Here is a 57671-nt window from a genome sequence, read left to right on the forward strand (position 1 = left end):
AAGCCTTCCTACAAACCGTATCCAGCTACAGTTGGTTGGCGGGTGTGAATTATACGGCAGGCAATGCAATTACGTTAAAGGCTAACCTAACTGTAGACACGGAAAATGATACTGCGCTTCGCGTACAATCTAATGCAGTAGGGGCTCCGGTTCCATTCTACATTGGCGACATCCTTATCACACAACAGCCTAAAGAAGTGGAAGAGCCGCAAGAGGTTGTCGTTTATCATGAAACCTTTAAGGACGGTGCTGGTGTTGCAACGCAAGCCGGCTCAAATTTGACAGCGGTTTCAGATGTTGTGTTTGAAGGCAATGAGGATGGTCATGCCATTCATATTACTGATCGCTCAGCAAACTGGCATGGTGCTGATATTCCATTTGATAAGGTCAATATGGAAAACGGTAAAACCTACACCATTACAGTCAAAGGCTATATCGCTGACGATGTTACTGTCCCAGCAGGGGCACAGGTACTCGTACAAAATGTAGATATATATCAGGGCTTATATCTACAAGCAAATATGGAGGCTGGAAAATCCTTCACAGCAACAGGCACTCATACAGTAGACACTACGCCAACTGAGGATGGTACGTTCGATCGTGCGTTCCGCATTCAGTCTAACGATGCAGGCGCTAATGTACCTTTCTACGTCGGTGACATTGTTATTACAACGATGGCTGCTTCGGAAGAAGAACCAGAAGATAATCGTCCACCAGCTAAAGAGTTTACTCCAATCACATTTGACGACGAGCAGTTCGGCGGATTTGTTGGAAGACACGGTGATGAAATCTTAACGATTACAGATGAAGCGAACCATACTGAGGATGGAAAATTTGCGCTGAAGGTTGAAAATCGCAATGAAAATTGGCATGGACCTTCCTTGCGCGTAGAGGAGTACGTTAACAGAGGACATGAGTATAAGATTTCAGCATGGGTTAAGCTGATTTCTCCAGCAACAGCACAGCTCCAATTGTCTACACAAGTAGGCAACGGTGACGGTGCTAGCTACAACAACCTGCAAGGCAAAACGGTAAGTGTAGACGATGGCTGGGTTCAGCTAGAGGGAACGTACCGTTACAGCAGTGTAGGTAATGAGTACTTAACGATTTATGTGGAAAGCTCTAACAACAGCACGGCTTCATTCTACATTGATGATGTAACCTTCGAGCCTACAGGCACTGGAGTTGTTGATATCGAGCGTGATTTAACTCCACTGAAGGATGTATACAAAGACGATTTCCTAATTGGTAACGCAGTATCTCTCGGCGAGTTCGATGGAACAAGACTTGAGCTGCTAAAACTTCATCATAATCTTATTTCCGCTGAAAATGCGATGAAACCGAGCTATGCCTATGATGAACAAGGAGAGTTCGATTTCACTGCTGAGGATCAGCTTGTACAAAAAGCGTTGGATGAAGGCTTTAAGATTCACGGTCATGTGCTCGTATGGCATCAGCAATCACGTGAAGCTCTGCACACTGGTGAGGATGGCAACCCATTACCACGTGAAGAGGCAATCAAAAACTTAGAAACACATGTTAAAACAGTCGTTGAGCATTTCGGTGATAAGGTTATTTCATGGGATGTCGTGAATGAAGCAATGAATGATAACCCTCCTAATCCGTCAGACTGGAGAGATTCATTACGACAATCTGGCTGGTTACAAGCAATTGGCGATGACTATCTAGAGCTTGCTTACCGTTTCGCCAAGGAAGCCATTGATGAAAACGGCTGGGATATTAAGCTTTACTACAACGACTACAATGATGATAATCAGCGTAAAGCAGAAGCCATCTATCAAATGGTGAAAGAAATTAATGAAAAATATGCTGATGAAAACGATGGAGAGCTACTCATTGACGGAATCGGTATGCAGGCACATTACAACCTAAATACGAATCCAGAAAACGTTAGACTTTCTATGGAGAAATTCATTTCCCTAGGCGTTGAAGTCGGTATTACTGAGCTTGATATTACAGCAGGCAGCGACAACGTCCTAACTGAGCAGCAAGCACAGCAGCAAGCGTATCTCTACGCACAGCTGTTTAAGCTGTATAAAGAAAAGGCTGAGCATATCTCTCGCGTCACACTATGGGGCTTAAATGATGCGACAAGCTGGAGAGCAGCACAAAGTCCGTTATTATTCGATAGAGACATGAAGGCTAAGCCTGCATATTATGCGGTTCTTAACCCTGAGAAGTTCATTGAGGAGTATGATGGCGGCGAAGATGTCGAAGCGAATCAAGGCAAAGCACTATTCGGCACACCAACGATCGATGGTGAAATTGATGCAGCATGGAACAACGCTCCAGCATTACAAATCAATCGTTATCAGATGGCTTGGCAAGGAGCAAACGGTATCGCTAAAGCGCTATGGGATGAAGATCATCTATATGTATTGTTCCAAGTGAGCGATTCCAACCTAGATGATTCTAGTGCGGATGCTTGGGAGCAAGACTCAGTAGAAGTGTTTGTAGATGAAAACAATGAAAAAACAACCTTCTTCCAAGGAGATGATGGTCAATATCGCGTAAACTTTAAGAACGTAGCATCATTTAATCCTAGCAACATTGATGAGGGCTTTGAATCTGCTGTAAGTACGAGCGATGCTGGATACACAGTAGAAGTAAAAATCCCTTTCAGAACCATTACTGCGCAACACAATACAGAGATCGGATTTGACCTTCAGATCAACGATGGTCAAAACGGAGCACGTCAAAGTATTGCGACATGGAACGATTTGACAGGTCAAGGCTTCCAAAGCACATCTGTATTTGGTAATTTGACGCTTGTTACTACGCTTGATGAACCTGGCAGCAATCCTAATCCTAATCCTAATCCTTCGCCAGGAACAGTGACTACACCACCTGCAGATAACACCGACCCGAACGCTGTCGTTCCTGAAGTTTCGACAGTAAACAATCGCGTAGTTGGTAAAATTACTGCAGATCAGCTGAAAAACACATTAGCGAAAGCAACCGCTGATGCAAATGGTGTAAAACAGCTTAACATCGAGCTTTCTAAGCAAGCCAATGCAACAGGCTATGATGTACAACTGCCGGTTCAAGGCTTGCAGGACCAACAAGCTGTGTTCACCATTACAACAGAGTTTGGAACAATTACGCTTTCAGGTGAAGCATTGCTTAAAGCAGCTGGTGATGCTGATCAATTAACGATTCGTATTACTCCTGCTTCAGCTGATGGCTTGAATGAAACAGCACGCGAAAAGGTTGGCGACCGCCCAGCGGTTCAAGTAAGTCTGTTGGCAAACAATAACGAAGCTGTTGAATCGTTGAATGGATTAACTATTGCTATTCCGTACACACCAAGCAATGAAGAAAACAGCAACACCGATAACCTTGTTGTGCTGCGTATGGATAGCATGGGTAACACTACAGTCGTTACTAATGGCCGCTATGATGCTGCCTCAGGAACTGTTGTATTCGAAACAAACGAGCCAGGTAGCTTCGCTGTTGCTTATGCATCCAATAGCTTCGAAGATACTGCAGCTGTACCATGGGCTAAGCAAGCTATCGATGCTATGGCGGCACGCGAAATTATTAATGGCGTATCTCCTAGCAGCTATGCGCCTCAGCAATCTATTAACCGTGCTGACTTTATTACGTTACTAGTTAGAGCTCTTAATCTGAATGCCGAGGTTAGCGACGAGTCAGCATTTAGCGACGTAGAGCAATCTGCTTATTATTACAATGAGCTTGCTATCGCTAGAGCGTTAGGCATCGCTTCTGGTTATAGCGATAACAGCTTCAAGCCAGGAGAAGAGATTTCTCGTCAAGATATGATGGTATTAACAGTACGTGCGCTTGCCGCTGCCGGAATAGACTTGAATGCAGATGGCTCATTAGCTCAGTTCTCTGATTCTGACGATGTAGCAGCCTATGCACAAGCTCAGGCAGCTGCACTTGTAGATGCAGGCATCATTAACGGTAAAAATGGAAAAATTGCTCCGCAGGATTCACTGACTCGTGCAGAAGCAGCCGTTATTCTACATCGCATCTGGAAGCTGTAATCGTTAGCAGTCGTATCTTCACAGCGTAAACAATAGAAGCCGTTCCTTATGAGGTGCCCATGCACCTAGTATAAGGAACGGCTTCTTTGGCTCATAAGCTGCTTGTCAGCGACGAGCTTTCCATTTACCACCATATATGACGCTTGTATCTCTACGTAAATACAGGAGGCGCCTCACAGGTCAACATGTGACCTATAAGGCGCCTCCTGTTTATTTGCTCTATGCTGCTATCGTACATAGAATATCGGTGACAGGCTCCGAACACTTCATCATCTTTTGCGCTTGACTAGTTCTGCCACACCTCATCAACAGCTGCTTGGAACGGCTCCTTGTACGTCTCCACTACCGTAGAAACAGATACACCTTGTCTCAGTTCATCAACAAATGCATAATAAGGCATCGAAGGATACGCATCAATTCCTTCTATAATACGGAAGCTTTCTCCAGCCAATTGAGCGTTTGCCACATCCGCTTCATTTTGGAACCATTTCTCTAGATCAGCTTGACGTGGATAATCATAAATCGATTCAATATCGTAAATTTTCTCCCATAGGTAAACAATTTGATCTGGGTTCTCGACTGCTTTTGGAATGGTGTAATAGTTAGGAATCGTGTTGAAGGAATGATATTGCGAGCTGTTAGGTCCTTTAGGGAATGGCAGGAAGCCGATATCATATTCCGCCATATCTGTGTTAAAGGAATCCATCTCATAATCCGCAGCAGCAAACATCAATGTGTTCCCTTGAATGAAGAATTGCTTCGGCTCCGTCCAGTCGCCTCCCTCAGTTGGTCTTGCAACGGCTTCCGTTGCCATACGAGAGATAAAATTCAAAGCCTCCAACGTCTTAGGATCCTCTAAGTTTTGCTGACCATTAACAACCATATTTGTTTCATTAGAAGATAATGCTTGAATAAGAATAGAGTCCGTTGCTAGACCCCAAGTATCGATTTTTCCATCGTTGTTGGTGTCCTTGTTACCTTGCTTCGCTACTTCAATAAATGTATCCCAATTCCAGTTATCTTCATCGACATATTCCTGTAAGTCCTTAATGCCAAGCTGATTCATTAGCGTACGGTTATAGAATACGCCTTGACTTGCTCCAGCTACTCCGATACGGAAGCCATAGCCCTTCCCGTCATATTCAGATAGCTCCTTCGTATATTGAACAACAAATGCATTGTCATTAATTACATAGTCATCGAGCGGCCAGAATAAATCCTGCTTAACGAGTGTAGGAATCATCCACGGTCTTGCAAGCCTAATAATATCACCTAGCGGCTCTCCAGCCATTAAAGATGCCTTTACCTTATCTTGATACTCACCGTAGTCAACAACAACGTATTCCACGTTGAAGTTATGCTTTTCCATTAATGCATCTAGATTTTGCTTCATTTGGATCGAATCAGGGCTAGTTTCCTGAATCGACTCATCATACCAGGACACAAGCTTTAATGTTCTACCACCCATGTCAAAGTCCATCTCAGGTGTTACATTTGGATTAACCGTAGCCTCAGGCTCATCAGCATCCCCTTCATCCGTCGCTTCGCTAGGCTCTGGCGTTGGATTCTCCGTATTTTGTACGACATCATTGTTGCCTGATGTGCTTTCTCCTCCATTACTGCTGCAGGCTACCATAAAAACTAACATTAAACTGCACAATACTACCATTAATTTTCGTAAGCTCATTTTTAGTCCCCCTTCTCTTCAGTCGCTAAGGCAGCGCTTTCATGATTGCATACGTTCATTACTTGAACTATTCCACGTATCGCAAAAAACTAACGATCACGGGAGACGATGTTGTTTACTGCCCACTTAGCAATCACATACAAATTATATAAATGCACCCTCCTAGTAACCATAGAGAATCTAAAGATTATTTGTAATATTTCAATATTGTTTTATTTAGCAACCCATTCGCAGGCTAAACAATGTTCTCACAGGTTGTATTGTGAGGTGATCATAGTAAAATAGTTTACAACTCACCTGCTTACTTGCTCATTCACATGTTTAATGGATCGTGAACTTCTACAAGTGAAGGAGGTATCGATGATGGACTTTGAAAAATTTGAATATTTAACCCCTAATTTATTTTATTTCGTAGAGAGAAAGGACTCCCCAGATTGGCAAATTCCAATCCGGCATAATCACTTTCACGAGCTTTATTTCATTATTGGCGGAAAGTCAGCCTTTCACGTAAACAATCAGGCATTTATCGCTGGGGCCAATGACATCGTCTATATCCCCGGAGGCAGTATCCGTGAGGCTTATACCTTTAAGGGAAACCCGATGCACAGCTTTGCTATTAATTTTCATTGGCTTAACGACAATCATGTACATCTACCGTTCGATATCGTCTCAAAAAATAAAATGAATACGGACATCCTTTCTTATTTGAAAGAGCTTCATCATCTGCAAACCAACAAAACAACCTTTTGTACATTTAAAGAACGGGCGTTATTCATGCTGCTGCTAAATCAATTGTTTCAAATACATTATTATAAGACTCAAAACAATATTGATCCGAGAATAAAAAGAGTCACCGATTATATCGAATTGCATTATGCAGAATGTATTGAAATCGATAAGCTCGCACATATGACTAATCTTCACGCCGTGTACCTAGGGAAGCTGTTTAAGTCGAATACCGGCTTCACGATTAAAGAATACATCAATCGAGTCCGTATCAACCGTGCCGAGCAGCTGCTTTCTAACGGCAACCATAGTGTGTCCGAGGTCGCCGGACAGTGCGGCTTTCAAGATATATACTACTTTAGTAAAGTGTTTAAGAAGACAAAGGGCTATGCTCCCTCCATCGTAACCAAAAAGCAAATTATATAATAAAAAAGAAGCGTCCTTCAGCCAGATAATATCCATGGCAGGAGGACGCTTTGCTTTATGAAGCCTAGCCTATTCAGTTGGTATCATTCAATCAAAGTGATCAGTGGAAATCAGCTATCGCTTTATAGCATGAATGTAATGGATCGTTTCAAATGCTGATAGATCATCTGCTCGAGAGCCAAAGTATCGTTCTTGAATCATTGAAGGTGTAAGATGCTCGTATATAAGTAAGCCCGCTTCCTCTAACAATGCCTCAATCTCAGCATACGTGTAACAGGATTTCATCGCTTCCCCGCCGGCAGCGGCCATTTTCAACATATTGTCAACGCGATTATGACGTCCTTTTTCGGTAAATAGATGTTCATCCGCCAGATCTAAAACGATAGAGCTGCCTGATGGAAGCTGAGAGAACAGCAACTGCAGCAGGCTTGCAAGCTCATGCTTTGTTATATAATATGAAACACCGAGTAAGCTGCAGAATGTTTTTCTATGAGATAATCCTGCACGGTATAGGTCATCAAGTCTCAGCTGCTGACTAAAGTCCATCGGAACAAAATGAAGATGACTTGGAATGACGAAGCCCGCCTCCTCTAATCGCTTCTGTTTAAATAGCTGTGTTGAAGGATGATCAATCTCATAGATCGCTAATGTCCCCTCCAGCTCGGGATGTCTAAAACAAAAGGTATCCATCCCTGCTCCAAGAATGACATACTGCTCTATGCCTAGCCTGAGCTCATTCATTAGTACATCTTCACAAAAAGCTGCACGAGATAATGGTGTAGAAGACAGCTGGACCTGTGTAATCCAACGCAAAAGTTCATCTGGATGATCCTTGTGCGTCCTAGCAAGCTCAGCATTAAAGAAAGATATCCCGTTAATCATGCTGCTGCTAATCGCTGAAAACTCGGATGAAGTGATTAGCTTCGTCGCTAGCTTATCATCAAAAATTTTAGGCTCGTCATAGCGACTATGATACGCACGAGCAAAGGCAGACACTAAAGAGGTGATACTCGATTCATTAGCTTTCATTGCAACCTCTCCTTGACATAAAAAAAGATTCCCCTGGCCAGGAGAATCTCATTATACAGCTTAAATCAATAAATGTAAATTATAGCATATTTTAACTTTTTTGTCAAGTGTTTTTTGCGTCGTTAGCGATATCACGATCAAATAGCTAACCTATCGCTTATTAGCTTTGCGCATTGAGGCCGAAGCTGCAGCAGCTGGTCTTGTTTGCTGTACGGTGCCGAAAGGGTGCTCCGGCGGTGCATAGAGCGTATATAGCTTAAGCGTTTTGTTGCCAGTATTAATTAGATTGTGCCAGGTTCCCGCAGGTACAACGATCGAATCATCCTCGCGCACATACCTTTGAATGCTTAGATCATTTGGGCTGTTCCCCATTTTAACGACCCCTTGTCCTTCCTCTAATCGTAAAAATTGATCGGTATGATCATGCTTTTCCAATCCAATCTCTTCACCTGGGCGAAGGCTCATTAACACAAGCTGCAAATGATTCCCCGTCCATAATGTATTCCGAAAATACGTATTTTGTTCCGTTGCATCATCGATATTTATTACTAATGGATTCGGCCCATAATCCTTTAAGACGACATCTCGATACGTCTGCTCAGCCTTCTCCGCTGCATCATTCCAATCCGAATCTTTCCAACGATCGACAGGATAACTAACACAATTCCAATGACTCCCATTCCAATACCACTGTACTGGAGGGCAGTACCAATTGTCACGCTCATAGGGGGAAAACATACTCAAGCCTCCTCTAATATATGTTCCCTTCATCCTATGTTCTTGCCTAGTAACAGGTACACGTGACACAAAAAATGGGCTCATTGCATTAGAGCTAGTTTGGAGCTAATTTGGAGCTGCTTCGATGTTAAAAAGAAACCTGCTATCTAGTCATATTCGCACTAGCACTGTTGTTGGGTTGGTAAAGGTTATTGAAGCATTTAAAGCTAAGCAAGCCTGGTGAGATAACATACCTCTCTCCAAGCTTGCCCGTTGTCTTAACAAGAGTACTACTGTATCGTCATGTGAAGGCTCTGCATTGCATTACTGCAAGAGCTCTAATCCAAATTATATATCCGGTACAATAGCACAGCCGCTTCTGCTCTCGTTAGTTCCGCTAATGGATTCAGCTTGCCATATGAGCCTTTGACAAGCTTTGCTGCAGTGAGCTGAGCAATATAGTCTTTAGCGTAGTCAGCGATATGATCCGCATCCTCGAATGCATCAAGCAAATCTTTCTCATCCTTAGCCTCCAGCTTATGCAAGACATGTAACGCTCTCGCGATGATAACCATCATATCCTGTCTTGTTATCGTTGCATGTGGCTCAAAAGCATGACCATCTCCTTGAACGAGTCCGAGCTGCTGTGCAATAGCGATTGCGTTGTAGTAATAAGCACCCTCTGCGACATCGGTGAACGTCGCTTTACCTTCAGCTTGTAGACCTAACGTTCTAACAAGCAGCACGGTGAAGTCCGCACGAGTAATCGAAGCGTTTGGATTAAACTCAGCGTCCGTTACGCCGCGAATAATGCCCTTAGTTGCGAGCACTTCAATTTCTCGCTTAGCCCACGCTAGGTCATTAATATCTGCAAAGCTTTTCAGCTGTTGCTCAATGACGAATACACCGGAATGGGCAGCTAGGAACACGATTGCCTTCTGCTTCGCATCATACTTACCATTGCTAATTAAGGAGCGCGCTCCGTTCTCAGCCTCATGCGTTACCGTAATTAGCTCATAATCAGACGATTGAGGTAGCTCATATGGAATCGTAACCTGTACGGGAATATTGGCATTACTCCAGCTAACAGCCGCTGCATTAACAGAGAAGGAAAGCTCTACTTTACGTGTATCTCCTTGCTTCTGCTGCTTCACATGCAATGTAATCTTATCATCGGCAGCTATTCCGAGCGCTTCCCAAGCCGATACTGGTACCGTAATTGTTCCCGCTCCCGTCTGAATAACGATTTCCTTACTGCCCTCGTGAAGCTTGGTAGCTGGCAGCGTTAATGCGTAGGAATCAGCCTGAGGTAAGATAGAAATGGTGATGCGCTGTTTAGATGAAAACTGCTTCAGCACATTCTCCCACTGTTCCTTCGTTATCTCTGCCTGTATCGTATTACTTGATGCATCACGAACACCGTCGATGCGATAAGCTGTCTGATCCGATCCAGAGTCACCAGGCTGAGGTGCTGGCACAACCGGTATCGATGGATTTGGATTCGTAGGATTTGGATTAGAGGTTGAAGGCTCATTCGTATAATTAATGTATGGTACCTTAAGCGCTCCATTCAACACAGTATCCCGAATATCCTCACCTAAGTAATAGCCAAGATGCGGCGGCTGATTATAGGCTACGTTCTGCCAAGCAATACCCATTCGATACACCGTATCATGCATCAGTGTGTACAGGCGATAATCCGTTGGAATCGTCGTGCTGTATACTCTAAGCTCTGAGCTATCCTCTGCCGGCAGAAGTACTTCCTCGCGCCAATCTCCGAGTATATCCGCCTGCAGTGTTGGCGTTGCTTTTGTGCCATTATTGCTTACTACACCTTCAAACTCCTCAAGCAGCTCTGCCTGCAGCGTAGCTTCGTTGAATTTCGTAATGGAGGTGTTATCCAGCAGCTCATGCAGCAGATCTCCGTCCCAATACAGGGCAAAGTTGATTGATAACCGTGCAGCTCGATGACTGTCTGCGATTACTTCATTCTTCACATTATATATGCCTCCGCCTTGCTCCACACGATCTGGAGCTGTACCCCAGAATTCATAGCCAGGCTTAGAGGTAATATTTGCGGCTAAGCCGCGGCCTGCATCAACAGAGCCATAGAATGACATAATCGTCTCACCCGTCGCTCCATCATGATACTCAAGTGAAGCAACTGCTGGGTCCTCATGCACGCCGATAAAGTGCAGCCCCTCTCGATCCGGGTCAAACGCACCGACATGCATCGCGTCACCATGCGACCCTCTTTCTCGGCCCATATTGCCATCCATCATGTATAGAATTTTTCCATCCTCATCAAGCACGAGAGAACCTGCGATAATCTCATCATAGCCGTCATTATCTACATCGCCTGTAGCAAGACTATGATAGCCTAGCCCTCCGCCACGGCCCTCTACCGCTGAATCGAACGTCCACTCCGTAACTAAGTGACCGTCAACAAGCGAGTAGGCAACAAACGTTGTACGCTCATAATAGCCGCGACCGTATACGACACTTGGCTTTTTCCCATCCAAATAAGCGAGTCCTGCTAAGTAGCGATCCGAGCGATTATGGAAGCTGTCTCCCCAGGATGTAACATCACCGAGTGCAAATTCATAGTCAATCGTATCGATGACTTTACCTGTCAGCCCCTCGAATACGGTAATGTATTCCGGACCATCAAACACCTTGCCTGAGTCATTCACCCATCGTCCATTATCCTCCGCATTGCCGATTACGCTTATTACCTTACTAGAATCATAGATTCCATCGGTAGTGCCGTAGACTGTCGTAGCATCTGCTGTTTTAATCAGCATCTCACTTCGTCCATCACCATCCAGATCTGCAACGATAAACTGATGATAGTGAGCGCCTGAGGTTAGATTAAGTCCCATATTCATCCGCCATAGCAGTGTACCGTCCAGCTTGTAGGCATCAAATATCGTCGGACCTGTCATCCCCGTCTGCGAGCTATCAATTGCGTTCGATGGGTACCACTTCACGATGATCTCATATTCGCCATCACCGTCTAGGTCACCCACACTAGCATCATTGACACTATACGTGTACTCACCTGTTGCTGTCGTTCCACCCTCAGGCTTCTGCATCGGAATAGCTAAATAAGACTGATCAAGCGCGATGGTGTCACCATCCTTCTTGTAATTCCCGCTACGAATGCGCTCTACCTCATAGCGATCTCCCGCTTCACCTGCTTCATCCACAAAATTCGTTACCGATAATGGTGCAGCATTCAGCTTCACCCCATCGCGATACAGATTAAAGGTAACTCCTGCCTCATATTCATCTGCAAGCAGTCGCCAGCTCACGAATATTCCATCTTCTGATTGGAGTGCAATGACACCTCGGTCAAGCCACTCTGTATTTCTTGCCATCTCTGGCGCTGGCAAGCGATGATAAACATACTGCAGTGCTGTTTTATCCAATGGATTGTCATATTCACCTTCTTCATCCAGCACACCTCTGAACGTGTATACGCCAGACTTACTAGCATCCCATGGCGTTACCTCTTCCCATGATGCAACCGCAGCCTCAGCAGTAGATCCATCAGAGAGCGTAACGGGTACGGTGCTCGGCAAGCCAATCGTAGCCACATCATCCGTAGCATCGCCAACATAGATGCGGTGATATGGCAGCACATCTACAAAGGTAATCGTATGATCACTAAGTGGCAGCAAGTACAGTGCAACATTATCGAGATAAGTGTCCCATGTCAGATTGTTGCCAGAGGTACGCATACCTCCTAGACGAATGCCGCCTACCTTCGTATCGATCTCCAGCTCATCCATCGAGATTCGATACGTTTCATTAACTTCTAGTGATTCATTAACCATGTTAAGCACGATTTCGTTCTTAATATAATCAATGTCTATCGTCGTTCTGTACCAAGCTTCTGGCTCGGTAATCGTTGTTGCTCCTCGCTGTATGCCATTGCCGATATAATAAGAAATCGGTGATTGATTCGTATGGTTAAGTGTCAGTATCGTCTGATTGCTTCCATTCATTATTCTTAGCTCGCCACCGTTTTCACTTGGATTCGAGCCCTTATCATTGACCTTCCCAGGATACCAATCAAACTCCAGGCGAAGCGACTGTCCCATGTAGGCCTGTGCAAAGTCTTTTGTAGCTACTCTTCCGCCGGACTGATCCGTAATATTAAAATGCAGCTTGGAGGAGCTGTTGCCAGCAAGCTCTTCGGTATGAAGGGCAAGCGTTGCATTCGCTGTCGTAAAGCCCCAATATGCAGGAACGAGATCAGCTGAATCACCAAAGTCTGTATAGAGCACCGCCTCATAGCCTGCAGGAGGCTCTGGCGCGTTATCGACTGCAATGACCTTGATCGTTACACTCAGCTTGATATCATCGGAATTAATAACACCGGACACTCCTGTTAGATCCAGCTCACCGATAAACTCATATTCTCCTGCTTCTGCTGCATCATAATCCGAGCTCGACCAGTTAACAGGAATATTGCTGCGTGTCGCCAGATTGCTTAGCTGAATATCTACACGCTGCGGCAATATCGATATAATATCTGCGAGTGACTGATGAGGCGGAACGGAATACACTGCTTCATAAGGGGTAGTCACAGCAGCAATGCTGCGCGGCTGCTGCTCTGGAGCTGCTGCCTCTGAGGCTTCAGCTATGTAATTATCCACATACATCGTGAAGCCAAGCGTCTGTCCACTCGCACGATTACCGATTAGCTGGATGCCTGACAGCATGTTCGTATAATCTACAGACATTAAGCTAATGGGACCACTGTTGATTAGCTCTTGGTCTGTCGCTTTGTCCCACACCTTAAGTGACACCTGCTCCTCAGCAAAATCGTAATAAACCTCAACCTTCAGCCACACTGCAGGATCATGACTGGCTAGTCCCTCCGCTAATTGACTGAGATCAACTCCGGTTGAACCGACACCGTAATAAATGCCGCCCTGTGCTCCGCCCTTTTTAACGATGCGAAAGACTGGCTTATTATTGGCATCCTGCCACAATATTTCACTGGAATTCGCTGCAGTACGTACATCCTCAGGCAGCCAATCAAACGTATAGCGCAGCTCCTGGGCATTGGTTGCTGCTGCAAAAGGCTTGCTTGCCGAACGATTGCCAGATCCAGCGCCTGCAATCTTCAGTACATGATCGCCTTCCTGCGTTGCAATACTAGCCTCTGCAGTGCCAGAAATAAAACCACCCATATCCTCCTCGAATGTATGCTGCTCCTGAACAATGAGCGCACCGTCATCAGTTGGCGCTCCTTCATTCGCAGACATATAGGCTGCATTAGAAACCATTAAAGCAAAAACAAGGAATAAAGATACGATCCTTTTAGAAGCTCGATTCATCTTTTTGGAACACTCCCTCATTCTTTTTTTAGCTTAAGCGTCTCTAGGAAGCAGAAGAGTGACACCTCGCTTTCCGCAGCAAATCATCTGCACACTTACCTTAAAATGAGGGGACTAGTACCGTCTATTCTAAATTTTTGCGTTAACAAGGGTTTCAAGCCAGCCCAGCCTTCGTTAGACAATGGAACATTTTTGCCCTGATAGGCTTATCTTGCCAAAAAGAGTAGAGAACCACGTTCATGTGGTCTTAAATCATCACATAATCGTACGATGATTCGTCTTACGTTTACTTTTGAGTACGAACAGCGCTGCAACGCTATGGCATAACCATAAGCTAAATATCGCGGTCATCACCATCAAGCCTATAGATAAATCATAGGGATAGCCGAACCATCCCATCGCTGATGGTCTTACAGCTAGAAGTAACCACCATAGCAGCATGCACAAAGCTCCCCAGCATAGAAGAGAAAGCGATATGCTCCAATAGCTCTTCTTATAGATGGTTCCGACACGCAAGCTGCGAATGAACCATAGGAGGAGCAATAAGCTTGCACCAATGAGGACCATTGCCACGATGCCGAGAAGCTTGCCGAAGGTCATCTGTGCAGCAACATCCTCAGGTGTTAGCCCCATCATGATGCGAGCAACACCTTCCGCGATGCCGAGTTGAATCTCTGGATGCATCTCTCCGAGTAAGAGTGCTACGCCGATTTCATGCTCTGGTACGAACAGAATGACCGATGAGGAACCAATGCCATCCCCTGTCTTATAGTAGACCTTTGTTTGCTCAATCTCCTTTAGCTTAAAGCCGCTCGTCGTATATTCCGCATCACCTGTCTCATTGGCGACATAGCCTACCCTATATTCCTTCACATCGTGTAATTGCCCAATAGCTGAATGAGAAGCATAGCCCAATTGATAGGATATAAATTTGCCTAAGTCCTCAATCGTACTATATGCACCGCCATCGGGGTCCTGGGCAGCGCCAAATTCCTCATATGATCGCTTTAGATGCAGCTTCCCAGTAAAAAACCAGCTATATTCCTTAGCGATGCGTTCCTCAGAAAGTGTTACAAGATCCTTTCCATAGACCGTATCCATCATCCCTAATGGCTCAAACAGCTGCTTTTGCATATACTCATAGTAGCTCTGACCTGTTACTGCCTCGATCGTGTAGCCAAGTATATCGTAGCAGCCGTTGCAGTAGTTCCCAGTTTGTCCAGGCTCCTCAGTTAATGCGATGCGTGCGAATTGACGCACATACGTCTCTAGCGAATCCTTGGCATCCTTATGTGCGAATACTAATCCGTCTGTTTGCATAGAACCCATGCCACCTGCTGAATGGGCTAATAGATGTCTTATCGTTAATTGAGCGGAGCTTGCCTCATCCTTCAGCTTAAACCAAGGAATGTAGGCTTGGACAGGCTGATCGATATCTAATTTCCCTGCTTCATGCAGCTGCAGAATGACAGTAGCTGTAAACACCTTCGTAATCGATGCGGCAAAATATACCGTATCCTTGTTAGGCACCGCTAGTTGCTCTCGATCGACTACACCAAATCCATCAGAGTGAATAAGCTGATCCTTGTGTACAATCCCTAAAGCTCCTCCGACAACTTGATTTCGGGCAAACTGCTCCTCTACATAGCTCGATGCTTGCTGCAGCTTCTCGCTCCAATCACTTGCTTGTGCCATTACAGGCTGGAACGCAGCAAGAAAAATAACTACACAGACAACCATTATGCGCATATGCATATTCAAGCCCCTCTCCAATCCACAATTTATATTATTTATGTAATATTTACCAATACGAAGCGTAAAAAAATTCGTTTCTCATTTAATAAAAGATTTACATATATGAATAGCATTAATTCAATTGTAACAACGATTAACAACACTTATTCCATCTATCATTAGCTGAATAAACAACACTAAATAGCACAAAACCTCCGCACCGAAGGTTTTCCTTTGGGTACGGAGGCTTTCCTTTGGGTACGGAGGCTTTCCTTCAGGTACAGAGGTTTTATCTGCTGTTCCTATTCGATATGGCTAGTGATACATGTTGATATAAAGATATGAGTCACTTAATATTGATAAGCTTACGCTTACTTAACGCTAAAGCGAATAACGTTCCAAGAAGCTTTGGATAGCATGGACTTTGCACTCGACTGATCAACAACCGTTGATCCTCCTGCGTACGGCACAACCTGCTGTGGTGAAGCTGTTGAATTGACCGCCTTCAGGTCATCGTGCTCAAGCACAATATGCTCAAGAAAACTTATCTCTCCAAAGCTGCGGAGATCAACATCAAGCGCCATGCTTTCGCTGAGATGACGATTGACTGCAAAAATCGTAATTACTCCTTGCTCTTCCTCGTAGACAACGACAGATTCCAGGTACGGTACATCAGTAAAGTCCTTCGAATCGTATACCGGACTAGATACTATCGATTGCAGCACCTTTCCTCTTCCGTAGCTAGACGCATGAAGGAAAGGATAATAAGTCGTTTGCAGCAGCAAGCCGCCATCTGCCGTCGTCGTAATCGGTGCGATAACATTCACTAGCTGAGCAAGACATGCCATCTTCACGCGGTCTGTGTGCTTCAGTATCGTAATTAAGTAGCATCCTACAGCAAGCGCATCCTCCATATTGTACACATCTTCAAACTCTGGAGGCGCAATCTGCCAGCGCTGCTCTGCTCGACTGCTGCCAATCGTTTTCCATACATTCCACTCATCAAGAGATAGCATTAGCTTCTTCTTGCTGCGTTTTTTAGCTTGTGTCGCATCACAGATGGAAGCGACACTATTAATAAAGTGATCTAGATCAAGGGAGGTTGCTAGAAAGTTAGCCGTGTCATTATAGTTATTGTTGTAGTATGTATGCAAGGATAAATAATCGACCTGATCGTAGCACAGATCAAGAACTGTCGATTCCCAATAACCGAATGTTTGCATGCCGCTGCTTGAGCTTCCACATGCCACTAGCTCAATCGAAGGATCTACCCATCTCATCACTTTTGCCGTTTCATTCGCAAGTCGACCGTATTCCTCTGCAGTTTTGGCACAGATCTGCCAAGGCCCATCCATTTCATTGCCTAAGCACCAGGTTTTAAAGCGATGCGGCTCCTTGTAGCCGTGCGCAATACGCAGATCGCTCCAATATGAGCCAGAAGGATGATTGCAATAATCAACGAGGTTACGTGCTGCATCAGCTCCGCGAGTACCAAGGTTGACAGCCATCATCACATCACTGCCAACTAGCTTTGCCCAATCTGCAAATTCATTCGTTCCGACCTCATTCGTCTCAGTTGTCCACCACGCAAGCTCCAGTAGACGTTTACGCTGATCCTTCGGGCCGACGCCATCCTCCCAGTTGTAACCGGATACAAAATTCCCGCCTGGATAGCGAATAATGGGCACCTGCAACGCTTTAACTGCTTCAATGACATCCCGGCGAAACCCTTGCTCATCTGCAGATGGATGACCAGGCTCATAGATTCCACCATACACGGCACGACCTAAGTGCTCAATAAAAGACCCGTATATACGCTGATCCACGTCTGCTACTACAAAGTTCTTATCTACCATAACCTTTGATTGAATTGTCATGAAGAGCCTCCTTGATCTCACTTTAGAATTTATGAAATTGCGAATTCATATCATTGATTTCCTACTAAATTTGTATCATAATAAGGGTATTCTTGCAATGTTTACGTTTACAATTAATATAAAACCATATCCTATAGTTGAGGTGAGCAATATGCTACTAACGACCAATCAAACATCGCTGCTTGTATATGAAGCATTGGCGAGCGACATTCGCTTAAAGATTATTGACCGGCTGTTTGAGAAGGAAATGAATATTAAAGAGCTGGCTGCCGAGCTTTATCTGAGCAATGCGATCGTTAGCAGCCATGTTGCTAAGCTGGAGAAGGCGGGAATTGTAGGAAGCAAGATGAAGCGGATTAATGGGGGAACGTACAAGATGTGCTATATCAACACCGAGCATATGCAGATCAAGCTCTCCCCTATTCAGCATCAACGTAGCTATGAGGAAGTGTCGATACCGGTTGGACAATATTCGAATCACGAGGCACAGCCAACCTGTGGTCTCGCAACAACCGAGAAGATGATTGGACACTATGATGATCCCGTCTATTTTCTAGATCCCGAGCACGTTCATGCCTCCATTCTCTGGTTCGCAAGAGGGTTTGTCGAATACAAGATTCCGAATTATGTACACAAGGATCAACAGCTAGTCGAGCTTGAGATTTCTATGGAAATTGGCTCAGAAGCCCCTCAGGTGAACGAGCATTGGCCAAGCGACATCTCCTTTTATGTTAACAATCGAATGCTCGGCACATGGACAAGCCCGGGGGATTTTGGAGAGCATAGAGGTCGCCTAACTCCTGTATGGTGGCAGTCCGATGTTAATCAGTACGGCATGCTGAAGGTGCTGCGCATTAATGAATCAGGCACCTATATCGATGGCAAGAAAATATCTGAGGTCACGCTAAGCAGCTTAATGGTGGATGCTCAATATTGGACGTTCCGCATTAGTGCTGAGGAGCTGAAAAAGGGGCGTGGCGGATTAACACTATACGGCAAAGGCTTCGGAAACTACGATCAGGATATCGTCATTCGCAGCTACTATAAAAGCTAGAGCTGCTATACTTGCAACATATACAACCACCCCATCATCTACGTATCTACTTAAACGATATAAAAAGCAGCGTGCTAGAAGTTGATCCTTCCGGCACGCTGCAGCGTATATCTATTCATATTTAACTAGCATTACCGTTAGTGCTAATCCACGCTAGTATTACTACGACTAGTATTACTACGATCTATTAAAACTACATTGTACTAGGCTATGTCATAGATTGCTATATTGCCTAGCAGCCTTACAGCTAGAGCTTTAATGTATCGTAGGATACCTCTCCAAATTCGCCGCATAGATCAAGGAATATCCCTCTCATATCGAAGATCTCTTTCTCTTGCTCGACGTACTCTAGTACCTTTCTTCGCAGTGAAGTATCTGGCTTCGCATCCTTCACGTCCAGCATCTCATTAAATACAAAATTCCATAGGAAGCTAATAGAGCCAGCTGTTGGATATAAGTAGAATTGCTCCTGGAATTTAACGATATTGCTGGTCGGAGGCAGCATGTCACGCAGCTGAGGTGTGAACAGCCACGTATGACAGTACATCCCTTTAGGCTTCACCTCTGGAAAATGCTTTGCGAAAAACTGCTTTGCTTGCTTGTATGATTCCTTCACACTGTCCATATCGAATGCAGCATCTCTCGGAATATGAATATCGAACACTATATCGTCCTTATCCAATACCTTCTCCCATTCTAGACGAGACAGCTTCACCGGACTAGGCATCCCTTTTCCTTCAGGGGTCACGGGATGTCCGATATAGTAATCGTCGGTTTCCTCGTAGGTTGTCACAAAGCCATCCTCTGTTTTTTCCTTTTTACATACGCCCTGCATATCGCCACTGGCTCTTAGCTCGATCCCCTCTCTGCATAAGAGCATAAGGGTTTTATTTTCGGCATGGTAGAAGCCCTTCACATCACCAGAGAATGGAATCGTCAAATACTGAATGCTGCCTATTCGAAACATTCGGGCTTCGAGATGGCGCCAAATCCAGCTAAAATTACGAATCGCATAATAGCCTACTAGATTATAGGCGTTCTGTACCCATGTTGAGATATCCCGCACTGTTTCAACAAAGAATTCTTCACTTAAACCTAGCTCCTTATATCGCTTTTCTGTTAGCGGCAATCGCTGCAGCGCAGCATGCAAGTATAACAAGGAGGCATGGTTGCCAAGCACCTCTTCAGCATACGGATCAATCTTTAGCGGCTCCCACACCGTTGTCCAATAACCGCTCTCAATATAACTTGTATAAAATTGTTTATGAATGTGAAGCAGTTTCTCATCTTGTTCAAGAAGGTCACCAATCTCCAGTAATATAGCGGTCGCCCCTTCAGGCATTAAAATCTTGTTACAGTAATGCTTCATCTGTTCGTTGGATAACAATTGCCATTCCATCGGATCACTCCCCAAGTTTGTATGTGCAGCTGTGCAATAATTCTATTAACCCGATTAATCATCAGTTCTCTTAAAAAAAAAGAGCTTTCACAATACCAATATAGCAAATTTTAACCCCAATCACTACACATCTTTCTCCTATACTGCTTATATAGATTCCTGCGGATTTTCAAAAAGCAGGCTCATTCATTATGTCATTGTCCATGCCGTACACGTATACATGCAATATATTTATCACTACAATCAGAGGTGGGTATACAATGGCGAATAATCGTTTGTCTAATCTTATTGGAAAATTCGTCCGCGTCAATAGAGGCGGACCAGAATCGAGTGATGGTGTATTAGTAGCAGTAAAGCATGATTATATTGTTCTCTTTATTAAAAAGGACGGATTTATCTTTTATAATCTGGAGCACATAAAAAGCATTACTCTCCTTAATCACCATGGGAGACATGATTTCCATAGCTTGAACCATAGAACACCTCGCACCTTTATTGAAGCGTTACGGGCCAATAAGCATCGTTTAATAAAGGTTAACAGAGGCGGGCCTGATAGCGTAACCGGCGTATTAACAGAGGTGCACCCGCATTATATTAAACTCATTGCGGATCATGAGACGGTCATTATTTTTACCCATCATATTAAAAGCTTTACCCCTCCGCTTAGAACCGTGAATTCATTGAAAGTGCGAAATAAAAGATAAGCTTCATACGAAAAGCTAAACTAGACTGAGTGTCTCTGGTTTAGCTTTTTCGATTGAGGGCTTGTCGAGCTTTACGTAACGACACGAGGGCGAATATGGAATTTTTATACAGAGGGCTATCTCATTATTACAAAGAAAAGGCATGAGTCGTATATATACAGTATTAACTACCCATAGCATTCACCCTACTAGGCAAATACCCTTCATCTACTCACACACAGAGCAATAAAAGGAAGGAGGTTAGTACATGTTGTTACTCATATCACTGTTAGTCATACTCGGCTTATTGCTTTATATGTTTCTTAAGCCGAGAGCTATAGGCAAAAGCCATACCATCTCTTCCAGTGAACAGTCGCTTGACATAAAATCTACAGCATCCTATAGCGAGGCGAAGCGAAATGGTTGAATCACTTCTATTAACGGCTGGCAGCATTTTCATAATAACCGTTGCCCTACTCATCTTACGTCCATATCGAATGAACGAAGCTATTCCCGTCACCATTGGTGCGATAGCTATTTATATATTCGGTATTGTAAGCTTTCAGGATGTTATATCTATTATTGGGATCGTAAATGGAGCAGCAATAACGATATTATCGACCATTGTCATGTCGATCGTTCTGGAGAGTATTGGCTTTTTTAGATGGGCTGCTTTTAATTTAGCTATCAGATCGCAAGGCTCGGGAAGAGCGCTGTTCTGGTATATCAATGTCATCTGCTTCCTTATGACGATGTTTTTTAATAACGATGGAAGCATACTCATCACCACTCCCATCATTATTCAAACGCTAAATGTACTGAACCTGAAAACAAGACAAAAAATTCCTTACCTGCTGTCAGGTGCTCTAATCGCTACAGGAGCAAGCGCTCCAATCGGGGTAAGTAATCTCGCGAATTTAATATCATTAAAAATCGTGGGCCTCGATCTCAATGCCTATGCAACGATGATGCTTATTCCGTCCATGATCGGCTTGCTGTCCATTTCCTTCTTACTGTTCTTCCACTTCAGAAAAGAAATTCCCGTGCATATCCCCGTGATTCATCGTGACACGGCTGAATGGTTTCAACAATCAACGAATCGTTCGTCCAATATGAGAAGAATCCACCCACTCATGCCTACTACTGCTGCTAATCCTCCATCCTCAAGCATAGACTGGCGAATGTTTGTCATATGCATCATCATCGTAATTTTAACTAGAATCAGTTTTTTTGTATTGCAGCCTCTAGGTATCTCGACAGAATGGCCTGCCATCGTTGGTGCTTTATTGCTTATTGCAGTGCGTTGGTTGAGAAAAGGAATCGCTCCAACAGACATCGCTTCAAAAACGCCTTGGCACATTCTTCTTTTTGCATTAGGCATGTATGTGATCGTCTACGGCCTCTATAATGCTGGCTTAATCGAAATTATTATTAGTCAATTAGGTGAATATGTAGCTGACAATCGGTTTAATGCGATCTTTATTATCGGCCTCCTGCTGAGCTTTATGTCTAACCTATTCAACAACCTGCCTTCTGTCATGATCGGAACCCTCTCATTAACAGAAATGCATTTAGAGCCTTCCATCTTACATGCTGGGTATTTCGCTAGCATAATTGGTGCAGATATTGGTGCCCTCATTCTTCCGATGGGTACACTCGCATCACTTCTATGGATGCATATTTTGAGGGAACATAACATTCATTTTACGTGGCGGAAGTATATAAAAACAACGTTAGTCGTCATCCCAATTTCCTTACTCATTAGCTTCACTAGCTTATATTATTGGCTTGAATTATTTTATTAATTTGAGGTGAGTATAGTTGTCCATGATACATTCGTTGCTTAATAAAGTAGTTAATATTGAAATTTCGGGTGAAAAGCGGCATACCGGAATATTGATTGATTATGGCCGAGATATGCTTGTTGTCTATAACGGTATGAATTTCATTTACTTTCCTACTCATCATATCCAGAATATTAGAGCTAATGATAAGCCTGAGGAGGAAATTACTAGCCCTTCCGATACACAATATGAGAGCGAGCCCAACCTTTCCTATCGAAAAGTATTGCTGAATGCGCGTGGCCAGTTTCTAGAAGTTTATATTTCAGGACAGCTGTCCTTACATGGCTACGTTACAGCGATTATGAACAATTACTTTGTGTTTTATTCTCCTGTATACAAAACAATCTATATCCCGATGTATCACTTGAAATGGTTAATTCCGTATCCTACAGAGCAAACACCATTCTCGATCGATCGCGAACGACTTCCGGTGAGTCCCTCTATCGTGCCTCTTGCTCGAACGTTCGAGGAGCAGCTGGATAAGCTGATTGGTGAGATCATTGTATTTGATCTAGGAGTTAACCCTAACAAGATCGGATTGCTAAGCAGCATCGAGGATCATTATGTCGAATTAGTTATCGGAAAAGGGGAACGATTCATTCTAAATATGCATCATATTAAGTCTGTCCACTCTCCAAAGCAGCTGTAGCAGCTTGCAGCTTGGCTATGCTCGGTCGCAAAAACAATACACTAAGAGCACGGTTGTTCGCTAATCAAAATGAACTGTGCTCTGATCTGTGCACATAATTCATGACGTTATGGTTAGACTAAGCATAGCTTCGAAAAAGGAGGATGACACCCGTATGGACAGCACAGAACAATTTGTAGAGGACTTTAATCAAAAGCAGCAAAAGCATGAGCAGAACCAAAAGCGACAAAGCAAATCTCATGCTGGACACAAATTGCCTAATAAGCAGCACAGCACCAATAAATAATCGAGATTTCACTCGATTCTAATACCTGTCGTTATCCCTTATTATGCCGAGAGTTAACCCTCTCGGATTATTTTTATTCTCATTCAGTTGATTTAGTATGACTAGGCAATCCGTTGTATACTTGACTTTACATATATACCAAGCCAGAAGCCACAGCATAATTAATGAACATGCGTGTGGCTTTTTCCTTTGAATTTTACTTACTCATTTGACGGACTCTTTAACGGACTAAATCATTGATGACATAAATGATATAATGAACAACATATTGCTGAGGGTCGACAATAGGATCAAGTAACTGGTCAGCGAACAATTGAAAGGGTTGAGTAGATTATGGCAGACATATTAGCAGATAGATTTTCTAAGCAGCTTCTACATGATTTTTCACGCATCGTTAAACAAGCCCATCCAGGCTTTAATTCGGAGCAGTTTATACAGCTCGTCTTCGATGAACATTGGACGGATAAACAGCTTAAGCAGCGTATTCGACATATTAGTACTTCGCTCGGGCAGACGCTGCCAGCGGATTATGACGCTGCGATTGAGATATTGTCTGCCATTAGCCCGCAATGCTCAGGCTTTGAATATTTATTTTTGCCTGATTTTGTAGAGCTATACGGATTGCCGCATTGGGAGACATCGATGCAGGCACTAGCTCATTTTACTTCATCATCTAGCTCAGAATTTGCGGTGCGTCCATTTATAGAGCAGGATCCAACCCGAATGCTGCAGCAAATGCTTGAATGGGCCCATCATTCTAATCATCATGTGCGACGACTGGCTAGTGAGGGCTGTAGACCTAAGCTTCCTTGGGCTGCCCCGCTTCGTATGTTTATCAACGATCCGACGCCAATTCTGCCAATTTTGCAGCAGCTTAAGGCTGATGAATCAGAATATGTGAGAAAAAGCGTCGCCAACAACTTAAATGATATCGGCAAAAGTCACCCTGATCTACTGAAGCAAGTGGCACGCCAGTGGCTCGGTCATGATCCACGCACGGATTGGATTGTGAAGCACGGCTGCCGTACCCTGCTGCGCAAGGCAGATCCCGAGGTTTTAGCATTATTCGGACTAAGCACTACACCTGATGTAACGATTAGTCAATTCCAGCTATCAGAAAAGCAGGTTGCTATTGGTGATGGACTCCCGTTTTCTTTTTCTGTGCGCTCCAATTCGTCCTCTCCACAGCTGCTACGAGTAGAATACGCCATCGATTTTGTGAAAGCGAACGGTAAAACGTCGCGCAAGCTGTTTAAGATTACGGAAAATGAGTTTGATCATACCGATCGGACCTATACACGTACACATTCGTTCAAGGACCTTACGACACGAAAGCATTATGCTGGCATGCATCAGCTGTCCATCATCATCAATGGCGTAGAGCAGGTGACGGAGGCATTTGAAGTAACGTCACCTATGTAATTTATGTCAGCCTTTGAATAAGGTAGCAATAATTGATTTTGACCACAGCCTATGAAATGATAGGTATGGGTGATGAATACAATGGAAAATTATGAAAAGAAGCTTATTGAAAGCGAAAGCCTCGCTAGTAAAATGGGCGGAGCACGTAAAGGAGCCGGACGAAAGCCAATTGGCGTAACTCGAAAGCTATCATTGACCTTGCCTCAGCAATGCTGGGAAGAGATTGATCGTTATTGCCAAAGAGGAGATTACTCCGTCTCCGAGGTTCTAAGAGCAATCATTGAAGATCATCTCCACAATGCAGATCTATTATAAGTAATGGATTGGAGGTCGATTCATGTATTTGGATTTAAGCGAAGGTCGTATATTTTATACAGTTTCCGGAGTTGGACAACCGGTCATTTTGCTGCACGGTAATTTTAATAATCATTCGATATGGGATGAACAAGTTGAAGCGTTATCTACGGCTTATCAAGTGATCCGGCTTGATTGGCGTGGCTATGGTCAATCCAGTACACCTACATCTCCCTTCTCTAACGTAGATGATCTAAAGGCACTTATTGATTGGTTAAAGCTGGATAAGGTTACGCTTGTCGGATCATCTTCAGGCGGAGGTGCGGCAATAGATTTTACGCTGGCCTACCCTCATCACGTACGGCGTCTTGTTCTTGTCTGCCCTTCTGTTCATGGCCATTCGCTGCCGTTACGTATGACTTGGCATGGGATAAAAAACTTTTACAACGTTCATCGTCATGGGAAGGAGCGCGCGATCGAGTCCTTCATCAGCAATCCTTTCTGGCGATATTATTTTCCCTCTAGTGACAAACAAGAAGCGCTTGCTAAGGTGCTGCATCACATCAGAAATGCGGACAGCTTCTGTAGATTCTCTCCACAATTATTAATGGCTTCGAAGCCCTCTGCCATAGGTCGATTAGATGAGCTACAAGCCCCGACACTCATCGTTATTTCTGATCAAGACCATCCGTACAACATAAAGACAGCTCATCTTTTACATACTAAGATTAAGCATTCAACCAAGCGGATAATGGAAAACTGCAGGCACCTTCCCTTTATTGAAAATCCTATTGAGTTTAATAAAGTATTGATAGATTTCTTGTCCAAGATTATGTAAAATTTTTCTATATCCAATGATGAAGGAGCGAAAGCAATGATTACAAATGTCGGACAAATTATGCTATATGTAAACAATCAGGATGAGGCCGTAAACTTCTGGACGGAAAAGCTTGGATTCCGTGTTATTGCCGAGGAGGATAATGGTCAAGGCTTCCGCTGGATAGAAGTCGCTCCTGATGGTGCAGCTACAAGTATCGTACTGCATAACAAGGAGTTTGTTGCTAAGATGGAGCCTGACATGAATCTCGGTACACCTTCATTGATGTTCTTCACGCATGATCTCAATCAATTACATACCGATTTGACGAACAAAAATGTTAAGGTCGGTGAGATCGTTTCGCTTCCTAATAACGCGAGAGTGTTCAACTTTGCCGATGTTGAGGACAATTACTTTGCAGTTACAGAGAAGAAATAACGTAGACTCGTTAAACCTTGCCACCCACAGCACAGCATATTATTCAGCGGAGCATTAGTACTACCTCCACACCTAATGTGCGAATAATCTTATAGCTAAAAAGCCCCGTTCCATTGATGTCCCCCTTAAGGTTAACACTTAACCATTGGAGGGACAGTTTACATGCACGGGGCTTTCTCATTACATTAAACAAAATTGTCAAAGGAATATAAAGTTATCTGAGGGTGTTGAATTAGAACGTCAAGGCATATGTGAAACAATTCTATTGATCAAAGTCATTTAAGATATTAGAAACAGTCGGGGTTGGAATTCTTTTTTTAAGGCACAACAACAGGTTGTTGAGTTGGTACAGCATTCCCTATTTTTTTAGCATTCTTGGATTCCTGAATCTCAGTCGGGCTCATCGGTTTAAAGTCAGAGTGGTTTCCTAAGTCTCTTGCCGATAGTGTAATTCCTACAACCACTATTAACGTAGTCATTACAGCAGCAATTACAACTACTTTCATCTTTTTCAATTTTTCACCCCTTTTCAGGTTAGAAGGAAACGTTTAGTTCTTCTTTAACTATATTTACTTCTCAGTTTTAGTGCTCTCATCATAAAACTCAATTAAAGCATCTCGATCAGGGAAAACTTCGTCTTTCACCTCCAACTGTCACGGAAAGTTTTGTATACACTTACCATTATAACAAAAATATGTAATTATAATAGGCGCACATCCATTACGATCACTCAGATGAATTTACCGCATTCTATCTCCCTTTTGTGCATGAAGGACTGGAATCATCCATTGATAGGTGGATAGATCACGCAAGCTATAACGTTCCAGCTTTCTGCCTACTGGCTCAAAGCCAAACGATTGCAGCAGGAGCATTAGATTGAAGCACGCAAATGCATCCCCTGCTCCGCATTCCAACGTTACGAACAGTGCGGGATTATGCCATTCCAAGTTAGCCTGCTCCAACTCCAGCCATTGCTGCCCTTCTAGCATCTCCGTAATTGCAACAGACAATCGAAAGCCTATTCGACCGACTAACCACTCACCGTCAACGGCATCCGGCTGAATGAATGCTTCATCACAGCGCAATTGATATTGCTTCATAAGAACGTCAATCTTCTCTTCGATTGCCGCTGCATAAGGATTTAACTGCTTTTTTACCCGAAGTGGAAACCATAATATAGGTACGCTAACATCCCATTTAGTTAATTGTAAATGCTGATCGTTAGATTCAATTCCCTGTAAATATTGTCTTGCAACCTGCAGTGCTGATAGCTTACCGTCTATTTCACCGCGCCACTTCATAATCCATTCAACCTTCTCATCCTTTGAAGCACGAAGATAGGCACGTATATCACTTAGGTTAATATCGGCTAACCGCAGGGAATGAATTTTAATCGCATCTGGAATTTGTTCCTCACCATACATCCGGTAGCCATTGTCCTCACGATATTTCGGAATGATTAAACGTTCCTTCTCGTAATAGCGCAGTGTGCTTGCAGGCAGACCCGTTCGTGTTGAAAACATCTGTATCGTCATCACTGCATCCGTCACCATGCATGCACCTCATCCTGTATATTAGTAATAGTTCCAAACATTGATGCGATTGCCGTCAGGATCGTAGAAATGAAATCCCATCCAACGCTCGCCGACAGGCGTCGATGTCTCTATCCCTTGTTCTCTTAATCGCTGCTCCAGCTCAAGAAATTGATCTCTCTCCCACACAACAAAGTACATTCTTGCCCCTGGATTGGCCTTTGTATAAGGAGTTGAATCTGGAAGCTCCTCCAGCCATATATACTCCCACTTGCCCTCTCCTTCTAATTCCTCTCCTAGTAGAGCGAAGCCTTGATCACTATAATCTGTCGCAAAAACCCTAAGTCCTAAAACCGATTCATACCAAGCAACGGCGGACTTCAAGCTACGCACACCTAGCCATAGTGGCTTGTCAGCATAACGAATAAATTTTGCGTTAGGAAACTCATCCTGCAGTCGCTTATCTTCGCACAACGTAAGTCTTACATTACCAAAGGCATTGATATCCATTCCACGTGTACCATCAGGCATAACAAATGGATCTGAGAACGTTATCCCTTGCTCACTATAATAAGCCATCGCATTTTCTAGGTTAGCCGTAACAAAGCAAAAACGCATATGACCTTCCTCATAACCATTCGGAGTAAAGTGCTCATGCTCCAGCTCAAATGATTTTAAGTTAACTTGTCCACCTCCTGGCAGACGAAAGAATGCTTTTCTGCCTACGGGGCTAAGCACAGAATCGATCAACTCCCAATCCATATGCTTTCGATACCATTCCACACCTTCATCAAAGCTTTCAGCAGGCACCATAATAAATCCGCCATCGAACTCTACTTTCGTTGCCGTTTCCATATAAAACCTCCATTTGTTTACAATATTTAATATATTTTCACTATACACCTTAAAGTAACTTTAATGTCAACAACGTTTTTTCAGCATTATCAATCGAATAAAGCCCCAATGATTAGAACGGATTCTAACCACTGGGGCTTAAAGCATAACTGTACATTAAACCTTATTATTTAGATAACAATGATAATACTTGCAACTTTGTAATCTAACGGGAGCTAATAGCGCTGAAATACTAACCGCTCGATAAACACTGCTGCCTCGGCTCGTGTCGTTATCCCTTGGGCTGCAATCTTGTCGTCATAACCCTCGATGATTCCATGATCAATTAGCGCAGCGATGATCTCTTTAGCATAGCTAGCTATGCTCGATGCATCTGCAAATCGTTCTAAAGCTGCATCATCGTGAGCCAGGCTGAGCCGCAGCTCCTCCACCCTCTGGATTGCTTTGTAAGCCATCACAAACATTTCTTGACGCTCGATCTGTTGATTCGGCTTAAACTCACCTGTTGGATAGCCGTTCACAATGCCAAGCTGCTGTGCCTTAACGATGGCATCATAGTAATAAGCATCACGATCAACATCGGTAAATGCTGCTGCTTGATCTGACCTAGCAGATAAGCCCAAAGCACGCATAAGCATAACTATGAAATCAGCTCGCGTTATGGTTTCATTCGGGGCGAAGCTAGATTCATTAACCCCATTAATGACTCCTTTAGCTGCCAGCGTACGAATAGCATTATATGCCCAATGCGTACTTGGCACATCAACGAATGATTTACTGCCTATGCCTACAGCAAACTCACCGAGATGATTGGCCTTCCATCTCATACCCTTCGCCTTAGCATCATAGTACGCATTGGGAATCGGCGTACTCGTACCGCCCTTAGCCATATGCCATATTGTGAGCATCGAGAGCTCGTTGTTGTTTTCAACAGCTGGTTCATACGGTACGAATAGCTGCAATGCGGAGTCTAGATCTAGACCGTCCAGCGGCTGATCATTCCAATACAGCTCAAATGCAATGGCTGAGTTTACGCGCTCATCATTAGCCGATGGCGAAGCATTGGACGCTTCCTCTATATCTCGAATGCTCACTAGCAGCGTATCTTGCTCACCCATCGTTCGGCCACTAAATGCTTGACTAGGGATGACGATGCTGCCAGCATCGGTTACAAGCTCGATGTTATACGCTTCAATACTTGCGTCAAACAAATGAGCAGGCAGCTTTAACCGATAGTTTTTCTGCACCTGAGCACTTTGATCAGCTAGAGTAATGGTAATGCTGCGCTTGGATAGCTGATCTAAACCATCCAATGCCGCCTTCGCTTGAGCAGCTGTTAGCTCTCCAGCTACGACGCCATTAGCGACTGAGCCCTGCATCACAATTGACGTTGTAGGAGCAGGACTAGGCTCGATAATAGGTTGGCTTGGTGTGTGTGGATTGTTATTCGTTATCGGAGCAATAAAGCTTAAGAAATCTCCAAGCACAATATTACCCGCTTCGTCACGCGCAATATGTTCTGGTAACTCTAGACTTTTGAAATTGCTTTCTGTAATCTCGGTTCCAGCGTGATTGGCAAACCGCGCTCCATCATAGAGATAGTTGGTTAACGATCGAACAGCATCAGGCACCTGGTCTTTAGCGATGCTTTCTGTTGCAAAGGAAACGAAGCTGTCAACTGTAAAGTCAGGGGTAATATGCGGATAGGTCGTAAAAACAATATTCCCCTTCGCATTGTTGAAGCCTATATTATTGCGTGCGATTACCCCAGGATTACTATTGCTTGTAAAGCCCACTGTTCCATTGTTAAAAGCAATACTGTTGCGAATAACATGTTGCACATGGATGCCTTCACCACCTAGCTTGAAGCCGTTGCCGTCACCCTTTAGCTCCGAGCTCCCTATCGGATAGCCGTTGTTATACGCAATGCTGTTTTCAATCGTTACTGCTCCAATAGCCCCTGAGCCGGCCTTCGTATACAAATCCCAGCCATCATCTACGTTATTGTAGGCAATCGCACCGCGGAACACATTGCCTACACCAGAGGTTAGCTTCGCTGCAAAACCGTCTGCATTGTTGTCGGAAGGATCTCGATTGGCAAATGAATCACTGTTTAGAATCAAGTTATACGACGGCCAATCTTCGATATTTGTCGAATCATCCGTCCTGCTAATTTGCAGGCCGGTATCCCCGTGCTCATAGAAACGGCTAAGCTCAATAATGTTGTGGCTTCCGCCAATCGTAAAGCCTTTCGTATTGCCTGCTGAACGAGCAAAATCTATTCCGATGATATGCCAGTAGTTCCCGCTTAACACGACGCCCTCTGATTTCTTATTAAAGTCGATGACGGGTCTTGCGCCATCCGCTGCCTTTAATGTCTTCATCGCAGCTTCCGTTCCATCATTATACTTTTGAATATTCAGCCTGCGATCTCGCACATAGTGACCGTCTTGGACAATAATTGTTTGCCCTGGCGCCACATACTGGATAGCTGTATCAAGATCAAGCGGGTCCTCTAATGTACCAGCTGCCTCAGCGCTTCCATCAGGAGCGACATAAATATCACCTTCATACTGCTTTGCGGTTACAGTCCGGTTAAGAATAATCGTCTCATGGCTTGTTAGAAGCTCACTGTCACTAGGATTAAAGCTAATTGTAAACCGATTATGTCCACGCTCGATATTCGTTGCTTGAGTGAGGACTTGATTCGCTTCTATCGACACATCACTAGCAATGATTGTATTACCCTGCTTAATCGTTACTAGCCCCGACGTATTCGACTTCAGCTTGATCTCATATTGATCCGTCGTTGAGGTGTTTAATGGAGATATCCAAGTAATCTCAGGCTCAAGCGGAGCAGCAGGCGGCTCAACTCGAGGAGGATCGGATGCGACAGCAGTCACGTTAAGCTCAATATTATGAACCTCAATCGTTGCTAATCGCGCTGCATAAAACCCTACATACATCTTATTGTCCTGCACACTTAAAATATGTGGCGTATAGAGGATGGCAGGCTCGCTGTCATTCAGCTGAGCTGTAAATCCGCTGTTCGTTTTAGCTAAAGTCAATCGATAGGATTGTGCAGGATAAGTATTACCTGGCGCTGGTCGTTCCGCTTGAAGCATAACGGATTGGATGCCTTGACTTCCGCTGCCATCCGGCGACTCAATGCCAGTCCGAACAAATAGCTGTGTTCCATTCGGATTACGTGTTCCACCGCTATAGCCGCCGACTGCAGCAATATTCGAAGCAAATACCGACGAATCATTAGCCGCTCCAATTGCATCCCGCGCCATAATGCCAAATGACTCCTGACCATCATGATCAGGTGACTTAGCATATTCGATAACTTTAATGTCTGCAGACAGTTCGAAGTTATCCTCTAATGCATCCAGCTCGACATAATAGAAGCTAATCCCGTCATGATCACCTGTTACTTTCCCCGCAGAGCCACCGATTGCTTTTAACGTAACCACTCCCTGCTCATCGACCTCAATCGTGTTATTGCTTGCCGAGGTAGACTGGCCAAACCGAATGCTTTTCCACTCCACTGGTGCAGCATCGCGGACATGCACGATCAGCTCTAATGCGGGCAGCTGCTCATTGTTGGATGTAATCATTAGCTTGTACTCGCCCGCTGCCTCCGCGTTAAAGCTAGAGGAATCCAAGCTGTATTCGTTATCTGTAATCGCTTCCAATTCACCGTTATCATAAGCAATTGCCAGCTCTAGCTGAGCTACATCCAAGCTTTTCCCGAGCTTATAGGTTGTTTTAGGGTACTTAGTAATAACTAGAGCTACAGCTTCCTTCTCCTTCACGGTTAACGGCAGCGTGACCGACTGTTCGCGATAGGTGATCACCAGTTGCTGCTCACCAGCACTAGCAGTACTGAATCCAGAAATCGTCAAAGCCTCTTTCTCGATTCGTTTTCTTGTGCCGTCACTATATTGTCCGTACACCATCAATCCATCGAGCTCTAGCTCTTCGCCAATAAAATATGTTGTCTTTATTGGCTGCTGTGTAATCTCCAGACTCGTTAAGCTAGCATCTACAACATTAACGGTAAATTCAGTAGCTACATCAGTACCTTCCGTTGCTACAACATTAACGGTGTAGCTGCCTGCAGTCGTAAAGCGATGCTTGTCTCCTTTATCATTATTGCCAAAGCCATCATAGCGTTGACCCTCTATCATGATGGAATATAGATCGGGTGTAAGCTCACGATACATATAGCCATCTTCATAATTAGCTTCAACCGTTAATCCGTGAAGCTGAAGCTCTTCCCCAACATAGTAGCTTGTAACGGCTGGTTCGTATACGATCTCAAGCGAGGTCACCTGTAAAGCCACCACCTCATAGGCTAGCAGTGCAGTCTGCCCTTTATAATGAACCATTAAATGCTTAATGCCAAGCTCAGAGCTGTCAAAGCCTGTTACCAGGTACTCATCCTCTGAAAGCACGCTCCGACTTCCGTCACTCATCACTGCTGTCACCGTGAGCCCCGTCAGATCCAGCTCCTCATGAAGGCGATATGTTGTTTTCATCGCTGTTGTGTTCAGCTCAATCGCATGTACTGCTGCTGTATCAATGGACAGCTGGATATTAGAAAACGTCACCTGTGCATCACGCGCAACATATACACCGGCATACAACTGCTCTGAAAATAACTGTTCTGCGCTTATAACCTGACTTTCACCATTGACGGATAATGTATAGCTATCTTGATTTTTTTCTATTTTGAGCTCATATTGCTCATCAGCTGCTGGAGGATTGGCTAATGAAAAAGCGTCAAGCTTCGTTTGTGTTCCTCCACTGCCACCTTCGACTCCAAATTTGTAATAGCCCTTCATCACCGTATCGAGTGCACCAACAGCAACGTAGTTAGAGGTAATCGTTGCAGAGCCTTCACCGACCGTATCGCGCAGCATCAATCCGAATGATTTTTGATTAGGCGTGGAGATCGATGTATTGCTGTTGAACGCTTCAACCTTAGCAGTTGCCTGCAGTGTAAAGCTTGCTTCAGCGGGAACCTCGTAGGCTAATAGCGATAAGCCCTCATCGCCAGAAGCTATCTTTCCACCCGAAGCCTCTAGCGTGTATGCACCAGGATCTTGCAGCATGGGCTCTGGATTCTTTTCCTCTGAAGTATTGCTGCCGAAGGCATAAAACTTCAGCTCACCAAGCTCTGGTACTGTCGGCTCGTTAGATGCAACGGTAAGCTCGATATTGTCATAGGTTATATCTGCATTGCGAGCAGTGAATAGCCCAACATAGCTAATGTCTGATACATAGTCATCAACGACAGAGCTATAGCCATTTACCGTTACAACGATAAGACCCGATGTTTTTTTAACGTTAAGCTGATAGCTGTTATTCGCTGCTGGGGCTGACAATTGCTCATCCAAGTCACGTTTTGCCTGTTCGGTATTTACTCTGCTAAACAGCTTCAGCTTTTTATCTAAGGCTCCTACTGCCAAATAATCATCCTTCGCATAATCGCTCCCGTGAACATTGTTGTACACTGTATTTCTTAGCATCACACCAAAGGAAGCTTGATTATTGTCTGCAATACTATGAATGGTAGCAGTAGCTGAAAATTCAAAATCTTGATCCTGCGGCACGGACTGATAGACATAAGCAATCCCATCTGTCGTAGAGGATATCTTGCCGCGATCGTTCATGCTTTTCATATGAACGCTTCCCTGCTCATCCTCGACCATACTAAAATTAGCAGCAGTAATTTTATCTTGTCCCCCGACATCACCGAATACGGAGGCTTGCCAGCTAGAATTAGGCTGAAGCTGCGCGATGGCCGGCTCTTGAGGCGGCTCGCTCGCACTCTCTTCTGCTAATACGCCAATATTGGCGGGCAATAACAGCATCATTGCAAGTAATGAAGTCAATGTTTTACCTATCCATTTACTTTTCATCCGATAGTTTTCATCTCCTTGCTTGAATTTCCTTGCCTGATTATTGAAACCGCTTGCAAATCGTTATTTCTTAAATTACACTAACCCTATTTAGTTCCTTTGCATCCTCTTTAACTCTCTTTCATCCTTGTACATGCACTTTAATCCTCTTTAGTCCAATTCAAGAATCTGGACCTTAATCTACACAGCCTCCTCATGCACCTTTCCCTCCTTGTCGTCTTTCACCTCACTTTCTCTAAACACACATTGAGTGTATCGCAATGAGATTATCATCTTTTCAGCCTAAACCTGCTGTCCAGACTATACTATAGCGAAGGATTGCAGTACCTCAATAATCATGTAAACAGGCTTTTGCTCTTACGGATAAGACGGACGAATGATACGTTATTTTTATGAATTAACAACATAATGCTTATTGCCTCCAAAAATGATTATTCTAGATGATTAGGACATCTATGAACGCATATAAGAAGAAAGGTGAAAAAAATACCATTTATCCCGTATAATAGAGAGGTACAAATTCATAAGGGGTGTGACGCATGCAATATACATATCTAGGTCGTTCTGGATTAAAGGTGAGCAAGCTTTGCCTAGGCACGATGAATTTTGGAGTAAGCACAGACGAAAAGGAAGCTTTTCGCATTATGGATGCTGCGGTGGACGCTGGCATTAATTTCTTCGATACAGCCAACGTTTACGGCTGGGGTGAGAATGCAGGCAGAACCGAGGAGATTATAGGTCGATGGTTCGCACAGGGCGGTGGACGTCGTGAAAAGGTTGTATTGGCTACGAAATTCTTCGGTAAAATGCATGATGAGCATGATGGTCCGAATGATGATGGCGGACTTTCAGCGTATAAGCTTCGTCGTCATTTGGAAGGCTCATTAAAGCGTCTGCAGACCGATCATATCGAGCTATATCAGATGCACCACGTGGATCGCAACGTCTCTTGGGATGAGCTGTGGGAAGGGTTCCGCGTAGCGATCAATCAAGGGAAAATCGGATACGTTGGCTCGAGTAATTTCGCGGGCTTCGACCTTGTGAAAGCGCAATATGAAGCAAAATCTCACAATATGCTAGGCTTAGTCAGTGAGCAGCATAAATACAGCTTATTGTGCCGACTTCCTGAATTAGAGCTGCTACCAGCTGCACAGGAGCAAGGTATTGGCGTTATTGCTTGGAGTCCATTAGATGGCGGTCTGCTAAGTGGACATGCTCTTAAACCGATTGAAGGATCGACGCGTGCCAACAATCCTGATCGTGTAGAAAAGCATCGCCAGCAGCTCGAAGCTTTCGAGCGTCTATGCAAGGAAATTGGCGAAAGTGAAGCGAATGTTGCATTGGCTTGGACGTTGACCCATCCTGCCTTAACGGCACCAATTATCGGTCCACGTACACTCGAGCAGCTGCAAGGTGCGCTGCGTGTCGTCGATATTGTATTAGAGGAATCTGTACTTAAGCAGCTAGATGAAATCTTCCCTGGTCCAGGTGGCGCTGCGCCAAAAGCTTACGCTTGGTAACTAACTCTTAACGATCGACTGAGCATGCTACGGCGTAATCCAATTAAATTTAGCTTAATGATTCAAGATCGAATAAATACAACACCCCCTAACTACTAACGTTAGGGGTATCTTCGTGTTACCATATAAGTAACAACTGCAACAACTACTGAAGGAGCTCGATGAATGAAACAACCGTATAGCTTGATCCAAGATAAATGGAAATGGAATGTCGTTTTAACGCTTGGTGGTGCATTGATGGGAGCTGGAATTGCTGACTGCTTATTCTCATTAAGACAGATGGACTTGAATCAGCTCGCTAGAGGACTCACAATCTTTAGTGCAGGTCTTACGATATTAGTTGTTTTGGACAACACGAAAACGCAAAAAAAATCGGAAGACATGCAAAAAGAGAATCAGCTTCGTCTTGAAAAGGTTGAGGATCAGCTAAACGCCATTCATCACACGCAACAGCTGACGGAGAAGCAGCTGAATGAAATAAAGGACTTGCTGCGTCAAGCTAATGAAGACAAGCGATTGCAGCAACACAATCAGCATACAGAGACTCAAGAAATAAACGAAAAAGCACCTACCGAAAGTACATAGGTTCAAAATCGATTCAACGGATTCATTCCATATCCTTATCGTGTCCTAACAAAAAAGCCGAAATTCACAACAATGTGAATCTCGGCTTTTGTTTAATCTGCTGTATTTTACTTACAAAAGTATATTAAACAACTTTTTTATGTTTAATTACTTGACAAAATTACATTAACTAAATATACTTACTTTCAGAAAGTAACTAACAAAACACAACAGGAGGGACATACGAATGAAAAAAAATCAAATAGGTCAAGCGATCTTACGTGTTATGCTTGGTTTTATTTTTTTCATACATGGTGTAGACAAATTTAGAGGCGGAATCAACTACATTGTTGAATACTTTGAAAGCTTAGGTATTCCAGGTTTTATGGCTTATGTTGTCGCTATCATCGAATTAGTTGGCGGTATTGCATTAATCCTCGGCATTGGTACAAGAATCGTTGCGATACTAACTGCTCTAATTATGGTGGGAGCTATCTTTACCGCAAAGCTTTCATTAGGTCTGCTTGGAGTAGAAGGCATGGCTGGCTATGAGCTAGATCTTGCGCTGCTTGCGATGTCTATCTATCTGATCTTGGCAAGAAAAATTTATATCTCTCTAGATGCACTAATGTTCAAAAAACAAGAAAACAACTAATATGCTGAAGGATTAGCGCATTGCTAGTCCTTCTATCGAATAAATAAACGATGTTGTTAGGCGGTGGAGATATGAAGGATACAGGAATTGAGATTGGCCTATACACGCTCGCTGATATATGTCCTGATCCGCATACAGGTAGTGCGGTCAGCGCAAGTCAGCGTATGAAGGAAATCGTTGAAGCTGCTAAACTTGCTGATGAGGCGGGACTAGATGTGTTTGGAGTTGGTGAGCATCACAGGCTAGATTACGCCGTATCTTCTCCTGCCGTTGTTTTAGCCAGCATCGCTCAGGTCACCAAACGCATCAAACTGACAAGTGCTACTACTGTGTTAAGCACAGTAGACCCCGTACGTCTTTTTGAGGACTTTGCTACATTAGACTTGCTTTCTGATGGTCGTGCAGAAATCATTGCCGGTCGAGGAGCTTTTATAGAATCTTTTCCTTTATTTGGTTATAATACTAACAACTACGATGCTTTATTCTCAGAGCATATGGATTTATTGCTCAAGCTTAATAATAATGCAACGGTTTCCTGGGAGGGTCAATTCCGACCATCCTTACGTAATGCAGAGATTGCTCCCCGTCCCTTGCAGCAAGAGATTCCTATATGGACTGGGGTTGGTGGAACACCAGAGAGTGCTATTCGAGCAGGGAAACTAGGAACCGGTATAGCTTTGGCTATACTTGGCGGAGATCCTATACGATTTAAGCCACTCGTCGATCTGTACCGCAAGGCTGGAATCGAGGCTGGCCATAGTGAAGAGAAGCTAAAGGTTGGCGTAACGGGACATGGATTCCTAGCAGCCACCACTCAGGAGGCTAAGCAGCAGTTTTATCCTTACTATTCTAACTATTGGTACCATGTAAACAAGCAGCGTGGAGGCTTAACGTTCAGGATGTCTGAAGCAGAGTTTGAGCAGATGACCCGTCCTGAAACTGCCTTATTCGTTGGAAGTCCGCAGCAAATTGCTGAGAAAATTGTTCAGCAGCACGAGCTTTTTGGACATCAGCGTTTCATGGCGCAAATCGATATCGGTGGATTGCCGTTCAACAAAGTAGCGGAAGGTATCGAGCTGCTAGCTACAAAAGTAGCACCAATCGTTAGGAAACAAACAAGTAAGTGAGTTCATCCATCACTCATAACAACTTAAGAATGACAGCTGGAGGTGTAAACGATGGGTTTTTTAGATAAACTATTTGGTAGAACAACGAAGGAGGAAAAAGTTATGGCAGAAAAATTAAACATCGGTATCATTTTGGGAAGTACACGTGAAGGACGTGTAAGTCCGCAGGTAGGTAACTGGGTAAAAGAAATTGCTAACAAACGCGGGGATGCTAACTATGAAATTGTTGACATCGCTGATTTCAACCTTCCGTTTCTAGGAACAACAGATGGTACTGAGCCTGGCATTGCAGCATGGAATCAAAAGCTTGCTAGCCTAGATGGTTTTATCTTCATCGTTCAGGAATACAATCACAGCATTACAGGCGCACTAAAAAATGCACTAGACTTTGCTCGTGAAGCTTGGAACAACAAAGCTGCGGGAATCGTAAGCTACGGTTCTGTAGGTGGAGCTCGTGCCGCTGAGCATCTACGTGGCATTTTGGGAGAGCTTGCAGTGGCAGATGTTCGTACACATCCTGCTTTGTCCTTGTTCACAGACTTCGAGAACGGTTCAAACTTCAAGCCTGCTGACATGCATGCCAATACGGTAAACGAAATGCTTGACCAGCTTGTTAAATGGTCAACTGCACTAAAAACTATTCGATAAAGCATAACATTAAAGCTTATCGATTCAGAATAAAATAGTCGTAAAAACTGCCCTTTTCATATATTAGAAAAGGGCAGTTTTATTATGCTATGTCCTACTGCCTCAAACTCCTTCGATGAAAGTCTGTCAGCGGAAGAAGCATTGCTAGTCCATAATTTTTTCATGTTTTGCTTTCGATCTCATATGGAATAACACTTTTACTATGATTGCAATGAGCGAAACACCTACTGCAATGATGATGCTTTCCGTTTCATTGAGGCCAACTACATAGCCAATGATATAATAAATCATTATTCGCATGAGAAACAGCATGATCTCATAATACAGCTGTCTACCTACAATATATTTCAAAGTAAATTCAATAAGATGATCAAGAGTAACTATATAAATCAAATACGAGATGGCTAATATCACTAGCTGATTCATGCTGATCTCTAAGGAAAAAACGATATTAACAATACTCGTTGAACCAACGATAGCAAAGACAACGAGTCCGATAAATGCAGTGATAATAAGGGAAAATGCTGCCGAAAGAAAAACAACCTTCCTATTACTTATTTTTTCTCCTTCAGCTTCTAGTTTATTCTTACTATATATAAACGTAAAAATAAGTAGTATTGAGATGATATATATGACCAGTAAAGTAACGATTATGCTCATAGGTTACACTCTCCTCATTAAAGGAGTACGCATGTATGACCTGTTCGGTTTCATGGACCAGCTTACCAAAGAGGTTTAAGTAGAAAAAGCCCAAAAACTGTAACTTCTTTACAGTAAAATTGGGCATAAGATCAATAACTCTACTATTTATGTCTCAACCGTAGATTCAGAGACCGGAACGTAGTTAACGACTTTAAGGACAATCGGCGAATCTGCTAGAATCGCTTCACCATCTACAGGAACTGTAATCGCCAGCGATCCAGTGCCAGCCGCCCCAGCTGTATAAACGCTGATTCCGTCCATTTGTGGAACTCCATTTATAAAAACCTGAGTGTAACTGTTATCTACCGCAAGCTCCGGCAGTGCTGTAGCGACTGCACCTGTATCATCGAAAAAATCATCTGTGTTAATCGTTAATGTTGCGCCTGCCGCAGTATCTACGGTGGTGACGTAAAAAAACTTAGCGGAATCAGGCCCTACCGTTGTTGTGGTGTTTACAACTACCTGTAGCTTCATTATTTGTAATGCCATAATTAGCCCTCCTTCCTTATCGATTTCCCTTCACTTCATAGAGTTTGAGAAAGGTTAATTACATATTATTCATAAAAATCTACGTTGTTCGGGTAGACTTATCCTCAAATTCTATCAAGTTATACAATATACGCTTTAATTTTGATCGATTCTATAATGATAGGTGTTCCTGCCAATATCGTTGTTCCAGTTCGTTTGATGTAAAGTGCATCCTTACTTACGTCGAAAAGGCCTCCAGCCTGAATAACTCCATTAATAAACAAATTATAATATCCTTTTTTCCCAACGCTCTGAAAACGTTCAATCGTCTTACCACTGTCGTCTGTAAATTGGCCTGCAGGTAACCTCCATTCTTCGGATAACGTAACATCTATGGAAGGAATAAAGAAGTATCGTTGGATCATGGGACGAAACCGAATTTTTGAGGATTTCCTCTTGCTTCGTCTATGTCTCCTTTTGCAACGAGGAGGGGATTTTTTGTCTACAAAGCCTGTTAATTTGAAGCAGTATTTTTTCTTGCATTTTTTTCTTTGCATCTTCATCACCCCCAGCCTCAGACTATAGTATTTATATGCCTTAATGAAGAACGGGGGTTGAAGCAACGGCCTATGGTGTCACTCTGCCAAGTGCTTTTTAATGGCTGCTGTGCATATGAAAAAGCCCCAGCAAGCAGGTTTCAAAACCTGCAAGGCTGAGGCTGTAATGCGTATATCCTTTATTTATTCAATGCTTTAGTCTTACAGTGGTTTCTAGCCTTATTGCTCGGCCTTTTCTTCTTCCCACACCGTATCCAAAACCTGGCTAAAATATGGAACCGGCTGTGCGCCAGAAACAGCATACTTGTCGTTAAACACAAAGAAAGGCACACCTTGCACACCAATCTGTCGTGATTCGGCGATATCCTTACTCACCTTCTCGGCATACTCTTTCCCTGCTATGATGCCGCGAACTTTCTCTCCAGCAAGTCCTACCTCTTCAGCCAAGCGGACAATAGCTTCTGGATCACTTAAAACCTCACCCTCTGCAAAATGAGCAGCGTATAAACGATCAAAAAACTCATTACCTTTTCCCTGCTCTTTTGCATATTGGAATACGTGATGTGCGTCAGCCGTGCTAGCAAACTTTGCGATATCGTAATTAATGTCAACGCCTGATGCTTTGGCCATATCCGTAACCTGCTGTAGCATCGCCTTCGTTTGTTCAACAGGAATGCCTTTAAGGTTAGAAAATGATTCGTAATACGCCTCACCTGGAACGTACTCGGCATCTGGTGATAGCAAAAAGCTTTTATATTCGATTTCAACGTTTTCGGCATGTTCAAAGCTCTCTAAAGCCTTTGCTAAATGTGCTTCTCCAATGTAACAGAACGGACATACAAAATCAGACCATATCGTAATTTTCATTCTTTTTCCTCTTTCCCTTGGGTGATTGGTCCACATATTCCAGTATTAATATCACAGACGAAGCCTGCAGCTCCATCTATATTTTTTAATACTTGAATACGGTTTAGATCTTTAGCTTTTATAGTAGAACCGTTGTCTTTAGAAACAGTATCTTTAGATGGTTTTATGACATCATTTTGCTTTTCATCCGCCATCGTTATACCTCCCCTGTATACATAAACTGCTATGATCAAGTTACTAACCTTTTTTTATAATCTGTAACAATTATAGTTACAATTAAAACCCCTGTCAAATCCAATCCATTCTATTAAACTCCCAATAAAATGATCCACTAACTACCATATGTACCTGTCCGATTCACAAACGATGAATATATTAATAGCATCAAGAATAAACGTGAGGTGATTGTATTGGAGGTGATCACACCTTGTTAATCGGAGTATGTGTTTCTAATGAGAAACGAAAGTTCAGAGCCTATGTCAAAGAACGGCTCAAATTATATTCGGGGAATGCTGAGCTGATTGCATTTCGAATGAAGGACCTAGACTTGAAGCGTAAGAGAGTAAAAGGAGAATACTTGAAGAAGAAAGGTAAAAAAATTCATCGTGTGAAGGGAGTCTATCCACTCCCTGCTGCTATTTATGTACAAACATATGTCCATCCACGTATGCTAAAAAAACTGGAGAAGGCCATAGGCCGAAAGGTCTTCAACAACTTCATATGTGACAAATGGCAATGCTCGAAGCTTCTCTTCGCCGATACAGAGCTACAAGCTTATCTTCCATACACACGAAAATTGAAGGATTTAACCAGCGTGCAAAAAGCACTAGATCGCTATCGAGATGTTATTCTAAAACCTATTAATGCAGTGTACGCCTACGGTGGCAAAGGGATTATTCGTGTACGGCTGGAGGAGGATAATGAGATCGAGGCCTATTATTGGAGTTCGAAAGGAATGAACAAGAAAATTTTCACTTCTTATAACAGCTTGTGGAAGTTTTTATTGGATAAGCGATCTGATGATGACTATATCGTTCAACAGTTTATTCCCACGATGAAAGTTGAAGATAACGCAACCGATATCCGGTTGCATATGAATAGAGACGGTTCTGGACAATGGGTAGTGTCTGATATTCTGCTACGCGTCGCCACGAATGAAAGTCATCTTAGTCATCAGCTTAACATGACTCTTGAAATTGATTATCTGGATAATAAGTTTCCTCAGCATCAAGGTGAAACAGATGAGTCATATATGAAAGAATCCATTATAAAGGTTGGGCTAATGATTTGCCGTGCATTCGATCATGCAGGGTATCATATGGGAGATTTGGGCATCGACATCGGCGTCGATGAGCACGGTCATCCTTGGGTATTTGAAGTCAATACCCTCCCAAATCCATATCCCTCTTATAATTATGCAGCATTCACATATCCTATTGAATATGCGCTTTATCTTGCGGCCAAGAAGAAGAAGACATGACGTCTCTTCTTCTTTTTTAGTCTCTTCCTCTATTCTGCATCTTACTTACTACCCATTTTATTCTCGAATTTGTATCACTAGCTTCCCTCTCGTATGCTTTGTTTCAATTCGCGTATGAGCCATTCGCAGAGCTTCTTCAGCTAGTGGATATGCTTCATTAATATAGGATTTTAGGCTTTGCTCTTGCAGCCACCCTTCGATCTGCTCCAGCTCTTCTCGCTTCGGATTCACGACGACAAATTTACCTTCTACTCCATAGGCTTTGACTATATCTTCAATAGATGGTGTTACAATCGATACGATTCTGCCGCCTTGCTTCAGCACGTTGCTGTTTTTCTGTTGATCTATTCCCATAATAAAATCAAAAACGATATCCACGTCACGAGCTGCTTCTGAAAAATCAACAGACGTGTAATCAATAACCTCGTCCGCACCTAAGCTGCGAACAAATTCATGATTACTTGCCCTTGCTGTTGTCATCACATAAGCTCCTGCGCGCTTGGCCATTTGAATTGCAACATGGCCTACCCCACCTGCTCCGCCATGGATCAGCACTCGCTGACCTTCCTTTAGCTCACCATAATGGAATAATGAGTGCCAGGCTGTCAGCGCGACTGCGGGTAATGCCCCCGCTTCCTGAAAAGTGATCGTAGAGGAAAGCTTGGCTAATTGATCCTCCTCAGCAACTGCATATTCCGCATAAGTCCCCGTACTCCCTAAGCCGAATACTCGATCTCCTTGCTTAAATTGCGTTACCGCAGTACCGACCTCCTTCACAACGCCTGCAAGATCTAGTCCTAGAATATGAGGAAAGCTATGCACTGGAAATACCTCCTGCATAACACCTGCCCGAATATTGCAGTCAACCGGATTGACGGACGTTGCATACAGTTCAACAAGCACCTGATTGTCGTTATAGCTTGGCACAGCCACTTGCTCACCTCTCAGCACATCTGGATTTCCGTATTCTTGTATCGTTATCGCTCTCATTTGGATAGCCTCCTTAATTTATGATCATTTGTTGAATAATCAACAACTGTCTATTACAATGAAATTGTATGGATTAATTTGGAAGAGAGCAATCGTTAATACTGCTCGAAATGTTCATTAATCAACACATTCTACATAAATGTTCATCTAAATAGGGAGGCCGTAACGATGACAGTGGATCGTCGAGTATTAAAGTCACAGGAAGCGATAAAAAAAGCCTTCTTCGAGCTCATGGCTGAAAAAGACTTCAAGGATATTACCGTTCATCTCATATCGGAAAGGGCTAACCTCAATCGGGGTACATTCTATCTACATTACTTAGATAAGTTTGACCTGTTAGACAAGTGTATTGAGGAGCAATTCGCCGAGTTAATGCGAGTTTGTGCTGCGAAGGAGCATGATCAGACACATTACCCTACATTCGATTCCATACTAACGACTACGCAATATTTTGAGGAGCATTTCATGTTCTATTCTTGCATGTTGAACAACAAAGGCATGCCTTCCTTTCGCGATCGAATGCTTGATCTCATGGTGAAGGGCATACATGAGCAGATCAATATGAGTGATATCAATAAAGGGATGAACAAGGATATTCTCGTCCAATTCATGGCATCAGCCATTGTAGGCATCATCGAATGGTGGATAGTGAACCACATGCCGGTCCCCGCACAGCAATTGGCTAAAGAGCTATGGACGCTGCTGGAAAGAAATCAGATTAATCAGTAGCCGATCGTAATGACTTCATAGTCTTATTTAAGGCTTATATCGAAGCCAAGCATCTATCTAACATCCAACCATTATCCTAGGTTAAACAAACCCTTAACAAAGCCAACGATGGTGTTGCCTGCCAAAAACTTAAGTGCCATGACCGAGATTACGACGATTACGCCTACGATGATTCCATAGGTTTCTTTTTTGGATTTTGACATAGTTACTATATACACTCCTTTAATACGTGTTCTTACTATTACATTAACAAAGGAGTAGTTTGGATTTTTGATATCGTTTGCTATGTTTTCATTTGAGGTAAATGCCATGCATTGCCACACTTATGGAAGTTACACTATAATTTACCTAGTTAAAGCAAGTACGGTACGGAAGGAGGCGGGCTCATGCGCTCATACTGGATTTGGCTCTTGTTCATGGTAGCAGCCTGGCTATGTGCCTGGCTAAGCTTGCCTGTCGAGGAAGCGTTGAAGCCTTGGCGACTTGTTGTTGCCGCACTATTTTTTATGCTATATTTCATCGCCCCGCTGCTGCGCAATCGTCCAGTATGGCTGACCTCCACATTAATCGGCGCTTCCATCCTGGCTACGGTCGCATTACAGCTAGAGTATACGGGTGAGCATTCTTTATATGTACTACTAATCTATTCCTTGCTTGCGGGAAAGGCCATCTATCGCCTTCCCCCTATTCACGCAGTCATCGTGGGAATTGCATTACTTAGTAATCTTCTTGCTCCTAGCTGGTTCGGTTACCCTTCCTTTCCTCCTATGTTTGCTATTCTGCTTGCGGCCATACATGCCACCGGTCTGGCTGTATACAGCCACGCTAAGACTAATATGGAAGCGACCGATCTACGCAATGATGTGCTGCTCAGTGAATATCGCGCGATGAAACGGCGTATCGTTACCAATGAAAAAGCGGCACGTCAGGAAGAACGGACACAGATTGCTAGAGATATACATGATTCGGTCGGGCATAAGCTGACGGCGCTGCTGATGCAGCTTGAGGTGCTGCGTATGCAAGCGGATGAACAGCTTGCCCCTCGAGTCACCGAACTTAAAGAGCTGGCTAGAGAAAGTCTTGAGGAAACAAGGAGCGCCGTGAAGTCCTTAAAGCAGCCAGAAACAGGCGGTCTTACCGCTATTCTTAACATGATTCGCAAGCTGGAAGCCGAACAGTTCATGCGGGTTCACTTTACTGTTCAGCACGGAGCCCTTTCCGCTCCACTGAGCGCCTCGCAATCGTTCGCTGTCTACCGAGCGGTACAAGAGGCGCTTACTAATCTGATGAAGCACAGTGAGTCTAAGGAAGCTTTTATTACGTTCGAAGCACCTGGGGGCGGGATCTTTCGATTCGAGGTCGTGAATCGCCTAAAGAATAAAGTGGTTGTGCGCGAAGGCTTCGGTCTGCGTTCCATGCGGGAGCGGATCGAGGAAGCCGGAGGAACACTAGAAGTAGTCGCTTACCCAGATTCCTTCGTAATACGCGGCGTTATGCCAATCCTGAAGGAAGGTGGTGAAACGTTATGATTAAAATATTGCTCGTTGAAGACCAAGCTATGGTGAGGCAAGGCTTGAAAATGATGATCGAAACAGATGAAGGTCTGCGTGTAAGCGGTGAAGCCTCCAATGGGAAAGAGGCGGTAGCACTGTGTGAATCCCATTCCTTCGATATTATCGTGATGGATATTCGTATGCCTGAGATGGACGGACTGGAGGCAACACGCATTATTCGCTCCCGCTGGCCGAGCAGCAAAGTGCTCATTCTTACCACCTTCAACGATGATGAATATGCGCTTGAGGCACTCAAGAGCGGAGCGAGCGGCTACATGCTTAAGGACGCGGAGCCGTCAGCACTAATTCGCGCTATCCATAGCTGCTTATCGGTCGGGATGGCGCTGCAGGACGATGTTGCTGCGAAAATTATTCCACGGCTGCTCAAGGATGAGCAGGAGCACGAGGTCGACAAGTCCATCACCCCGCGTGAGCTTTCGATCCTTCGTCTAATTGGAGAGGGACGCAGTAACCGGGAAATTGCCGATCAGCTTGGGCTATCGATCGGAACAGTGAAGAATAACGTTAGCCAGGTCATGGAAAAGCTGGAGCTCAGAGATCGAACGCAGCTAGCGATCTACGCTATCCGGCACAATCTAGTTTGATCGACCGTGACCAGAGTCATGGTTCTACATAAAAGTAATGACGGAGGACAGTGGGAGCACTGTCTTTTTGTCTGTACACTTAACTCATAAACATCGAACAGGATTCGAAATAAGAAGAACGCCAACAACAAGGAGGCATTAAGCATGCTGGAAACGGTCGAGCTGAGTAAAAGCTTCAAGGGTAAGACGGTGGTAGACGGTGTAAGCTTGTATCTTGATCAAGGCGAATCGGTTGGCTTGCTTGGACCTAACGGAGCAGGTAAATCAACGACGATCTCTATGATTTCGTCCTTGCTCGCCCCAACGCATGGAGATGTATTGCTGCGTGGAAAGAGCGTTATTAAGCATCCGCAGGATATACGTAGGGTGCTAGGCGTCGTGCCGCAAGAAATCGCTCTTTACGAGGAGCTTAGCGCATATGAAAATTTACAATTTTTCGGACGAATTTATAAGCTAAAAAAAACAGCACTAGAGAGCAAAATTCAGGAGGTGCTGGAGATTGTCGGCCTACGTGAACGACAGAAGGAGCTCATCAAAACCTTCTCTGGTGGCATGAAACGCCGCATCAATATCGCTGCCGCTCTGCTACACAATCCGCAAATCGTTATTATGGATGAACCAACCGTTGGGATTGATCCTCAATCACGGAATCATATTTTGGATACAGTTAGATATCTAAATCTTGAGAAAGGCACGACAGTCTTGTACACGAGCCACTACATGGAGGAGGTTGAGCAGCTATGCAAGCGCATGTATATCATGGACCATGGTAAGGTCATTGCCTCCGGTACGAAAGAAGAACTCGGACGCATCTTGTCCAGTGAAGATACGATCCTGCTGCAGCTCGATGCTTATGATGATGCTTTTATTGAAGAGATCCGCTCATTAGATCCGGTCAGACAGGTTGAGCGGACGGATCAGGGACTGAAGCTCATTATAGCTAAGCAGAGTCGAGTGCTCAGCTCTATCGTTCAGAGCGCGGAACGTCACAGCGTACAATTGATCAACATGCATGTGCATACACCAAGTCTTGAAGATGTATTTCTTCATCTTACCGGTCGGACCTTACGCGATTAAAGGAGTGGGATATCGATGAGAGCTTTTCTGAAAAAGGATGTGCTCGTTTACTGGCGTGATCGAAAGCAAAATATATTCTCACTAGTCATTCCCCTCATTCTAATTGTCGTGCTGGGGCTTTTATTACCGAACTGGATTGAGAATCCTACAAGCACACTCCAATTAAAAGCGGCCATGGTCGTTCATGACAACGAAGCTGCAGGCCTTGAGCAATTCCAAAGCTCTCTTAAGAGCAGAGGTCTACCAGATGAAGAGGCCGCTGTATTATTTGAGCTTGCAGCACTTTCACCACCTGTTAGCTTGCTGAACGATATGCTGAAAAGTGACCAGATTGTCAGCATGGTCGAGTGGGTTGAGCTGGATGAGGAAGCAGCGCTCCGCCGTTTGCAATCCGGAGAGATTCAAGCCATCGTAACCTTACCTGAAGACTTCACGCTGCACATCTTGAATAAGACACTGCTTGACGAGGGGAACGGTGCGGCGATAAGCCTGACGTCTGACGATCCTTCCATCGAGGTTGGTGTTCTTCAAGGCATCATTGAAGGCTTCACTCAGCAATTCAATGCAAGTTCGGCCATTGCACATGCTGGCACTCATTCTGCAGTTACGTTAAATCAGGAGGCCGTTCTACCTTCTATAGGCGGCGTGGAGACGATTGAAGGTGTACGTGTGCTAACCTCATTCCAATATTTCACGCTCGCGGTTGGCGCTATGTTTGCCATGTATGTAGCTGCTAACTCAGCAAACAAAGCGATTACAGAGAAGAGAGAGCATGTGTTCCAGCGTATATTACTGTCGGGCAGCCACCCACTAACGTATCTAGCAGGAAAAATTGTTGCAACCTTGATGATGTCCTTGCTGCAGCTGACACTGGTGATCCTCATCTGTCATTTCGTGCTCGACTTGTTTCCTGGATATTCACTTGAGTTCTGGCTTGGCTTTTCCCTATTAATGATGATGATGTGTCTGATTGTCGCAGCGCTGGGGGGATTGTTCACTGCCGCGATGTTCCGGATGAATGCGAATACGGCCAATGCAATCATTCAAGCATTATTATTGATTATCGGCGTTATCGGCGGGAACTTTGCCCCTATCTATATTTTACCCGACGCGGTTCAACAGCTATGGGAATGGACACCAAACGGCCTTTGGTTATCGACCATGATTCAATGGATTCAGCAGGAATCATGGGAGGCCGCGATCAATGGCATGCTAGGTCTGTCCGCGTTCATTATAGCGATTATCGCACTGAGCGTATGGACATTTCCAAAAAGGGGGCGAATCTAAATGGTTCCAGTTTTTCTAGCACAATGGATGAAGGAGAAACGTTCCCCTTATATGGTTCTCATCTTTATTAGCATCAGCATTGCCGCAGCTCTACTCTTCGGATCCAATATGGATATCAAATTAAAAATTGATACCTTTCGAGGAGAAGGTGTGACTGTAGAAGAGGCTGAGCGCTGGATTGATCGCCTTAATGAAAGCGGGGCCTTCATCTTTAGCTTGCGAGCCGAAGAAGAATCTTTGGCTGATGTGCGCCAAGGGCGCTCGGATATGGCGGTTAGATTATTGAAGGACGACTATCGTATTATCGCTGTAATGGAGAGCACGAATGTCGAGCTCGTCCAGCAGCATATGCAAGCCGTTTATCATGAGGAATTTCGAATCATGGCCGCAGCATCACACGCCGAAGATGAACTGGAATTCCGTGAAGCGATGAAAACGTATATGGAACAACCACCTCTGAAGCTTCAGTCTTCCACCTCTTCAGGCAGTGAGCTGCGAAGCTACGATATGAGATTACAGCTGCTATTTGGCTTTTCTCTGTTCCTTGCTATGCTTACTGTGGGGTTCAGAGTTAACGCTATGACTGCCGAGAAAATATCCGGCATCTGGAACCGTGTCATCCTGTCTCCATTGACGAAGACAGAGATGTATCTGGGCCATCTAACCTACAGTACGCTGATTGGTATCGTTCAAATCACAATGGTTTTCTTACTCGCTAAGTACTTATTTGGTTTTAGTCTTGGGCATAGCTTCGGGATGCTAGCCATGATCGTTGTGCTTTACACGATGACCATCGTTGCTATGAGCATGCTATTTACAGGAATATTAAGGACACCGGAGCAATTCGGTGCAATATTCACCTCTATCGTACCGATTATGCCGCTCATTAGCGGTGCCTATATGCCGCCAGGTACGATTACGAACGACGTGCTGCTGTTCATTGGCCAGTTCTTGCCACTTCAGCATGCGCTAGATGCTCTAATCGGCGTCTCGATATATGAGCAGGGCTGGACGGACATCTACTTGCCGCTTGCCAAGCTGCTGTTGATGGCTGTTATTTTCTTCGGAGTAGGGATTAACCTCGTTGAGCGCCGTCGCTTATAGCGCAACGAATAAAATAAGCCGATGAATGATCAAGGTTAAACTTGAATAATTCATCGGCTTGTTGGCTTGTTACAGCTTAATTTATTATTCTGCTCGTTACATTACAGCTTCAGATATCGTCTTAAAGCGGAAATCAATAGATCATGGTCCTCCTGATCAGGCAGTCCAGATACAGTAATCGTACCGATCATTCCTTCACCTTCCACATGAAGCGGAAATCCGCCACCCGCTCCGACATAGTCAGAAAGGGGCAATCCATCACGTTCCTCTATCGTTGTTCCTTCCTGACGAGCTTGTAAAGCAACACGCCACGAGCTCTGTCCATAATGCCGAACCACATTATTTTTACGACGAATCCAATCCTCATTTTCTACTGTAGTTCCCGCCATCGCATGAGCAAACAACCGTTGCCCTTGGCGATAAATTTCTACAGTAATGCTTTTACCTAGACTTCTTGCTTCGTCGATTATTGCAAGTCCAACCTGTAGTGCCGTTTCATTCGTGAATGCGCTGAATCTAAGCTCTTGCTCTTCTTTCTCCATCTGAATCAATTGATCCTTCATGTTTCTCCCCCATTTTTTTCAATCTCTGCCTTCTACTTTTCGCTTGAATGTCATGTATTTCCTTCTTTTATCCCCTATTGAGTAAGCAAAAAATAAAAAATGTCACCGGCAGCTCCTAATGCTAGCTGATGCTAACAAATAAGAGTGCGCCGATGACATTGTCGTGAGTATGCGTTAGAACTTCTCTGGAAACTGTTTGTAGATGCCCTCTGCTAAAATATTCGCCAGATGGAGCATATGGATTTCGTTTTGATCTGTTGCTTCAATGTCCCTCTGCCAGTCTCCATTCAGACAGGCAAGAACGATTTCGGTAATTAATTGAAGATGCGTATACAGCATGTCCTGCATCTCCTTGAACGGCCAGTTTGGATTAGCATCGCTCAAAAATTTAGCTATATCATCTGCGTTACGATGCCACTGGGTCTGTTGCTTCTTAACCTCTGCCTGATTGCCTGCTTTGGCAGCAGCTACGATGTGGCCTGCAATCTCAATATGTTCGGTTAAAAGCTCAGCAAGCTTATTACCAGCAGCTTCTCCGTAAAACGGCTTAATGATATTCCCTATATCCTGTTGATTCCGTAATAGTCGCTCTAGCACATATTGCTGATCCGGTCGATCAGAGATCGCACTGACAATATAGCTTCTTGTCCATATCGTATGATCAATCCAAGCCTTCTCCATATCACCTTTCAGCTTTACGAATGCAGGACTTAGACAGATGTCCTCCCGCTTCTCAGCTGCCTTCACTTCTGTTGTAGCTAGTGCAGAATTTAAGCTAAATACAATCGCTACGGCTAACAGCAGCACAACCATTTTTTTCATTATGTATCTACTCCTCTGTACGTTTGGATTGAATTTACAGTAGTATTATGGTTATCTTGTCCAAACTTATACAGATAAGATCATGAACAATTAGGTTGATTGGCATTAAGAACATCTGGCAAGCCCTCCATAGATCGAATGTCAAAACGCGCCTCGGTAGTGAACCGGGCGCGTTTTGACGTGATCAGCCTGAAGGTGAAGACATTCTCTCTTATTGCATAAACTTTTCAATATATTGCATCGTCTCTTTTGTTGGTGCAGCCTCCATCCGGTAAAACTCCTCCATTCGTTTACCATTCAACGTGTATGTGATCTTAATATAGATGTCTTGATATACGCTTAGTAGATATCGGTCAACGCTGTCCCTTGCTAGAACAAACGATCTGCCAAGATAGGCACCTTTAGGCTCTCCATTAGGTATGATGTCAAAGGAATACTCATTTAGCACGTTGGATGTATGAACATGACTCGCATCTAAGTAGTCCATCATTTTCTCGTTAAGGTGAAAGGACATTATGACATCTTTCATCTCAACGACCGGGTCAGAAAGGTATAACTCATAATTAATACGTGTCGCATCTTCATCCTCTTCTATCTCTACCGTATTCGTTAGTGCATAGTTTGCTGGAGTATAAACATACTCACCCGAGTTTATATATTCTCTTAATTCTATCCCTTCCGAAGCATACGTTGTCTCTTTCATCAACGATCCGTTAGCACTGCATCCGCTAAGTAATAGGAAAACTAGTAGGAATGTCGTAATTAATAGCTGTCTATTCATAAGTAAAGCTCCATTCTAGCGGTAGGCAACAACCATGCTTTTATTACGATTTATACTTACATTCTTCAACATAATATTACCATTTATGATAGAATCGAACTATATTTATTACTTATATCATTGGAGTGATAGCATTGAATTGGCCTATAGCTATTAAAAAAGCGACTAAACTAGCAACTGCAGTCATCGTTTCTGCTAGCTTACTAGCATCACTTTCTTACACCACATTCGCCGCAACACATCGTGTACATGAACAAGTGAACACGCGAACGGAGCAAGATATTTATAAAAAATGGCAACAATATTTGCCGCAAGCATTCAATAGTGATCAATTATTTGAGGTTGAGCCTAAGTACTCCGCTCCTTACAGCGCGGGTCAATTAAAGGAACAAGTGCTTCAGGATGCAGTAAACGCAACTAATTTTGCGCGTTATCTGGCTGGGTTGCCTGATGATGTCACACTGGATTATTCCTTAGCTGAACAGCAGCAAGCAGGCGCTGTGCTAATGGCTGAGCTTGGCACGATTACCCATTATCCGACTAAGCCTTCTGATATGGCTGATGATTTCTTTGAGCTCGGTCGCACGTCCGCCTCTTCTAGTAATCTATCAGCAGGACGCAGCTCATTGTACAACACTGTGTTTTACGGCTATATGGCCGATAATTCAGGAAGCAATCTCTATTCCGTCGGGCATCGACGCTGGATACTGAATCCTGACATGAAGAAAACAATGTTCGGCTTGGCGTATGATCCTTCATCCAGATACAGATTTTATTCAACGATGTATGCTTTCGACCGCGAACGAGATGAGGATGAAGTAGATTATCAATATATCGCTTGGCCATCAGCAGGTCTGTTTCCAACAGACGTGCTGACTGCTGCTGATCCGTGGTCCGTTTCATTGAATACGAGCATGTACAGTACAAATCAAACAGATGATATATATGTCACCATTCATAGAGCACGCGATAACAAAACATGGACACTCAATGCAAGCAATCAAGACGAGCAGGGAGATTTCTTCCAGGTTAATACTGGCGGATACGGCATTAACTTCGCTATTATTTTCCGTCCGAAGGATATTGGAGCATATACAGATGGGGATGCTTTCGAGGTTACCATCCAAAATCTATATACTGTATCCGGTGAAAAAACCTCACTCTCTTATACAACAGAAATGTTCTCGCTGCAGTCTTCCTTCAAAAACAATGCTACGCGCTATGCGCTGAGCGGACAGCAGTTGAAGCTCCCTGTACATGGAAATGCAACGAGATTCACTTCAAGTGATCCAAGCATAGCCTCCGTTGATCGCAGTGGCGTCGTGACAGCACATAAGCCTGGGTATGTCTATATAACGGTAGATAATTATTTGCCTGCCGCGAATAGTATGGTTACCGTTAACGTAAATGATTCAGCCTATAGCAAGACTAGCGGATGGGCGAGTTCAAGTATTATCCAAGCTAATGAACATGGAATCCTAAATAATAGTCCTTATTATCAAGACCTGACGACACCAGTAACTCAAGAGGAATTTGTCCATTATGTTGTCGGAATGCTTAAGGCGCTGAATCCACAACTGAATATTGATGATTATTATGATGTAAAATCACCATTTACTGATGTGCGCAGCACAGACTCTGGCATCATATGGGCATACGAACAAGGCATTATTAATGGAACTGGTCAAGGAAAATTCTCACCTGATAACGTCATTACGCGTGAGCAAGCAGCAACGCTTCTGCTTAACGTGTATAAGTATCTAGGTGGAGAATTACAGCCCGCTGCTCAAGCTGCTTTTGCAGATCAGGGAAAAATTGCTAGCTGGGCAATATCATCCGTTAATCAAGCAGCTAAGCTGTCCATAATGGGCGGCGTGTCCGATACATTGTTTGATCCGAAAGGGAAATACTCTCACGAGCAAACGATTGTCACACTGCTGCGACTCTATCAAAAATTTGCAGAGTAAAACGGCTTGTACCAACTTTTAGCTTGGTGAAGCAATAGTAGTTACAATAGAAAAGCCGAGCGAATATGAGGATGATATCCTGACATTCGCTCGGCTTCATTTATATTGAATACTTCTTAGTGTAGCGACCGATCATTTTCCTTATCTTTTCAATATCCAATCAGCAATATCGGTAATCAGCTTCTTACTTACGTTAGCTGGTGTACTATACTCTAATCCGATGGACACACCCTCATAGTCTGTTAGTAAATGATTCATAGCTGGATAGGAGATGAAGGTTGTGTCACTGTGGTCCTCTAGCGCTGTTTTCCATCCCTCAAACTGCTCCATAGAAACTTGCCAATCATTTTCTCCTTGTAACACGAGTAGAGGTTTATTCATATCTTTCATTACTCCCGCAGGCACATAGTCGCGCTGCTCATACCACCAATATGCTGGGGACATTGGGAACGTACTCGGCATATTATCCTTGGAATACGCTGGGTCTAATAGCATGGCTTTAATCTGCTCCATCATCACTGCATTCTGCTCTTGCGATGAAACGACCTCTTGTGGCAAACCTAACGTTTTCATTTTATCGATAACGACTTTCTGCTGTTCAACTAGTGCATCGATAAATGTACTGCTAGGAGCCGATATTAGGATCGCACCAGTAATATCATTCCCCTCGTCTTGCTCTATAATCTTTGGCATAACAAAGCCACCTTGGCTATGCCCAGCAACGTATAGCTTATCTTTATCTACTTCCCCACGTTGCTGCAGCCATTCCATTGCATGATAAACATCATCAACGGATTCATTTTTCAATGTAAATTGTGGCTGTCCAGAAACCTTGAAGGTGTGCTCCTTCGTAACCTTTTCGTAACGAAGAACCGCAATATTTCTCGAAGCTAAGCCCACTGCCAAATCTTTAAATACTTTCGTACCAGATATCGTAGAATCACGATCATGAGGACCTGAACCATGAACTAATATAACGACAGGGAATGGTCCTTCTCCTTTAGGAACAGTGAACGTACCAGGTACAGCAAACGAACCTTCTCCGATAACTACTTCTTCTTCTATATAATTACCAGTATCATAGTCTGGCTTAGTATAAGGAGATACACTAGCTGCAATATCTATGGAAAGATCGTCAACATAACCATCTTGATCAAAACGAACGATAATATTCAGAGGAGCATTCGTCGTTTCATAGCTCATCACCGCATTAATGTGTACATCATTATATTCCATAGAAAGGTCTTTAAGCATCACTGGTTTTCCTGCAAGTAAAGCATATTGTTGACCAATAGAGGACCACATGGCATCTTGAGGGATAGTGTTCTTAAGTGCTTGACTCATTATATTGGTAATTCCACTTGCATTGCCGGAAAACAACTTATGTACAAATTGAGTGGCATTGATCTCGTAATTTTGATTGGAAAACAAAATACTTCCAGTCTCTTCGTCCCATTCCACTTGATTAGTTAACAATTTATTTATCGTATGGAGCGAAATATAAGAACGGTTCGATTGAACAATAGGCTTTTCATCAAGCTTAAGACTAGTGCCATTAACAATGGCCTGTTCTTGACCAGCTGTCAGAACAATGACATCACTACCTCGTTCTACCGTTATCTCTTGCTTCTGTTGATCCCAAGAAACCTTCGCCCCTAGCGCCTCAGCAACTGACCGCAATGGCACTAAGTCGTTTTTTTCCTTAGCATGAACGGAATAAGGACTCCCTAGAACAGTAGATGCGACAAGCACACTAGTAAGCATCGTAATCGCTAAAGATTTCTTCAATTTTTTCATGTTTCTCACATTCATCACTCTCCTCTATAGATTCTAGCAATCATGCTAGCATGCTAGTTCATACTTTATTCCTTATCTACAAGCTTAATATTTGTGAAGATAATTAAAATAAACAAACCGATTACTAGCGCACCGACCAGTATCTGTTCTGATAGGAACGTGTAGAAGCTCGAAATTAAAAATAAAATTCCAATAACAGTGATATATCCTCCAACTAAATTCGCTAGTAACGTCTTATTTTTAACTCTTTTTTCATTAAAGCCAGCTAATAGCCATGTTTGCTTCCCTACTCCTATAATCAGCCCCAGCACAATAAAAACTAGACCAACAATCCAAAGATTATTCTCCATCTTATATCCTCCTCTCCTTATAATCTTTTGGCGATACTTGGAATAATGTATAAAGGTACAACAATGGATATTGCTAAGTAAATCAGTAAATAATCAGGCGTCATAAACGAGTCCATATTATCATTGGAGATTAGAAAGAAGTAGCAGGCTAATAAACTATTCATGACTACAATGAAGCCAAATGAGTAGTAATGAATGTTCGTCTTCACTCGTTCATCTACTTCGATCTCGTCATTGTTTTTATATCTCATAAACTTAGCTATTAGAACACAGCATGCCAGAATACAGCCTAACGTAGCTTTAACCCAGCCTGTATTCACAAATACAATGACTACTAGTAGTAGAACTGCAGGTATATAATAAAGCAGCTTCATGTACTTATTCCTCCATCCAAAACAAATGATCCACTGGGGCTTCGAGATACTTAGAGATAAGCAAGCACACCTTGATTGAGGGATTATAGTTCTGTGCTTCTATCAAATTCATCGTTTGTCTTGTTAAGCCAATAAGTTTGGCTAATTCCCCCTGATTGTATTTGCCTTGCTCAATTCTTACTAATTTTACTCGATTACGAATCGTTATCTCGACCAATGTCCCTTTCACCTCTTCGTTTCATAATATCACATATACATTAAAAATGTAATATATATTTTACTTTTTTAATGTATATGTGATAA

General features: G+C 43.6%; 50 protein-coding genes (1 of these 50 only partly in view). 25 read left to right on the forward strand and 25 right to left on the reverse strand.

Annotated elements, in window-relative coordinates:
* Positions 1 to 4031 carry the 3' portion of an endo-1,4-beta-xylanase gene (locus tag M3180_RS16270; protein ID WP_251669432.1) on the forward strand. It extends 1051 nt beyond the left edge of the window, so the window shows 4031 of its 5082 coding nt (coding positions 1052-5082); its start codon lies beyond the left edge, outside the window; it ends in the stop codon at positions 4029 to 4031.
* Positions 4032 to 4317: 286 nt separating this feature from the next.
* Here M3180_RS16270 and M3180_RS16275 read toward each other — a convergent pair whose 3' ends face one another.
* Positions 4318 to 5718 (reverse strand): ABC transporter substrate-binding protein, encoded by a 1401-nt coding sequence (locus tag M3180_RS16275; protein WP_251669435.1) that lies wholly within the window; start codon positions 5716 to 5718, stop codon positions 4318 to 4320.
* A 360-nt stretch (positions 5719 to 6078) separates the two neighbouring features.
* Here M3180_RS16275 and M3180_RS16280 point away from each other — a divergent pair, with 360 nt between their 5' ends.
* Positions 6079 to 6870, forward strand: coding sequence for a helix-turn-helix transcriptional regulator (locus M3180_RS16280; RefSeq protein ID WP_251669437.1), 792 nt, complete (start codon positions 6079 to 6081; stop codon positions 6868 to 6870).
* A 114-nt stretch (positions 6871 to 6984) separates the two neighbouring features.
* Here the strand turns inward: M3180_RS16280 and M3180_RS16285 are convergent, their stop codons facing one another.
* The 5 genes from M3180_RS16285 to arfA form a co-directional block, all read right to left on the reverse strand.
* Complete coding sequence (locus M3180_RS16285) at positions 6985 to 7899, reverse strand: class I SAM-dependent methyltransferase (protein ID WP_251669439.1); 915 nt, start codon at positions 7897 to 7899, stop codon at positions 6985 to 6987.
* 150 nt (positions 7900 to 8049) lie between these two features.
* Positions 8050 to 8637 (reverse strand): cupin domain-containing protein, encoded by a 588-nt coding sequence (locus tag M3180_RS16290; protein ID WP_251669440.1) that lies wholly within the window; start codon positions 8635 to 8637, stop codon positions 8050 to 8052.
* Between the two features lie 317 nt (positions 8638 to 8954).
* Complete coding sequence (locus tag M3180_RS16295) at positions 8955 to 13967, reverse strand: rhamnogalacturonan lyase family protein (protein WP_251669442.1); 5013 nt, start codon at positions 13965 to 13967, stop codon at positions 8955 to 8957.
* Positions 13968 to 14222: 255 nt separating this feature from the next.
* Positions 14223 to 15722 (reverse strand): serine hydrolase domain-containing protein, encoded by a 1500-nt coding sequence (locus tag M3180_RS16300; protein WP_251669444.1) that lies wholly within the window; start codon positions 15720 to 15722, stop codon positions 14223 to 14225.
* 350 nt (positions 15723 to 16072) lie between these two features.
* Entirely contained in the window at positions 16073 to 17578 is a 1506-nt protein-coding gene (gene arfA, locus M3180_RS16305; protein WP_251669446.1) for an arabinosylfuranosidase ArfA, read from the reverse strand.
* 97 nt (positions 17579 to 17675) lie between these two features.
* Between arfA and M3180_RS16310 the strand changes: the two genes are divergently transcribed.
* On the forward strand, positions 17676 to 18632 hold the full coding sequence (locus M3180_RS16310; RefSeq protein WP_349774492.1) for an ArsR/SmtB family transcription factor: 957 nt from the start codon (positions 17676 to 17678) through the stop codon (positions 18630 to 18632).
* Between the two features lie 247 nt (positions 18633 to 18879).
* Here M3180_RS16310 and M3180_RS16315 read toward each other — a convergent pair whose 3' ends face one another.
* Positions 18880 to 20031, reverse strand: a complete 1152-nt coding sequence (locus M3180_RS16315; protein ID WP_251669448.1) for an acyltransferase domain-containing protein — start codon at positions 20029 to 20031, stop codon at positions 18880 to 18882.
* A gap of 260 nt (positions 20032 to 20291) precedes the next feature.
* Between M3180_RS16315 and M3180_RS16320 the strand changes: the two genes are divergently transcribed.
* The 9 genes from M3180_RS16320 to M3180_RS16360 all read left to right on the forward strand — a co-directional run bounded on the left by M3180_RS16320 (position 20292) and on the right by M3180_RS16360 (position 26464).
* Positions 20292 to 20735, forward strand: coding sequence for a spore coat protein (locus M3180_RS16320; protein ID WP_251669449.1), 444 nt, complete (start codon positions 20292 to 20294; stop codon positions 20733 to 20735).
* Between the two features lie 247 nt (positions 20736 to 20982).
* Positions 20983 to 21141 (forward strand): hypothetical protein, encoded by a 159-nt coding sequence (locus M3180_RS16325; RefSeq protein ID WP_251669452.1) that lies wholly within the window; start codon positions 20983 to 20985, stop codon positions 21139 to 21141.
* Positions 21134 to 22519: an arsenic transporter gene (locus tag M3180_RS16330; RefSeq protein WP_251669453.1), complete on the forward strand. Its 1386-nt coding sequence runs from the start codon at positions 21134 to 21136 to the stop codon at positions 22517 to 22519. Before M3180_RS16325 ends, M3180_RS16330 begins: the two co-directional genes overlap by 8 nt.
* A gap of 22 nt (positions 22520 to 22541) precedes the next feature.
* The gene (locus M3180_RS16335) at positions 22542 to 23207 is read left to right on the forward strand and encodes a DUF2642 domain-containing protein (protein WP_490715433.1); all 666 of its coding nucleotides are present in this window, start codon (positions 22542 to 22544) and stop codon (positions 23205 to 23207) included.
* A gap of 154 nt (positions 23208 to 23361) precedes the next feature.
* A complete protein-coding gene (locus tag M3180_RS16340) occupies positions 23362 to 23493 on the forward strand; it encodes a DUF4023 family protein (protein ID WP_251669457.1) in 132 nt (43 codons plus the stop codon).
* A gap of 333 nt (positions 23494 to 23826) precedes the next feature.
* Positions 23827 to 24915, forward strand: coding sequence for a DNA alkylation repair protein (locus tag M3180_RS16345; protein ID WP_251669459.1), 1089 nt, complete (start codon positions 23827 to 23829; stop codon positions 24913 to 24915).
* 81 nt (positions 24916 to 24996) lie between these two features.
* On the forward strand, positions 24997 to 25230 hold the full coding sequence (locus M3180_RS16350; RefSeq protein WP_251669461.1) for a ribbon-helix-helix domain-containing protein: 234 nt from the start codon (positions 24997 to 24999) through the stop codon (positions 25228 to 25230).
* 22 nt (positions 25231 to 25252) lie between these two features.
* Entirely contained in the window at positions 25253 to 26047 is a 795-nt protein-coding gene (locus M3180_RS16355; RefSeq protein WP_251669463.1) for an alpha/beta fold hydrolase, read from the forward strand.
* Positions 26048 to 26083: 36 nt separating this feature from the next.
* The gene (locus tag M3180_RS16360; RefSeq protein WP_251669464.1) at positions 26084 to 26464 is read left to right on the forward strand and encodes a VOC family protein; all 381 of its coding nucleotides are present in this window, start codon (positions 26084 to 26086) and stop codon (positions 26462 to 26464) included.
* A gap of 317 nt (positions 26465 to 26781) precedes the next feature.
* Here M3180_RS16360 and M3180_RS16365 read toward each other — a convergent pair whose 3' ends face one another.
* The 4 genes from M3180_RS16365 to M3180_RS16380 form a co-directional block, all read right to left on the reverse strand.
* Positions 26782 to 26979 carry a hypothetical protein gene (locus M3180_RS16365; protein ID WP_251669466.1) on the reverse strand — a complete coding sequence of 66 codons (198 nt, stop codon included), beginning with the start codon at positions 26977 to 26979 and terminating at the stop codon, positions 26782 to 26784.
* A 225-nt stretch (positions 26980 to 27204) separates the two neighbouring features.
* Positions 27205 to 28017 (reverse strand): helix-turn-helix domain-containing protein, encoded by an 813-nt coding sequence (locus tag M3180_RS16370; protein ID WP_251669468.1) that lies wholly within the window; start codon positions 28015 to 28017, stop codon positions 27205 to 27207.
* A gap of 21 nt (positions 28018 to 28038) precedes the next feature.
* A complete protein-coding gene (locus M3180_RS16375) occupies positions 28039 to 28851 on the reverse strand; it encodes a VOC family protein (RefSeq protein ID WP_251669470.1) in 813 nt (270 codons plus the stop codon).
* 215 nt (positions 28852 to 29066) lie between these two features.
* Positions 29067 to 34781: a right-handed parallel beta-helix repeat-containing protein gene (locus M3180_RS16380; protein WP_251669472.1), complete on the reverse strand. Its 5715-nt coding sequence runs from the start codon at positions 34779 to 34781 to the stop codon at positions 29067 to 29069.
* A 539-nt stretch (positions 34782 to 35320) separates the two neighbouring features.
* Here M3180_RS16380 and M3180_RS16385 point away from each other — a divergent pair.
* The 5 genes from M3180_RS16385 (at position 35321) to M3180_RS16405 (ending at position 39295) form a co-directional block, all read left to right on the forward strand.
* Positions 35321 to 36301 (forward strand): aldo/keto reductase, encoded by a 981-nt coding sequence (locus tag M3180_RS16385; RefSeq protein ID WP_251669474.1) that lies wholly within the window; start codon positions 35321 to 35323, stop codon positions 36299 to 36301.
* A 165-nt stretch (positions 36302 to 36466) separates the two neighbouring features.
* Positions 36467 to 36886 carry a hypothetical protein gene (locus tag M3180_RS16390; RefSeq protein ID WP_251669475.1) on the forward strand — a complete coding sequence of 140 codons (420 nt, stop codon included), beginning with the start codon at positions 36467 to 36469 and terminating at the stop codon, positions 36884 to 36886.
* 226 nt (positions 36887 to 37112) lie between these two features.
* Positions 37113 to 37520: a DoxX family protein gene (locus M3180_RS16395; protein ID WP_251669477.1), complete on the forward strand. Its 408-nt coding sequence runs from the start codon at positions 37113 to 37115 to the stop codon at positions 37518 to 37520.
* 71 nt (positions 37521 to 37591) lie between these two features.
* Positions 37592 to 38647: an LLM class flavin-dependent oxidoreductase gene (locus M3180_RS16400; protein ID WP_251669479.1), complete on the forward strand. Its 1056-nt coding sequence runs from the start codon at positions 37592 to 37594 to the stop codon at positions 38645 to 38647.
* Positions 38648 to 38698: 51 nt separating this feature from the next.
* Positions 38699 to 39295 carry an NADPH-dependent FMN reductase gene (locus M3180_RS16405; protein ID WP_251669481.1) on the forward strand — a complete coding sequence of 199 codons (597 nt, stop codon included), beginning with the start codon at positions 38699 to 38701 and terminating at the stop codon, positions 39293 to 39295.
* Between the two features lie 144 nt (positions 39296 to 39439).
* On the opposite strand, the gene M3180_RS16410 is transcribed toward M3180_RS16405, so the two are convergent.
* The 5 genes from M3180_RS16410 to M3180_RS16430 form a co-directional block, all read right to left on the reverse strand.
* Positions 39440 to 39955 carry a hypothetical protein gene (locus M3180_RS16410; RefSeq protein WP_251669489.1) on the reverse strand — a complete coding sequence of 172 codons (516 nt, stop codon included), beginning with the start codon at positions 39953 to 39955 and terminating at the stop codon, positions 39440 to 39442.
* Between the two features lie 147 nt (positions 39956 to 40102).
* Positions 40103 to 40486, reverse strand: coding sequence for a DUF4183 domain-containing protein (locus tag M3180_RS16415; RefSeq protein ID WP_251669491.1), 384 nt, complete (start codon positions 40484 to 40486; stop codon positions 40103 to 40105).
* A gap of 119 nt (positions 40487 to 40605) precedes the next feature.
* The gene (locus M3180_RS16420; RefSeq protein ID WP_251669492.1) at positions 40606 to 40890 is read right to left on the reverse strand and encodes a DUF4183 domain-containing protein; all 285 of its coding nucleotides are present in this window, start codon (positions 40888 to 40890) and stop codon (positions 40606 to 40608) included.
* 351 nt (positions 40891 to 41241) lie between these two features.
* Positions 41242 to 41889 (reverse strand): DsbA family oxidoreductase, encoded by a 648-nt coding sequence (locus tag M3180_RS16425; protein WP_251669494.1) that lies wholly within the window; start codon positions 41887 to 41889, stop codon positions 41242 to 41244.
* Entirely contained in the window at positions 41886 to 42083 is a 198-nt protein-coding gene (locus M3180_RS16430) for a hypothetical protein (RefSeq protein ID WP_251669497.1), read from the reverse strand. Before M3180_RS16430 ends, M3180_RS16425 begins: the two co-directional genes overlap by 4 nt.
* A 353-nt stretch (positions 42084 to 42436) precedes the next feature.
* Between M3180_RS16430 and M3180_RS16435 the strand changes: the two genes are divergently transcribed.
* Positions 42437 to 43369 carry a YheC/YheD family protein gene (locus tag M3180_RS16435; RefSeq protein ID WP_251669499.1) on the forward strand — a complete coding sequence of 311 codons (933 nt, stop codon included), beginning with the start codon at positions 42437 to 42439 and terminating at the stop codon, positions 43367 to 43369.
* A 57-nt stretch (positions 43370 to 43426) separates the two neighbouring features.
* On the opposite strand, the gene M3180_RS16440 is transcribed toward M3180_RS16435, so the two are convergent.
* Entirely contained in the window at positions 43427 to 44359 is a 933-nt protein-coding gene (locus tag M3180_RS16440; RefSeq protein ID WP_251669501.1) for an NADP-dependent oxidoreductase, read from the reverse strand.
* 168 nt (positions 44360 to 44527) lie between these two features.
* Between M3180_RS16440 and M3180_RS16445 the strand changes: the two genes are divergently transcribed.
* Entirely contained in the window at positions 44528 to 45088 is a 561-nt protein-coding gene (locus tag M3180_RS16445; RefSeq protein WP_251669503.1) for a TetR/AcrR family transcriptional regulator, read from the forward strand.
* A 71-nt stretch (positions 45089 to 45159) separates the two neighbouring features.
* Here the strand turns inward: M3180_RS16445 and M3180_RS22785 are convergent, their stop codons facing one another.
* Positions 45160 to 45291 carry a hypothetical protein gene (locus M3180_RS22785; protein WP_285855764.1) on the reverse strand — a complete coding sequence of 44 codons (132 nt, stop codon included), beginning with the start codon at positions 45289 to 45291 and terminating at the stop codon, positions 45160 to 45162.
* A gap of 183 nt (positions 45292 to 45474) precedes the next feature.
* On the opposite strand from M3180_RS22785, the gene M3180_RS16450 reads away from it, so the two are divergent.
* The 5 genes from M3180_RS16450 to M3180_RS16470 all read left to right on the forward strand — a co-directional run bounded on the left by M3180_RS16450 (position 45475) and on the right by M3180_RS16470 (position 50714).
* Entirely contained in the window at positions 45475 to 46617 is a 1143-nt protein-coding gene (locus M3180_RS16450) for a sensor histidine kinase (protein ID WP_251669505.1), read from the forward strand.
* Positions 46614 to 47246: a response regulator gene (locus M3180_RS16455; RefSeq protein WP_251669508.1), complete on the forward strand. Its 633-nt coding sequence runs from the start codon at positions 46614 to 46616 to the stop codon at positions 47244 to 47246. Before M3180_RS16450 ends, M3180_RS16455 begins: the two co-directional genes overlap by 4 nt.
* A 144-nt stretch (positions 47247 to 47390) precedes the next feature.
* The gene (locus M3180_RS16460) at positions 47391 to 48323 is read left to right on the forward strand and encodes an ABC transporter ATP-binding protein (protein WP_251669509.1); all 933 of its coding nucleotides are present in this window, start codon (positions 47391 to 47393) and stop codon (positions 48321 to 48323) included.
* A gap of 15 nt (positions 48324 to 48338) precedes the next feature.
* Positions 48339 to 49610, forward strand: a complete 1272-nt coding sequence (locus M3180_RS16465; protein ID WP_251669511.1) for an ABC transporter permease — start codon at positions 48339 to 48341, stop codon at positions 49608 to 49610.
* Entirely contained in the window at positions 49611 to 50714 is a 1104-nt protein-coding gene (locus M3180_RS16470; RefSeq protein WP_251669513.1) for an ABC transporter permease, read from the forward strand.
* Positions 50715 to 50815: 101 nt separating this feature from the next.
* Here the strand turns inward: M3180_RS16470 and M3180_RS16475 are convergent, their stop codons facing one another.
* From M3180_RS16475 to M3180_RS16485, 3 genes are all read right to left on the reverse strand, one after another.
* Positions 50816 to 51277, reverse strand: a complete 462-nt coding sequence (locus M3180_RS16475; protein WP_251669515.1) for a heme-degrading domain-containing protein — start codon at positions 51275 to 51277, stop codon at positions 50816 to 50818.
* Between the two features lie 174 nt (positions 51278 to 51451).
* Positions 51452 to 52099, reverse strand: a complete 648-nt coding sequence (locus tag M3180_RS16480; RefSeq protein ID WP_251669518.1) for a glycosyltransferase — start codon at positions 52097 to 52099, stop codon at positions 51452 to 51454.
* 211 nt (positions 52100 to 52310) lie between these two features.
* Entirely contained in the window at positions 52311 to 52880 is a 570-nt protein-coding gene (locus M3180_RS16485) for a hypothetical protein (protein ID WP_251669519.1), read from the reverse strand.
* Positions 52881 to 53014: 134 nt separating this feature from the next.
* Here M3180_RS16485 and M3180_RS16490 point away from each other — a divergent pair, with 134 nt between their 5' ends.
* Positions 53015 to 54847: an S-layer homology domain-containing protein gene (locus tag M3180_RS16490; RefSeq protein WP_251669521.1), complete on the forward strand. Its 1833-nt coding sequence runs from the start codon at positions 53015 to 53017 to the stop codon at positions 54845 to 54847.
* Between the two features lie 141 nt (positions 54848 to 54988).
* Here the strand turns inward: M3180_RS16490 and M3180_RS16495 are convergent, their stop codons facing one another.
* The 4 genes from M3180_RS16495 to M3180_RS16510 all read right to left on the reverse strand — a co-directional run bounded on the left by M3180_RS16495 (position 54989) and on the right by M3180_RS16510 (position 57585).
* Positions 54989 to 56644 carry an alpha/beta hydrolase family protein gene (locus M3180_RS16495; protein WP_251669614.1) on the reverse strand — a complete coding sequence of 552 codons (1656 nt, stop codon included), beginning with the start codon at positions 56642 to 56644 and terminating at the stop codon, positions 54989 to 54991.
* 65 nt (positions 56645 to 56709) lie between these two features.
* The gene (locus M3180_RS16500; protein ID WP_251669524.1) at positions 56710 to 56994 is read right to left on the reverse strand and encodes a DUF3784 domain-containing protein; all 285 of its coding nucleotides are present in this window, start codon (positions 56992 to 56994) and stop codon (positions 56710 to 56712) included.
* A 17-nt stretch (positions 56995 to 57011) separates the two neighbouring features.
* Complete coding sequence (locus M3180_RS16505) at positions 57012 to 57368, reverse strand: hypothetical protein (RefSeq protein ID WP_251669526.1); 357 nt, start codon at positions 57366 to 57368, stop codon at positions 57012 to 57014.
* Positions 57369 to 57372: 4 nt separating this feature from the next.
* Positions 57373 to 57585, reverse strand: coding sequence for a helix-turn-helix transcriptional regulator (locus M3180_RS16510; RefSeq protein ID WP_251669528.1), 213 nt, complete (start codon positions 57583 to 57585; stop codon positions 57373 to 57375).
* Positions 57586 to 57671 lie beyond the last annotated feature (86 nt).

Source organism: Paenibacillus camelliae (assembly GCF_023715345.1).
In the GTDB taxonomy this organism is placed as follows: domain Bacteria; phylum Bacillota; class Bacilli; order Paenibacillales; family Paenibacillaceae; genus Pristimantibacillus; species Pristimantibacillus camelliae.

What these genes read in the sequence shown, in the direction of transcription:
- M3180_RS16275 (WP_251669435.1), bottom strand. Translation starts at nt 5,718, where the DNA reads ATGAGCTTACGAAAATTAATGGTAGTATTGTGCAGTTTAATGTTAGTT.
- M3180_RS16280 (WP_251669437.1), top strand. Translation starts at nt 6,079, where the DNA reads ATGATGGACTTTGAAAAATTTGAATATTTAACCCCTAATTTATTTTAT.
- M3180_RS16285 (WP_251669439.1), bottom strand. Translation starts at nt 7,899, where the DNA reads ATGAAAGCTAATGAATCGAGTATCACCTCTTTAGTGTCTGCCTTTGCT.
- M3180_RS16290 (WP_251669440.1), bottom strand. Translation starts at nt 8,637, where the DNA reads ATGTTTTCCCCCTATGAGCGTGACAATTGGTACTGCCCTCCAGTACAG.
- M3180_RS16295 (WP_251669442.1), bottom strand. Translation starts at nt 13,967, where the DNA reads ATGAATCGAGCTTCTAAAAGGATCGTATCTTTATTCCTTGTTTTTGCT.
- M3180_RS16300 (WP_251669444.1), bottom strand. Translation starts at nt 15,722, where the DNA reads ATGCATATGCGCATAATGGTTGTCTGTGTAGTTATTTTTCTTGCTGCG.
- arfA (WP_251669446.1), bottom strand. Translation starts at nt 17,578, where the DNA reads ATGACAATTCAATCAAAGGTTATGGTAGATAAGAACTTTGTAGTAGCA.
- M3180_RS16310 (WP_349774492.1), top strand. Translation starts at nt 17,676, where the DNA reads ATGTTTACGTTTACAATTAATATAAAACCATATCCTATAGTTGAGGTG.
- M3180_RS16315 (WP_251669448.1), bottom strand. Translation starts at nt 20,031, where the DNA reads ATGGAATGGCAATTGTTATCCAACGAACAGATGAAGCATTACTGTAAC.
- M3180_RS16320 (WP_251669449.1), top strand. Translation starts at nt 20,292, where the DNA reads ATGGCGAATAATCGTTTGTCTAATCTTATTGGAAAATTCGTCCGCGTC.
- M3180_RS16325 (WP_251669452.1), top strand. Translation starts at nt 20,983, where the DNA reads ATGTTGTTACTCATATCACTGTTAGTCATACTCGGCTTATTGCTTTAT.
- M3180_RS16330 (WP_251669453.1), top strand. Translation starts at nt 21,134, where the DNA reads ATGGTTGAATCACTTCTATTAACGGCTGGCAGCATTTTCATAATAACC.
- M3180_RS16335 (WP_490715433.1), top strand. Translation starts at nt 22,542, where the DNA reads ATGATACATTCGTTGCTTAATAAAGTAGTTAATATTGAAATTTCGGGT.
- M3180_RS16340 (WP_251669457.1), top strand. Translation starts at nt 23,362, where the DNA reads ATGGACAGCACAGAACAATTTGTAGAGGACTTTAATCAAAAGCAGCAA.
- M3180_RS16345 (WP_251669459.1), top strand. Translation starts at nt 23,827, where the DNA reads ATGGCAGACATATTAGCAGATAGATTTTCTAAGCAGCTTCTACATGAT.
- M3180_RS16350 (WP_251669461.1), top strand. Translation starts at nt 24,997, where the DNA reads ATGGAAAATTATGAAAAGAAGCTTATTGAAAGCGAAAGCCTCGCTAGT.
- M3180_RS16355 (WP_251669463.1), top strand. Translation starts at nt 25,253, where the DNA reads ATGTATTTGGATTTAAGCGAAGGTCGTATATTTTATACAGTTTCCGGA.
- M3180_RS16360 (WP_251669464.1), top strand. Translation starts at nt 26,084, where the DNA reads ATGATTACAAATGTCGGACAAATTATGCTATATGTAAACAATCAGGAT.
- M3180_RS16370 (WP_251669468.1), bottom strand. Translation starts at nt 28,017, where the DNA reads ATGGTGACGGATGCAGTGATGACGATACAGATGTTTTCAACACGAACG.
- M3180_RS16375 (WP_251669470.1), bottom strand. Translation starts at nt 28,851, where the DNA reads ATGGAAACGGCAACGAAAGTAGAGTTCGATGGCGGATTTATTATGGTG.
- M3180_RS16380 (WP_251669472.1), bottom strand. Translation starts at nt 34,781, where the DNA reads ATGAAAAGTAAATGGATAGGTAAAACATTGACTTCATTACTTGCAATG.
- M3180_RS16385 (WP_251669474.1), top strand. Translation starts at nt 35,321, where the DNA reads ATGCAATATACATATCTAGGTCGTTCTGGATTAAAGGTGAGCAAGCTT.
- M3180_RS16390 (WP_251669475.1), top strand. Translation starts at nt 36,467, where the DNA reads ATGAAACAACCGTATAGCTTGATCCAAGATAAATGGAAATGGAATGTC.
- M3180_RS16395 (WP_251669477.1), top strand. Translation starts at nt 37,113, where the DNA reads ATGAAAAAAAATCAAATAGGTCAAGCGATCTTACGTGTTATGCTTGGT.
- M3180_RS16400 (WP_251669479.1), top strand. Translation starts at nt 37,592, where the DNA reads ATGAAGGATACAGGAATTGAGATTGGCCTATACACGCTCGCTGATATA.
- M3180_RS16405 (WP_251669481.1), top strand. Translation starts at nt 38,699, where the DNA reads ATGGGTTTTTTAGATAAACTATTTGGTAGAACAACGAAGGAGGAAAAA.
- M3180_RS16410 (WP_251669489.1), bottom strand. Translation starts at nt 39,955, where the DNA reads ATGAGCATAATCGTTACTTTACTGGTCATATATATCATCTCAATACTA.
- M3180_RS16415 (WP_251669491.1), bottom strand. Translation starts at nt 40,486, where the DNA reads ATGGCATTACAAATAATGAAGCTACAGGTAGTTGTAAACACCACAACA.
- M3180_RS16420 (WP_251669492.1), bottom strand. Translation starts at nt 40,890, where the DNA reads ATGATCCAACGATACTTCTTTATTCCTTCCATAGATGTTACGTTATCC.
- M3180_RS16425 (WP_251669494.1), bottom strand. Translation starts at nt 41,889, where the DNA reads ATGAAAATTACGATATGGTCTGATTTTGTATGTCCGTTCTGTTACATT.
- M3180_RS16430 (WP_251669497.1), bottom strand. Translation starts at nt 42,083, where the DNA reads ATGGCGGATGAAAAGCAAAATGATGTCATAAAACCATCTAAAGATACT.
- M3180_RS16440 (WP_251669501.1), bottom strand. Translation starts at nt 44,359, where the DNA reads ATGAGAGCGATAACGATACAAGAATACGGAAATCCAGATGTGCTGAGA.
- M3180_RS16445 (WP_251669503.1), top strand. Translation starts at nt 44,528, where the DNA reads ATGACAGTGGATCGTCGAGTATTAAAGTCACAGGAAGCGATAAAAAAA.
- M3180_RS22785 (WP_285855764.1), bottom strand. Translation starts at nt 45,291, where the DNA reads ATGTCAAAATCCAAAAAAGAAACCTATGGAATCATCGTAGGCGTAATC.
- M3180_RS16450 (WP_251669505.1), top strand. Translation starts at nt 45,475, where the DNA reads ATGCGCTCATACTGGATTTGGCTCTTGTTCATGGTAGCAGCCTGGCTA.
- M3180_RS16455 (WP_251669508.1), top strand. Translation starts at nt 46,614, where the DNA reads ATGATTAAAATATTGCTCGTTGAAGACCAAGCTATGGTGAGGCAAGGC.
- M3180_RS16460 (WP_251669509.1), top strand. Translation starts at nt 47,391, where the DNA reads ATGCTGGAAACGGTCGAGCTGAGTAAAAGCTTCAAGGGTAAGACGGTG.
- M3180_RS16465 (WP_251669511.1), top strand. Translation starts at nt 48,339, where the DNA reads ATGAGAGCTTTTCTGAAAAAGGATGTGCTCGTTTACTGGCGTGATCGA.
- M3180_RS16470 (WP_251669513.1), top strand. Translation starts at nt 49,611, where the DNA reads ATGGTTCCAGTTTTTCTAGCACAATGGATGAAGGAGAAACGTTCCCCT.
- M3180_RS16475 (WP_251669515.1), bottom strand. Translation starts at nt 51,277, where the DNA reads ATGAAGGATCAATTGATTCAGATGGAGAAAGAAGAGCAAGAGCTTAGA.
- M3180_RS16480 (WP_251669518.1), bottom strand. Translation starts at nt 52,099, where the DNA reads ATGAAAAAAATGGTTGTGCTGCTGTTAGCCGTAGCGATTGTATTTAGC.
- M3180_RS16485 (WP_251669519.1), bottom strand. Translation starts at nt 52,880, where the DNA reads ATGAATAGACAGCTATTAATTACGACATTCCTACTAGTTTTCCTATTA.
- M3180_RS16495 (WP_251669614.1), bottom strand. Translation starts at nt 56,644, where the DNA reads ATGAAAAAATTGAAGAAATCTTTAGCGATTACGATGCTTACTAGTGTG.
- M3180_RS16500 (WP_251669524.1), bottom strand. Translation starts at nt 56,994, where the DNA reads ATGGAGAATAATCTTTGGATTGTTGGTCTAGTTTTTATTGTGCTGGGG.
- M3180_RS16505 (WP_251669526.1), bottom strand. Translation starts at nt 57,368, where the DNA reads ATGAAGCTGCTTTATTATATACCTGCAGTTCTACTACTAGTAGTCATT.